At 49.5% G+C, this 57,671-nt stretch carries 45 protein-coding genes, 2 tRNA genes and 1 riboswitch (1 of these 48 running past the window's edge); of the genes, 24 read left to right on the forward strand and 23 right to left on the reverse strand.

Annotation, left to right across the window (positions count from 1 at the left end):
* Nucleotides 1-205: 205 nt before the first annotated feature.
* The 6 genes from pilV to H8K38_RS14930 are packed head-to-tail and all read left to right on the forward strand — an operon-like array spanning nt 206 to nt 7,552.
* Nucleotides 206-778 (forward strand): type IV pilus modification protein PilV, encoded by a 573-nt coding sequence (gene pilV, locus H8K38_RS14905; RefSeq protein WP_186885645.1) that lies wholly within the window; start codon nt 206-208, stop codon nt 776-778.
* A 2-nt stretch (nt 779-780) separates the two neighbouring features.
* Nucleotides 781-1,824 (forward strand): PilW family protein, encoded by a 1,044-nt coding sequence (locus H8K38_RS14910; protein ID WP_186885646.1) that lies wholly within the window; start codon nt 781-783, stop codon nt 1,822-1,824.
* Between the two features lie 7 nt (nt 1,825-1,831).
* Nucleotides 1,832-2,485, forward strand: a complete 654-nt coding sequence (locus H8K38_RS14915; RefSeq protein WP_255423006.1) for a PilX N-terminal domain-containing pilus assembly protein — start codon at nt 1,832-1,834, stop codon at nt 2,483-2,485.
* A 48-nt stretch (nt 2,486-2,533) separates the two neighbouring features.
* Nucleotides 2,534-6,502: a pilus assembly protein gene (locus tag H8K38_RS14920; RefSeq protein WP_186885647.1), complete on the forward strand. Its 3,969-nt coding sequence runs from the start codon at nt 2,534-2,536 to the stop codon at nt 6,500-6,502.
* Between the two features lie 20 nt (nt 6,503-6,522).
* Nucleotides 6,523-6,984: a type IV pilin protein gene (locus H8K38_RS14925; protein ID WP_186885648.1), complete on the forward strand. Its 462-nt coding sequence runs from the start codon at nt 6,523-6,525 to the stop codon at nt 6,982-6,984.
* Entirely contained in the window at nt 6,971-7,552 is a 582-nt protein-coding gene (locus H8K38_RS14930) for a GspH/FimT family pseudopilin (RefSeq protein ID WP_255423007.1), read from the forward strand. The genes H8K38_RS14925 and H8K38_RS14930 overlap by 14 nt, the downstream gene beginning before the upstream one ends.
* A gap of 328 nt (nt 7,553-7,880) precedes the next feature.
* On the opposite strand, the gene H8K38_RS14935 is transcribed toward H8K38_RS14930, so the two are convergent.
* The 3 genes from H8K38_RS14935 to H8K38_RS14945 form a co-directional block, all read right to left on the reverse strand.
* Nucleotides 7,881-7,956, reverse strand: a tRNA-Asn gene (locus H8K38_RS14935).
* 79 nt (nt 7,957-8,035) lie between these two features.
* Nucleotides 8,036-8,111: transfer RNA gene (locus H8K38_RS14940), tRNA-Asn, on the reverse strand.
* A gap of 60 nt (nt 8,112-8,171) precedes the next feature.
* Nucleotides 8,172-9,386, reverse strand: coding sequence for an amino acid aminotransferase (locus H8K38_RS14945; protein ID WP_186885649.1), 1,215 nt, complete (start codon nt 9,384-9,386; stop codon nt 8,172-8,174).
* Between the two features lie 221 nt (nt 9,387-9,607).
* Between H8K38_RS14945 and uvrB the strand changes: the two genes are divergently transcribed.
* Entirely contained in the window at nt 9,608-11,701 is a 2,094-nt protein-coding gene (uvrB, locus tag H8K38_RS14950; protein ID WP_186885650.1) for an excinuclease ABC subunit UvrB, read from the forward strand.
* A gap of 141 nt (nt 11,702-11,842) precedes the next feature.
* Here the strand turns inward: uvrB and H8K38_RS14955 are convergent, their stop codons facing one another.
* Nucleotides 11,843-13,189, reverse strand: coding sequence for a GGDEF domain-containing protein (locus H8K38_RS14955; RefSeq protein WP_186885651.1), 1,347 nt, complete (start codon nt 13,187-13,189; stop codon nt 11,843-11,845).
* Nucleotides 13,190-13,530: 341 nt separating this feature from the next.
* Here H8K38_RS14955 and H8K38_RS14960 point away from each other — a divergent pair, with 341 nt between their 5' ends.
* The 3 genes from H8K38_RS14960 to H8K38_RS14970 all read left to right on the forward strand — a co-directional run bounded on the left by H8K38_RS14960 (nt 13,531) and on the right by H8K38_RS14970 (nt 15,449).
* A complete protein-coding gene (locus tag H8K38_RS14960; protein ID WP_186885652.1) occupies nt 13,531-14,112 on the forward strand; it encodes a DJ-1/PfpI family protein in 582 nt (193 codons plus the stop codon).
* 61 nt (nt 14,113-14,173) lie between these two features.
* Complete coding sequence (locus H8K38_RS14965) at nt 14,174-14,518, forward strand: ribbon-helix-helix domain-containing protein (protein ID WP_186885653.1); 345 nt, start codon at nt 14,174-14,176, stop codon at nt 14,516-14,518.
* A 391-nt stretch (nt 14,519-14,909) separates the two neighbouring features.
* Complete coding sequence (locus tag H8K38_RS14970; RefSeq protein ID WP_186885654.1) at nt 14,910-15,449, forward strand: cysteine hydrolase family protein; 540 nt, start codon at nt 14,910-14,912, stop codon at nt 15,447-15,449.
* Nucleotides 15,450-15,535: 86 nt separating this feature from the next.
* On the opposite strand, the gene cphA (H8K38_RS14975) is transcribed toward H8K38_RS14970, so the two are convergent.
* On the reverse strand, nt 15,536-18,106 hold the full coding sequence (cphA, locus tag H8K38_RS14975; RefSeq protein WP_186885655.1) for a cyanophycin synthetase: 2,571 nt from the start codon (nt 18,104-18,106) through the stop codon (nt 15,536-15,538).
* 151 nt (nt 18,107-18,257) lie between these two features.
* A complete protein-coding gene (cphA, locus tag H8K38_RS14980) occupies nt 18,258-20,435 on the reverse strand; it encodes a cyanophycin synthetase (protein WP_186885656.1) in 2,178 nt (725 codons plus the stop codon).
* 367 nt (nt 20,436-20,802) lie between these two features.
* Between cphA (H8K38_RS14980) and H8K38_RS14985 the strand changes: the two genes are divergently transcribed.
* Nucleotides 20,803-23,061 carry an ABC transporter ATP-binding protein gene (locus H8K38_RS14985; RefSeq protein ID WP_186885657.1) on the forward strand — a complete coding sequence of 753 codons (2,259 nt, stop codon included), beginning with the start codon at nt 20,803-20,805 and terminating at the stop codon, nt 23,059-23,061.
* 5 nt (nt 23,062-23,066) lie between these two features.
* Complete coding sequence (locus tag H8K38_RS14990; RefSeq protein WP_186885658.1) at nt 23,067-23,537, forward strand: DUF1854 domain-containing protein; 471 nt, start codon at nt 23,067-23,069, stop codon at nt 23,535-23,537.
* A gap of 19 nt (nt 23,538-23,556) precedes the next feature.
* On the opposite strand, the gene H8K38_RS14995 is transcribed toward H8K38_RS14990, so the two are convergent.
* On the reverse strand, nt 23,557-24,078 hold the full coding sequence (locus H8K38_RS14995; protein ID WP_186885659.1) for a GNAT family N-acetyltransferase: 522 nt from the start codon (nt 24,076-24,078) through the stop codon (nt 23,557-23,559).
* 216 nt (nt 24,079-24,294) lie between these two features.
* Here H8K38_RS14995 and H8K38_RS18650 point away from each other — a divergent pair, with 216 nt between their 5' ends.
* Nucleotides 24,295-26,169, forward strand: a complete 1,875-nt coding sequence (locus tag H8K38_RS18650) for a methyl-accepting chemotaxis protein (protein WP_186885660.1) — start codon at nt 24,295-24,297, stop codon at nt 26,167-26,169.
* A gap of 13 nt (nt 26,170-26,182) precedes the next feature.
* Here H8K38_RS18650 and xth read toward each other — a convergent pair whose 3' ends face one another.
* Nucleotides 26,183-26,947 (reverse strand): exodeoxyribonuclease III, encoded by a 765-nt coding sequence (gene xth, locus H8K38_RS15005; protein ID WP_186885661.1) that lies wholly within the window; start codon nt 26,945-26,947, stop codon nt 26,183-26,185.
* Nucleotides 26,948-27,049: 102 nt separating this feature from the next.
* Entirely contained in the window at nt 27,050-28,558 is a 1,509-nt protein-coding gene (locus H8K38_RS15010) for a leucyl aminopeptidase (protein ID WP_186885662.1), read from the reverse strand.
* 50 nt (nt 28,559-28,608) lie between these two features.
* Here H8K38_RS15010 and lptF point away from each other — a divergent pair, with 50 nt between their 5' ends.
* From lptF to H8K38_RS15025, 3 genes are read left to right on the forward strand one after another with little or no spacing between them, the layout of a single operon-like run.
* Complete coding sequence (gene lptF, locus H8K38_RS15015) at nt 28,609-29,745, forward strand: LPS export ABC transporter permease LptF (RefSeq protein ID WP_186885663.1); 1,137 nt, start codon at nt 28,609-28,611, stop codon at nt 29,743-29,745.
* Nucleotides 29,742-30,872: an LPS export ABC transporter permease LptG gene (gene lptG, locus H8K38_RS15020; protein WP_186885664.1), complete on the forward strand. Its 1,131-nt coding sequence runs from the start codon at nt 29,742-29,744 to the stop codon at nt 30,870-30,872. Before lptF ends, lptG begins: the two co-directional genes overlap by 4 nt.
* Nucleotides 30,872-31,243 carry a sirohydrochlorin chelatase gene (locus H8K38_RS15025; RefSeq protein ID WP_186885665.1) on the forward strand — a complete coding sequence of 124 codons (372 nt, stop codon included), beginning with the start codon at nt 30,872-30,874 and terminating at the stop codon, nt 31,241-31,243. The genes lptG and H8K38_RS15025 overlap by 1 nt, the downstream gene beginning before the upstream one ends.
* A 41-nt stretch (nt 31,244-31,284) precedes the next feature.
* On the opposite strand, the gene cobA is transcribed toward H8K38_RS15025, so the two are convergent.
* The 12 genes from cobA to H8K38_RS15085 all read right to left on the reverse strand — a co-directional run bounded on the left by cobA (nt 31,285) and on the right by H8K38_RS15085 (nt 46,401).
* Complete coding sequence (cobA, locus tag H8K38_RS15030) at nt 31,285-32,004, reverse strand: uroporphyrinogen-III C-methyltransferase (protein WP_186885666.1); 720 nt, start codon at nt 32,002-32,004, stop codon at nt 31,285-31,287.
* A gap of 4 nt (nt 32,005-32,008) precedes the next feature.
* Nucleotides 32,009-33,328, reverse strand: a complete 1,320-nt coding sequence (locus H8K38_RS15035) for a sulfate adenylyltransferase subunit 1 (protein ID WP_186885667.1) — start codon at nt 33,326-33,328, stop codon at nt 32,009-32,011.
* Entirely contained in the window at nt 33,328-34,263 is a 936-nt protein-coding gene (cysD, locus tag H8K38_RS15040) for a sulfate adenylyltransferase subunit CysD (protein ID WP_186885668.1), read from the reverse strand. Before cysD ends, H8K38_RS15035 begins: the two co-directional genes overlap by 1 nt.
* A 65-nt stretch (nt 34,264-34,328) precedes the next feature.
* Entirely contained in the window at nt 34,329-35,042 is a 714-nt protein-coding gene (locus tag H8K38_RS15045) for a phosphoadenylyl-sulfate reductase (protein WP_186885669.1), read from the reverse strand.
* A complete protein-coding gene (locus H8K38_RS15050; protein ID WP_186885877.1) occupies nt 35,039-35,560 on the reverse strand; it encodes a DUF934 domain-containing protein in 522 nt (173 codons plus the stop codon). The genes H8K38_RS15045 and H8K38_RS15050 overlap by 4 nt, the downstream gene beginning before the upstream one ends.
* Nucleotides 35,561-35,583: 23 nt before the next feature.
* Nucleotides 35,584-37,290 carry a nitrite/sulfite reductase gene (locus tag H8K38_RS15055; RefSeq protein ID WP_186885670.1) on the reverse strand — a complete coding sequence of 569 codons (1,707 nt, stop codon included), beginning with the start codon at nt 37,288-37,290 and terminating at the stop codon, nt 35,584-35,586.
* A 49-nt stretch (nt 37,291-37,339) separates the two neighbouring features.
* Nucleotides 37,340-38,113 carry a sulfite exporter TauE/SafE family protein gene (locus tag H8K38_RS15060; protein WP_186885671.1) on the reverse strand — a complete coding sequence of 258 codons (774 nt, stop codon included), beginning with the start codon at nt 38,111-38,113 and terminating at the stop codon, nt 37,340-37,342.
* Nucleotides 38,114-38,309: 196 nt separating this feature from the next.
* The gene (locus H8K38_RS15065) at nt 38,310-39,695 is read right to left on the reverse strand and encodes a patatin-like phospholipase family protein (protein WP_186885672.1); all 1,386 of its coding nucleotides are present in this window, start codon (nt 39,693-39,695) and stop codon (nt 38,310-38,312) included.
* Between the two features lie 34 nt (nt 39,696-39,729).
* A complete protein-coding gene (locus H8K38_RS15070; protein WP_186885673.1) occupies nt 39,730-40,710 on the reverse strand; it encodes a DUF535 family protein in 981 nt (326 codons plus the stop codon).
* On the reverse strand, nt 40,710-42,095 hold the full coding sequence (locus H8K38_RS15075) for an efflux transporter outer membrane subunit (RefSeq protein ID WP_186885674.1): 1,386 nt from the start codon (nt 42,093-42,095) through the stop codon (nt 40,710-40,712). The genes H8K38_RS15070 and H8K38_RS15075 overlap by 1 nt, the downstream gene beginning before the upstream one ends.
* 1 nt (nt 42,096) lies before the next feature.
* A complete protein-coding gene (locus H8K38_RS15080) occupies nt 42,097-45,249 on the reverse strand; it encodes an efflux RND transporter permease subunit (RefSeq protein WP_186885675.1) in 3,153 nt (1,050 codons plus the stop codon).
* A gap of 15 nt (nt 45,250-45,264) precedes the next feature.
* Nucleotides 45,265-46,401 (reverse strand): efflux RND transporter periplasmic adaptor subunit, encoded by a 1,137-nt coding sequence (locus H8K38_RS15085; protein WP_222610878.1) that lies wholly within the window; start codon nt 46,399-46,401, stop codon nt 45,265-45,267.
* A 155-nt stretch (nt 46,402-46,556) separates the two neighbouring features.
* Between H8K38_RS15085 and H8K38_RS15090 the strand changes: the two genes are divergently transcribed.
* The 8 genes from H8K38_RS15090 (at nt 46,557) to H8K38_RS15125 (ending at nt 54,865) form a co-directional block, all read left to right on the forward strand.
* Nucleotides 46,557-47,300: a response regulator gene (locus H8K38_RS15090; RefSeq protein ID WP_186885677.1), complete on the forward strand. Its 744-nt coding sequence runs from the start codon at nt 46,557-46,559 to the stop codon at nt 47,298-47,300.
* Nucleotides 47,297-48,367, forward strand: coding sequence for an ATP-binding protein (locus H8K38_RS15095; RefSeq protein WP_186885678.1), 1,071 nt, complete (start codon nt 47,297-47,299; stop codon nt 48,365-48,367). The genes H8K38_RS15090 and H8K38_RS15095 overlap by 4 nt, the downstream gene beginning before the upstream one ends.
* 143 nt (nt 48,368-48,510) lie before the next feature.
* Nucleotides 48,511-48,695: riboswitch (FMN riboswitch) on the forward strand.
* 100 nt (nt 48,696-48,795) lie between these two features.
* Complete coding sequence (gene ribB, locus H8K38_RS15100) at nt 48,796-49,521, forward strand: 3,4-dihydroxy-2-butanone-4-phosphate synthase (protein WP_186885679.1); 726 nt, start codon at nt 48,796-48,798, stop codon at nt 49,519-49,521.
* Nucleotides 49,522-50,124: 603 nt separating this feature from the next.
* Nucleotides 50,125-50,643 carry a rhodanese-like domain-containing protein gene (locus H8K38_RS15105; RefSeq protein WP_186885680.1) on the forward strand — a complete coding sequence of 173 codons (519 nt, stop codon included), beginning with the start codon at nt 50,125-50,127 and terminating at the stop codon, nt 50,641-50,643.
* Nucleotides 50,644-50,754: 111 nt separating this feature from the next.
* Complete coding sequence (epsC, locus tag H8K38_RS15110) at nt 50,755-51,729, forward strand: serine O-acetyltransferase EpsC (protein WP_186885681.1); 975 nt, start codon at nt 50,755-50,757, stop codon at nt 51,727-51,729.
* Nucleotides 51,729-52,001 (forward strand): helix-turn-helix domain-containing protein, encoded by a 273-nt coding sequence (locus H8K38_RS15115; protein WP_370527202.1) that lies wholly within the window; start codon nt 51,729-51,731, stop codon nt 51,999-52,001. Before epsC ends, H8K38_RS15115 begins: the two co-directional genes overlap by 1 nt.
* A 100-nt stretch (nt 52,002-52,101) precedes the next feature.
* Nucleotides 52,102-53,031, forward strand: coding sequence for a family 2A encapsulin nanocompartment shell protein (locus H8K38_RS15120; protein WP_186885682.1), 930 nt, complete (start codon nt 52,102-52,104; stop codon nt 53,029-53,031).
* Nucleotides 53,006-54,865 carry a family 2A encapsulin nanocompartment cargo protein cysteine desulfurase gene (locus H8K38_RS15125; protein ID WP_186885683.1) on the forward strand — a complete coding sequence of 620 codons (1,860 nt, stop codon included), beginning with the start codon at nt 53,006-53,008 and terminating at the stop codon, nt 54,863-54,865. The genes H8K38_RS15120 and H8K38_RS15125 overlap by 26 nt, the downstream gene beginning before the upstream one ends.
* A gap of 109 nt (nt 54,866-54,974) precedes the next feature.
* Here the strand turns inward: H8K38_RS15125 and H8K38_RS15130 are convergent, their stop codons facing one another.
* The gene (locus tag H8K38_RS15130; RefSeq protein ID WP_186885684.1) at nt 54,975-56,327 is read right to left on the reverse strand and encodes a dienelactone hydrolase; all 1,353 of its coding nucleotides are present in this window, start codon (nt 56,325-56,327) and stop codon (nt 54,975-54,977) included.
* A gap of 195 nt (nt 56,328-56,522) precedes the next feature.
* Nucleotides 56,523-57,671, reverse strand: the 3' portion of a protein-coding gene (locus tag H8K38_RS15135; protein WP_186885685.1) for an OmpP1/FadL family transporter. It continues 108 nt past the right edge of the window; 1,149 of the gene's 1,257 nt are visible here — the last part of the coding sequence; its start codon lies beyond the right edge, outside the window — the gene reads right to left on this strand; the stop codon is at nt 56,523-56,525.

Raw genomic sequence — 57,671 nt, forward strand, 5'->3', positions numbered from 1 at the left:
TTTTGCTTTTAGCGCAGGATTATCATGTTTCGGCGCTGGTGGCTTTATTTCTGATCCTGACGTCTCTTCCCATTACCACTCCTTATTCAGCCGTCTTCTGCTCTTCGATCTTACTGACCAGCGGTCACTATGGCTGGATGAATGGTAAGCCTTCTTAGTCCGGAAGACTTAAAATGACATACTGTAAAAATTTACTATAAGAATCATGATTTCTACTCAAGCAAAAGGCTTCTCTTTAGTCGAAGTGCTCATCGCCGTCTTTGTGTTGGCGCTCGGAGTAATCGGGGCTGCCGGATTGCAGCTAGCAGCAGTTCGTACTTCACAACAAAGCGGGTATCAGACTATTGCAGTTGAATTGGCAAATGAGCTTGCAGATAAAATGCGATCAAGCGATGCTCAAATGAAGTTATCTGACTCAGCAAATGTGTTTGCTAATATTAAGTACGATTCTGCTTCTGACTCTGATCCTACCGCGCCTACACTTTGTTATAGCTCATCAGCTAATTGCAATGCAAATGATTTGGCAAAAGCAGATATTTACGAGTGGTTGGTCAATGTAAAAAAACTACTGCCAGGTGGCAGAGTTTTAGTTTGTCGTGATTCGGCGCCGTTCGATACTTCCGCTAAAGCTCTTACATGGACCTGCACCGCTGACTCTAATGCGGGATTAACAATAAAAATTGGCTGGAAGAGCAAAAATCCTGATGGAAGTTTTGTTACTAGTAATGGTGCAACACCACCAAGTGTTGCACTGACTGTTGAATCTTACGTGAAATAGTTATGTTTAAAAATACTCTTAAGTATTCCTCGGTAGCTTCTTCGAATGGGAAGCAGAATGGCTTAACTTTGATTGAATTGCTGATTTCAATTACTGTTGGGTTACTCGTAGTATTAGCTGCAACTGGCTTAGTTATTTCTACAAAGCAATTATTTCTTAGCCAAACCGAGGGAAGGGAGACGCAGGACACAACGCGCTTTGCGTTAGATAACATTTCTCGTTCGGTCCGCCAGGCTGGCTATGTAAATTATGATTTCGTTAATTCTGCAAAAATTACTCCTTCTACTGCAAGTGCTGATATCGTAGGTATGGATGCAAATAGCGTATCCGCAACATCGGATGATATTGCTTCTCCTACCGGTAACTCTGTGAATTTTAGTGACTTATTAGCTATTCGTTTTTTTGGGTCTGGAAAAACCGGTACTGGTGATGGATCTGTCAGCAATTGTGCAGGATTTTCAGTTCCTGAACCTGTTTCATCAAATACAGCAGGCCAGGATCGTGGATGGAGTATTTATTACGTGGCAAACGATGCCAATGGCGAACCTGAACTATTTTGTAAATATTACAGTTCCGACTCTGGCAAATGGAGTGCGCAGTCGCTTGTCAAAGGAGTCGAATCATTTCAGGTACTGTATGGTGTTGACACGAGCAATCCAAAGGATGGTACCGCAAATAAATTTTTAACTGCGACGGCTGTGAATGCTTTAGATGCAGCTTTGGTGTTGGATGGTAATACTGCAGATGAAAAAGCCAAAGATTTGAACCGTAAAACTTTTTGGAAAAAAATCACAGAAATAAAAGTTGCTTTGCTTGTCAGTGGTGCTCAGAATTCACGTCAGGACGAGGCTAAAACAACTTATGACTTGTTTGGCGCAAGTTATGCATCCACGAGCTCTGGAGTTGATAACGGTACCACTATCAGGGAGGCAGATATACCTGAATCAAGGAGAAATCGAATACGAAAAGTATATAACGCGACGATTCAGGTTCGTAATGTTTGTGACGTTGATCCTGACCGTGACACTTGCCGTTCTCCAAATTGAGTCGAATATGTTTAGATTAAAAATTATGTCGCAGACGGGTGTAAATTTATCTCAGTTTTCTTTGTTAAAACGACAAAGAGGGGCATCGCTGATTGTCTCGTTGCTGATGTTGATTGTTGTGTTGATGCTGAGTATTTCTCTTGCAATGGTTTCGTTACAAGGAGAAAAAGCATCAAGGAGTGATCGCGACCGCCAAATTGCATTAAATGCGGCTGAGGCAGCGCTAAAAGACGCTGAAATGGATATTGATCCTCAAGTCGTTCTTGCCAACGGAAGAAGCAATCTATTTGACGCAACATCTAATCTTTTTTTCGAGACTGGATGTGCATCTGGCGACGGTAATCTTTATCAGGGTATGTGTGCTGCAGCCGTAGAAGGGCAGCAACCAACTTGGATGACTGTCAATATTGCTGATGATAGTGCTGGCTCTGTCTCAGTGAAATATGGCCGTTTTACTGGTCAAACTATGCCGACTGAAAAAGGAGCATTTCCGGCTAGGTTGCCACGCTACATTGTTGAAGCGGTTCAGGATACTGAAGCTGGGGGCAAAGCTGACGATCAAACCAAATATATTTTCCGCATTACCGCGATTGGTTTTGGTCCTAATCCAAATGCCAAGGTGGTTTTACAGTCTTTCTACAGAAAAGCTGTTAAGTCATGAAATTTGTACAACCAGAGTTAACTTTAAAACTCTGGCCGGAGAGCTAATATGAAAAAAATAATTAAGTCTGTCGTTTCAATCAGTTCCTTGCTTGCTAGCACTCTGGTCGTTGCCGCGCCGCCAGTAGTTAATCTGGCTAACGTACCTCTTTATTCCGGGGGGGGGAGTGTAAGACCAAATTTATTGTTGGATCTTTCCGTGGAGTTTCCGACAGTAAAAGCGGCTTATGGCAATGCAAGCGACTACAATAAAACCGTCGAATATCTTGGTTATTTTAATTCTAAGAAATGCTATACAAATGGCGGGGTTAAGAGTTTTACTTTAGTAAATACATCTGGTACCGCAACTGGCAGTTCAAAGACAGCGAGTTGGTCGAATACTCAACCAACTTTGGCAAATGCGCCCAATTCTTTTTTCCAAATTTCTGGAAACGCAGACAGTAATTATGAGTGTGACGGAAGTTCGTTCAGCGGTAATTTTATGAATTGGGCCTCATCTTCTGCGATTGATATGTTACGGCTCTCCCTGACTGGTGGAGATCGTATTTACGATGGCGACACCCAGACAATATTACAAAGAGCTTTTCTATATAGCAGTTTTTATAATTCAGGTTATTTTACAAAAAAATCAATTAAAGCATCTACAACTCAGAGCGCACCAAATAAGGTAACACCGTATTCTGTTACGACGCTGTATATCTTGAATTGCGATAATAAAATTTTATTTAACGATACTACTACTACAGCTAGTTGTGGAACTAACAGAACCTACCCTACCAATTTATCTTCTAGTGATTCAAAGTTGATTTCTGGCACCGACAGAACTTTAGGTGAATTTCTTGTTCGGGTGCAGGTATGTGATGCAAACGAAGCATCAACGAGGACAGATTTGTGCCTCAAATATCCTAATGGTAGCTACAAACCAGTGGGAAACATGCAACGGAATCAGAACAACGTAAGGTATGGTGCTTTTGGTTATCTGATGAATAACGTGAATACTCGTTATGGTGGGGTGTTACGTGCGCCTTTGAAGTACGTTGGTAGCAAGCAATATCGCGCCGCAAATGGTTTTGCGGAAGAAGTAAATGATCGCCCCGAATGGGATGCTAATACCGGGATTTTTGCTGCAAACTCAGAAAATGACGCCTCCGGAAATAGTGGTGTTATTAATTATCTGAATAAATTCGGACGCACTGGAAATTACAAAGGCTACGATCCTTTGAGCGAGTTGTATTATGAGAGTATCCGATATTTGCAAGGAAGACAGCCCACATCGAATGCCTATTCATCAATGTCAACGACGGAGCAGGATAACTTTCAAGTGCTGACAACTTGGGTTGACCCGGTAGAAGCCTCATGCCAGAAAAATTATATTATTGCCATTGGTGATGCCAATACTCACCAAGATACTTATATTCCAGGTGGAACTTTAACCGGAGCTAGTCGTAGTAAACGTGCAGCAGATACAGCAACAACACAGTGGCCAGCTTTTAACGTGGCAACGCAGACTGGTCTAGTTGCAGCCTTGGAGTCTTCATCTTCATCTGGGAATTCGGCTCCGGCTACTTCCTTGGCTAATATGGCGACAGCTTATACTGGGTCTAGCAACGGAACGTTCTATATGGCGGGTACAGCCTATTGGGCTCACACGAACGATATTCGTCTTGATAAGCCAGTGCGCGTCAAAACCTTCACTATTGACGTAGACGAAAATGGGAATGGCTCTATTGATAATGCGTCCAGAAGCAATACTGCTCCGCGTTTGTCTCAGCTTTATCTGACGGCAAAATATGGCGGTTTTAATGATCTTAACCTTGATTTAAATCCGTTCAAGACGTTTGGTTCGGACGGCAAAACGGTTGTTAATAATAATAAGGAGTGGGCGAGCGGAAATGGTACTGATCCTGACAATTTTTTTCTCGCCAGTGAACCAAAGAAGATGATGGCAGCGATCGACAATATTTTTAAATCTGTTGCTTCTAGCGGGGGGAATCTTGCTGGTGTAGGTATTTCGTCAAACTACGCGAGCGATAATCCTTTTGTTTATGCCCCAGGGTTTAAGGCAGAAAAGTGGTCAGGCAGTCTGAATAAAATATCTGCAATTGGATCAAATCAAACGCCGGTCTGGGATGCAGGAATTATTCTGACTGGTGATCCAGTTGCTAAACCCTCGATTGCTCCAAATCCTTTACCAGCGAATCGTAATATTTTTACTTCTAAAGTTGCAGCGGATGGTTCTTTGTCTTTAACCTCATTTTCATCTTCAGGGGGCGCGTTTAGTACGGCGGATCTACTTGCATTGAATACAGATCCACATACTGGGACAGTAGATAATTTTGCAATAGACAGAATTAATTTTTTACGTGGAGACCGTAGTCAGGAGCAATCGAAAGATGCGTCAGGTAACGTGACAGGTAAGTTCAGGGTTCGCGATAGTGTACTGGGGGATATTATTAACAGTGCACCAGTGTATTACGGTGCACCTTCAAAAAATATCACCGGCACAGGATATAGTACTTTTTATAAGAACTACGTTAATCGGCAGAAAGCTGTGTACGTAGGTTCAAACGATGGCATGCTCCATGCATTTGATGCGGACAATGGTACGGAGTTGTTTTCTTATGTGCCTAATGCATTAATTTCAAAATTAAACAAGCTCACTGACCCGTATTATAGTCATCAGGCATTTGTTGATGGTCGTATAACGGTAAAAGAGGCTCAGGTAAAAGGGAACTGGAAAACATTATTAATATCGGGATTTGGTGCTGGGAATAAAGGTGTGTTCGCTCTTGACGTCACAAATCCAGCCAATTTTTCAGGTGGCTTGGGTGCTCTTTGGGAGTTCACAGATAAGATAGATGCCGATATGGGGTATGTGCTTTCACCACCAATGATTGCAAAATTCCGTACTGGAGGAACTGCAAGTAATCCTACCTATTCTAATTTCGTCGTTGTTTCCAGTGGGTATGATAACTACGATTCGAATCCCTCTGCGACAGGTCAGGGTGCGTTGTTCTTACTTTCGTTAGACAAAAATCCCGGGGATCCTTGGACAATTAATTCAAACTATTTCAAGTTGTTAACTCCAATTAAAGATGCGACTCAGCGTAACGGCTTGGGCGCCCCTAACGTGACATATGGCAATGATGGCGGGGTGAATTATGCTTACGCCGGTGATTTGCAAGGAAATATGTGGCGGTTTGATTTTACTGGAACAGATTTATCAAAGGCTAAAACAATAACTACGCCTGTGTTCACGGCAAAAACTCCAACAGGTGAAACACAGCCAATTACTGTGCAGCCTCAGATCGTATTTGCTCCTGGAGGCGGTTATATCCTTCTGTTTGGTACCGGAAAATATTTAGAAACCTTTGACGTTACACCAGTAAATTATCAAGTGAATACTTATTACGCGATACTTGATAGACCTTGTCCGCGTTCGAATGCGAGTTGTCCTACTGATACGTTTACGGTTACGGTTACGGAGCGTAGCGAATTGGCACCGAGAACGACTGCTGTGGCTGGAACTGGATTGACCTTAACTGGTGATAAGTTTACTTACGGCACGGCGACAGGGACAAAAAAAGGCTGGTATTTTGATTTTTATGATTCGAAGAATACCGGTGAGCGTATTCATCACACATTACCCGGTGCAATTGCTGGTAACTATTACTTTTTTAATACCTTAATTCCAAGTAACGATCCTTGCTCAGGCGGCGGTGGTCGTGAATATATGGTGGATGTGCTAACTGGCTTGAATTCAGATGTGACTGGTACTTTGTCAACGATTGGTTTATTAACATCGCCAGTGATTATTTATACATCAACTACTACCGGAGACAGAAACGCGACGGGTAGCCGTAAAATTACCACATCAATTACTAAAGTTGATAGTGGACCTAATGGCAGCAAACGTACAGCAGCGCCTGATGCAGTGACACGTGCCGGGCGTTTGAGTTGGAGAGAATTGCAAAATTATGACGAAATGCGTAAAGCTGCAATTTCTAGTGGACAGTAATTTTTATTATTGAGCGTAATATGAAAAATAGCAGAATAAAAGGCTTTACCTTAATAGAACTAATGATTGTCGTTGCCATAATGGGGATATTAACAACGATAGCGTACTCTTCATATGTTTCTTCCATAACTAAAGCGAAAAGATCTGAGGGGAAATCGGCTCTCATGAAATTGATGCAACAAGAAGAACGTTTTTATACACAAAATAATAGTTATATTGTCTTTTCCCAGGCATCCAGCGATGCGAATGAGATGAGGTTTAATTGGTTCTCGGGGGATAATTCTAGTAAAAGCGCTTATGAAATTAAAGCTACGGCTTGTTCAGGAGATACCATACAAAATTGCGTTTTATTGACTGCCACACCAGGTACTACGAATGTCGATGGTAAATTTAAAGATACGGTTTGTGGAAATCTGACATTAACAAGTACAGGCGTCAAAGGTTTTACCGGGGCAAATGGAACAAAAGATGACTGTTGGTAAAATGAAAAAGACATTCAAATATACTCCTGCAAGAGGCGGGTTTTCTCTGGCCGAATTAATGGTAACAGTTGCGATCGCCGCTATATTAATTGCAATTGCTGCACCAAGTTTTAGTGTTTTCATTGATAACCAAAAATTATTAACTACGGCCACGGAATTCTATTCTGCAGTTAATATGACGAGGTCTGAAGCAATTAAAAGAGGCGCTCAAGTAACGCTTGCGGCAAATGATGGAGTCGCCTGGACTTCAGGGTGGACAGTGTTTGTCGACACAAATGGAAATGCTCGTCCGGATGCAGGGGAAACGACAATATTTACCCATGATGCCACTTCCCAAAAAATGGAGGTGGTAGGCCAGTTCACGGACGGCACATCTCCTTATATCTCTTATACTGGCAATGGTAGAAGCAGGACAAATGCGAATAGCCAACAGCCTCAAGCCGGGACTATTTCATTCAAATTGGGAGCAGCAACTCGGCGGGTAAAAGTGAATTTTTTAGGACGTGCGCGCATTTGCAATCCTGATACCGATTTAAAAACCTGTGCGGATAACGCTACGGGAGATTAGTTGATATCGTGGTAATGATTTTTAGCCGAGAGCAGGGTTTTTGTGAGAGATTTCAGTGATCGATCAGGAATATAAAAACCTGCTGCAATTCTTACGGGTTAAGCAATCGGAAATGTTCGATGTCGGTAGAGGGGAGTGGTTGTACGTTTTTCCTTAACCGGAGAGGTACCTAAACCGGCAATCCTGCAATCCTGCACTATCCGGCAGGTGAGGCCTGAATATTTCCATCCAATATCCAGAGAGAGCGACTCCTGGATATGAAATGTGTGCAGAATAAAAAAGAGTTACAAGCATAAGCGAGTAACTCTTTTTTATTTTCCTACTTATTTGGCTCCCCGACCTGGACTCGAACCAGGGACCTGCGGATTAACAGTCCGTCGCTCTACCGACTGAGCTATCAGGGAATAGAAGAATTTTATATCTTCGTTTAACTTTTTACGCACAGTGATTTGTTATTAAGTTCACTGCTTACTTCGAATTCTGTGGCTCCCCGACCTGGACTCGAACCAGGGACCTGCGGATTAACAGTCCGTCGCTCTACCGACTGAGCTATCAGGGAACAGAGACAAAGATTATATTCGTTGCCCCTTAACTTGTCAACGACTCAAGCCATTCAAACTCACAAAACCTTAGCGATAGCATCGATGACGTTATCGATGTTTTTGCTATTCAACGCCGCGACACAGATGCGTCCGGTGTCAACGGCATAAATGGAATTACCCTCACGGAGTTTGCCAACTTGTTCCTTAGTTAAACCAGAGTAAGAAAACATACCGCGCTGCTGAATAACAAAATCAAAGTTGTGAGTCGGCGCTTTTTCTTTTAGTTTTGCAACGAAAGCATGGCGCATTTCACGTATGCGGACGCGCATGCCGGCCAACTCTTCTTCCCAAAGTTGGCGTAATTCTGGCATGGCTAATACTGTTGCGACAACCTGTCCGCCGTGTGATGGTGGATTTGAATAGTTTGTACGAATAACGCGTTTTAATTGCGACATGATGCGTGCCGCTTCATCTGCGCTGGATGCAGCAATACTGAGCGCACCAACGCGTTCACCGTAAAGCGAGAATGATTTGGAAAATGAGTTAGAGACAAATAATGCACCGCCTGCTTCAGCAAAACGGCGTACCACTTTTCCATCAGCTTCTATGCCGTCGCCGAAGCCTTGATATGCCATATCCAGGAATGGAATTAAACCGCGTTGGGTGACGACTTCGATGACTTGTGTCCATTGATCATCCGTCAGGTCTGCGCCGGTTGGATTATGGCAGCAGGCGTGCAGCAATACGATAGAGCCGGCTGGCATGGTTTTCAATGCATCTAACATACCTGCAAAATTGACGCCGCGGGTATTGGCGTCATAGTAGGGATAGTTGTTGACTTTGAAGCCGGCGGATTCAAACAGGGCGCGATGATTTTCCCAGCTAGGGTCACTGATCCAGACTTGTGATGTAGGTGCAAAGCGTTGCAAAAAGTCTGCGCCCAATTTCAATGCGCCTGTACCGCCAATGGCTTGTGCTGTGATAGCCCGTTTTTCCAGAACCACTGCGCTGTCAGCACCAAAAACTAATTCCTGCACTGCTTTATCGTAGGCTGCGAGCCCTTCAATCGGTAAATAAGTACGTGGTGCATATTTCTCGATCAGAATCGCTTCAGCCTTTTTTACACACTCGAGCAAAGGAACCTTGCCATTGTCGTCGTAGTAAACGCCAACACCAAGATTGACTTTTGCTGGATTTTGATCCGCGTTGTACGCTTCAGTAATACCCAGTATCGGGTCGCGAGGTGCCATCTCGATGGCAGAGAACAGAGGAGAAGAGGTAGGAGCAGTCATGATAATATGGAAAATTATCTGCCGTTGCCGACAGTAATGGTTGGAGTGATAAAAATACGAATGTTATAGGGCTTACGTAAAATTGTTCAGGCTAGGTATGCTGAGCAAGACAGTGTTATCAGTATGGATGGTACTAATCAGTTGACGCGTGGATAGCGCGTTTTCACGTTTGTTTTGCGTAAATCCTATCAGCCTCATATTCTAACAAAGGTAATAGAACCATGGCGGTCGCACCTGTGAATTCAGTCGCTTTATCTGATCAATTGGATGAAGCAAAGTTTATATCGTTTCCAGACTCTCCTTATCAGTTATATCAATTGTTTCAGCCAGCTGGTGATCAACCAACTGCTATTGCTCAGTTGGTGGAGGGCATCAATGACGGACTATTTTTTCAAACTCTGCTGGGGGTGACGGGCTCAGGTAAGACGTACACGATGGCAAATGTCATCGCAAGAACTGGCCGTCCGGCGATTATATTTGCACCGAATAAAACCTTGGCTGCTCAGTTATACAGTGAGTTCAGAGAGTTTTTTCCGCGCAATGCAGTTGAGTATTTTGTGTCTTACTACGACTACTATCAGCCTGAAGCCTATGTACCCCAACGGGATCTGTTCATTGAAAAAGATTCCGCGATTAACGAGCATATCGAACAGATGCGCTTATCGTGCACCAAATCACTGATGGAGCGTCGGGATGTGATTATCGTGGCAACTGTGTCAGCCATTTATGGTATCGGTAATCCTAACGAATATCACAAAATGATTCTGACTTTGCGTGCCCGAGACAAAGTCAGTCAGCGTGATGTCATTGCCCGTCTGATACAGATGCAGTATTCGCGCAATGAAGTTGATTTTGGTCGCGGTACTTTCCGGGTACGCGGCGACACCATTGATATTTTCCCAGCTGAACACGCTGAACTCGCGGTTCGTGTGGAAATGTTTGACGACGAAATCGAAAACTTACAGCTGTTCGATCCACTGACGGGTCGTATTAAGCAGAAAATTCCTCGTTTCACCGTATATCCGGGTTCGCATTATGTAACACCACGCGAGACGGTTTTGCGGGCGATAGAAACCATTAAAGAGGAGTTGCGCGAACGCCTGGATTTCTTCCGTCGGGAAAACAAGCTGATTGAAGAACAGCGTATCGAGCAACGTACCCGCTTTGATCTGGAAATGATGGCGGAGATAGGTTTCACAAAAGGGATTGAAAATTATTCGCGCCACTTGAGCGGCGCTAAAGCGGGCGAGCCGCCACCGACGCTGGTCGATTATTTGCCGGCAGATGCGTTGATGTTTCTGGATGAGTCGCATGTGCTGACCGGGCAATTGAATGGCATGTACAACGGTGACCGGGCGCGAAAAACCAATCTGGTCGATTATGGTTTCCGCTTGCCGTCGGCACTTGATAATCGTCCGCTAAAGTTCGCTGAATTTGAAAGCAAAATGCGGCAAACCGTGTTTGTATCTGCGACACCGGGAGATTACGAGCACCAGCATGCCGATCAGGTGGTGGAGCAGGTCGTCCGTCCGACAGGATTAGTCGATCCCGAAATCGAAGTGCGGCCAGCGTTAACGCAAGTTGACGATCTGATGGGCGAAATCACCGACCGCGTGAAGAAAAATGAGCGGGTGCTGGTCACGACCCTGACCAAACGCATGTCGGAACAGTTAACGGAATTTTTAACTGAGAACGGCATTAAAGTCCGTTATTTGCACAGCGATATTGATACCGTTGAGCGGGTGGAGATTATCCGTGATTTGCGTCTGGGCACCTTTGATGTATTGGTGGGTATTAACTTGCTGCGTGAAGGGCTGGATATTCCTGAGGTTTCATTGGTGGCGATTCTGGATGCGGATAAAGAAGGCTTTCTGCGCTCTGAGCGCAGCCTGATTCAGACGATTGGTCGTGCGGCGCGTAACCTGCATGGAAAAGCGATTCTGTATGCCGATAAGATCACAGATTCTATGCGTCGCGCCATGGGCGAAACCGAACGTCGTCGCAACAAGCAGCTGGCATTCAACCTCGAAAATAATATTACTCCGACAGGTATCCGCAAACAGATTAAAGACATTATCGATGGCGTGTATAACCAGCAGGAAGCCAGAGATGATCTCGTGGCGGCGCAGGAGCAGGCAAAATACGAAGTCATGAGTGAGAAGCAGATCAGTCGTGAAATAAAACGTCTGGAAAAACTGATGCTGGATCACGCAAAAAATCTGGAGTTCGAGAAAGCCGCACAAGTCCGCGATCAGCTCGCGCATTTGAAACAGCAATTGTTTGGTGCCGGCGGCAGCGATAATGTGCCCGTCTGAAGATGGAATAAGGCGCAGCTATTTTCTTAGGTGCAGGTGATACGGAACGGAATCCGCCGTATCACCTGTTTCCGTTATTGCGTTATTGCGGGCTGGCGGGGTGCCATTCTCAGCAATCACAGCAGTCAAAGCGATATGTACTTAATACTGCCAGCGTTTATGTCCGGCTTCTGGTAAATCCTGCATCAGGCAAACCTGATTACGCCCGGCTTGTTTTGCCTGATACAGTGCGGCATCGGCTTGTAAGAACAGATCGTTTTCAGTTTTGCAGCAAGGGAAATCGGACAGGCCGCCGCTGAACGTGAATTGCTTATTTTCTCCCGGCCTGGTTTCAAAAATGATGTTGCTGAACGCCTCGCGCATCGCGTCCAGCTTTAGTTTGCCTTGTTCGCGATCGCAATCCCAGAATATCACCACGAATTCTTCGCCACCGAAACGGCTCAGCAAATCATGCTCGCCCAGCAATCCTGAAAGTACCAGCGATAAACGTTTAATGACGATATCACCGAAATAATGTCCCCAGGTATCGTTGATGAGCTTGAATTTATCGATGTCGAGAATGCCATAGGCGAGGCACTTTCCTTCGCGATTGGCGCGGCGTATCAATTCCTGCGCTTTCTTTTGCAAACCGATTTTATTCAGCAGACCCGTTGCGCGGTCGCGGCTGATCAGATCTTTGCTGGCGCGGATTTTATCGATACGATTCAGTAGCAGGCGGGTCAGTACGTCGTTGTCCGTCTTTTGTATGATTTCATCGAAGCCGCTGTCGAGCGCGTGTCGTGCGAGCACGGTATTCGCCTCTTGTTGCAGCATGATGATTTCACGACTCTGATCGAATTCAATGTTCTTTTTTAATACCCGCACCAGTGCTTCTGTATTCAAAAAATGCGATTGATCGATCATGACGATGTCAGGCTGCATTTCTTTGACTTTGACATGTAACGAGCGTGCATCCTGCGAATGCAATAGCTGCACGCTGTGCTCGGCAAGTAACTGTGTGTTGAGCGGCACGATCTCGCCGAGATAAACGATCACATTGGTTTCGCCGCGTTTGTGGCGGCCAAAAAGATTGAATAGTTTATCGACCAACACTTCATTGCTGATTGGTTTTTCAGCGTAGGCCAGGCAATTACTTTCAACCAGCTTTTGTTGTAGTAAGAAGCGTTCACCTTGCCTGACCGTTTGCAGATAGACATAGTTATGGTGGCCTGGCAGTCTTTGCAACAGATCGCTGAGGAACATGGTCTGACGACGCTGCTGCTGCATATCGTTTTGCATGTTGTAGAGCACGTCGAGATCAATCACAAATAAATCCTGATCGCTCGCATTTTCGACGGCAGTGACAAAGTCGCTCATCTGATCGAAAAAGTGTATGTCGAAATCATACTTATGCGCGCAGAGCAGAAGTTCTTTTTTATTGTCTTTGATGAAAAAGGTCTGTGCCAGCAGTTTTACCTGATTCTTAAATAACAACCCTGCTTCTGCCATTGCTTCTCCGTATGTGCGCCAGTCGGCGTAACACCAATAAATGAAACCATGTTGCTGTGTTGAATTTTATACGAGATTGTTCAGCGTCTTCTATATGCAGGCTGAAATATCCGATTTCTTCATCTGCGAAGCACGATTATGGCGTAAAAAAGACAGGCGTACGTTGTTCGTCCGCCTCGGCTGCAATCACAGGTGCGTAGTCGCTTTCGCAGTAAGTGGTGGAGTTGTTGCCGAACGCAATCTCGGACGAATTTGACGAAATGTAGTATCCCGTCATTACCATCAGACGATCAATCCGCTTAACAATCAGTTTCCGCTTTTAACCGATAACAGGAGACATCATGGCTGCAAAAAAAATTCTTATGCTGGTAGGGGACTTTGTTGAAGATTACGAAGTGATGGTGCCATTTCAGGCACTGCTCGCCGTTGGTCACGAAGTGCATGCCGTTTGCCCGGATAAAAAAGCCGGTGACTACGTTGCGACGGCGATTCATGATTTTGAAGGCCAGCAAACCTACACAGAAAAACCCGGGCATCGTTTTATTCTGACGCATGATTTTGCCAGTATCAATGAGCATGACTACGATGCCTTGTTGATTCCCGGCGGCAGGGCACCGGAATATCTGCGCCTGAATCCGCGCGTGATCGAAATTACACGCCATTTTGCACAGCAACAGAAACCCGTTGCCGCAGTCTGCCACGGTACGCAGATTCTGGCTGCGGCGAAGGTGTTGGATGGCGTGCGCTGTTCAGCCTATCCCGCCTGTCAGCCAGAGGTGGAGCTGGCTGGCGGCGTTTATGCGGCAATCCCTGTGACCGATGCAATCACCGACAAAAATTTTGTTACGGCACCAGCCTGGCCTGCGCATCCGGCATGGATTGCGCAATTCCTTGCTTTGCTGGGAACAAAAATCCATTTATAAAAATGGCATTGCCCGTATAATCGTCAGCAGAAAGTTTGCTTGGCGATTTGCGGGGTGCATCATGTGTGAAATTTTTGTCAAAGCCGACCCTGGCTTGTATGAATCCAAAGCGCGCTCGCTGCGCTTACACGGCGTCGTTACTTCGATTCGTCTCGAAAAACTGTTTTGGCTGACCCTGCAGGAAATTGCTGAACGCGATGGCATGAACACGAATCAACTCATTACCAGGCTCTATGATGAGTTGATTGAATATCGCGGTCATATCGATAATTTCAGCTCTTTTCTGCGCGTTTGTTGTCTGCGGTACACATCGCTGATGGTGGAGGGGGATATTTCCACCAATAAAAATCTGCCATTGGCAGGTGTGCGGGAATCGCAGCCAGAGATGGCTCGTTTTTTAATTTGATGCCTGTTTAGCAGCGGCGCAAATTCACCGGGTGCGGTCAGCCCGGTATTTTTTTTGGGCGCAAGGCACATACTCCCCCCTTAAAATGCCATTTTTGCCTTCATCTCCTTATAAATAAAGGGCATCTGAATATACTCCCCCCCAGTATATTTTTGCCCCATGGGTGCTGCTGATGCCACTTCTTTACTCCTGACGCCGGATTCTGCCATCCGCCATCGTTGGATGGCGCTACCGTATTTCTGTATTGCGAATGATGTTCTTGCACAGTGAGCGAATCACATCGATCTTTGTACCGCGCACAAGATGAAGATGAGCCTGATCCGGCAGTTCAGGATGTTTTTCTGGCATTTTATGCGCTAAGATCAGTGCTTCACCTGCATAAAGGTTCGCGATGAAATGTATTTTGCTGATTATCGACGTGCAACGCGGTTTGTTTGATCACGAGCCGCGACCATATGAAGCTGATGCGGTTGTTGATCGCATCAATATTCTTGCCGACCGGGCACGCCATGCGGGAACCCCTGTTGTTTTCGTTCAGCATGAGACCGAAGACGACGAACTGGCGTTTGGCTCAGACAACTGGCAACTGGAGCAGCGGTTGATTCTGGAAGACGGCGACACCATTTTGCGCAAGACCACGCCGGATTCCTTTTTACGCACCGAGCTGAGCAGTTTGCTGGCGCAGTGGGGAGCCGAGTTAATCGTCATTTGTGGTTATGCCAGCGAATTTTGTGTCGATACCACCAGCCGCCGGGCAGCGGCGCTTGGTTATCCTGTGATTATTGCTGCCGATGCGCATACCACTCACGATAAAGCGCATGCGAGTGCTTTGCAGATACGCACACATCACAATGCGACGCTGGGAAATATCAGCAGCTTTGGTCCGGCGATCCGCGCGATAGACAGCCAGCAGATTGTGTTCGGAATCTGATGCGTGAGTGAGCAGTAGATCTCACGTTCCAATAATAAAAATGCCGGGATCAACCCGGCATTAGTGTGTTGACGGAAATGACTGAATCAGTCTTCCGCAACCCGCTTGGCGATGTGAGCCAGAGCTTCCTCTACCTGATCGATCAGAATCAGACACAGATCGCCTTCTTCCAGCCTGTCCATTGCCAGATCAATCGCGATAAACTCGCCATGGATTTCATCAACCCGGCTGGTTTTTGAGGCGTTTTTCAAACCTTCGCGCAGCAGGGCGACAACTTCGCCATCAGCACGACCACGCTGACACTGGTCCTGATACAGCACGACATCATCAAAAGCTTCGCCGAGAATTTCAGTTTGCTGACGGATGTCCTGATCCCGGCGATCACCGGCACCGCTGATCACGACTGAGCGACGTTTGGCCGGCATGGTTTCGACTGCACGTACCAGCGCCAGAATCGCATCCGGATTGTGACCGTAATCTGCGATCAGGGTAGCACCGCGGTATTGGAACACATTGAAACGACCCGGCGCATTATCCGCTTCATTCGCAAAGGTTTTCAGACCGGTGCGGATGTGATCCCAGTCGAGATTGACGGCCCATGCCGCAGCAACTGAGGCCATGACGTTTTCGACCTGAAAGCCGATGCTGCCATTGCGGGTGATAGGGATGTCGGCCAGCCGTATGCTGTGGCGGGATTTGCCTTCGGCAGCAATCAGTTCGCCGTTTTCTATATACACGACGCGCTTACCCTGCGCACGGTGCGCTGCCATCACTGGATGCTGGCTGTCGGCTGCAAAGAAAATCACTGCCGACGGGCAATTGGCCGCCATGCTGGCAACGATAGGATCGGCCGCATTCAGAACGGCATAACCGTTATCTGCCACGTTCTGGACGATGACGCGTTTCAGAACGGCCAGATCTTCCACCGTTGTGATGTAATTCAGACCCAGATGATCGCCGGAGCCGATATTGGTAACGACGGCAACCTGACAGCGATCGTAGGCCAGACCTTCGCGCAAAACGCCGCCACGGGCCGTCTCGAAGACTGCGGCATCCACTTCCGGGTGCGACAAAACATTGCGCGCGCTGCGAGGGCCGCTGCAGTCGCCGCTATCAATCTGGCGATTACCAATATAAACGCCATCCGTATTGGTCATGCCAGTGCGTAAGCCGCTGGCAGTCATCAGGTGGGCGATCAGACGTACTGTGGTGGTTTTTCCATTTGTACCAGTGACGGCAACGATAGGAATGCGACCATCTTCTCCATCCGCAAACATGGCGCTGATGATTGCTTCACCAACGGCGCGACCTTTCCCAAACGATGGGGAAATGTGCATGCGCAAGCCCGGTGCCGCATTGACTTCGACGATGCCGCCATTTTGCTGTTCTATCGGTTTTAACACGCTGTCTGCCACCAGATCAACACCGCAAATATCAAGACCTATCATTTGTGCGGCAGCGACAGCGCGTGCGGCGACTTCCGGATGGACATCATCGGTCACGTCTGTCGCGGCGCCACCAGTAGAGAGATTGGCGTTGTTACGCAAGACGACGCGCTGGCCTTTTGGCGGTACAGAGTCTGCTTCCAGACCTTGTTTTGCCAGACTGGCGAGCGCGATATCATCAAAACGGATTTTAGTCAGCGAGGTGGAGTGACCACTGCCGCGACGTGGATCTTTATTCACCTGTTCGACCAGTTGACGCACCGATTGTTTGCCGTCGCCCACCACTTGCGGCGGGTCGCGACGTGCAGCGGCGACCAGCTTGTTGCCGATGACGAGCAGACGGAAATCATTACCCGGTAAAAAGCGCTCAACCAGGATGTCGTCGCGGAACTCTGTTGCTGCATGATAGCCAGCAACCAATTGTTCGCGTGTAGTGACGTTGACGGTGACGCCTTTACCCTGATTACCATCTTTAGGTTTGACCACAACAGGCAAGCCGATTTCCAGGGCGGCAGCCCATGCATCGTCGGGGCCGTCAACGGAACGGCCAAGCGGCACAGGTACGCCGGCTGCGTGTAACAGTTTTTTGGTTAATTCTTTATCTTGTGCGATCGCTTCGGAAATGGCGCTGGTGCCATCCATTTCCGCTGCCTGGATTTTCCGCTGGCGTGAGCCCCAGCCAAATGCGACCAGGCTGCCATCGGTCAGACGACGATAGGGAATATTGCGGGCAACGGCTGCGTTGACGATAGAGCCGGTCGATGGTCCGAGGCGCACATCTTCATCGAGTTCGCGTAACTGATCCAGCGCAGCTTGCAGATCAAACGTTGTGTTGTTGAGTGCGGCATTAATCAGCTTTTCTGACAGTTCGAGTGCGAGGCGACCAACGACTTCTTCGGAATATTCAACAACGACCTGAAAAATTCCCTGTTCCAGGGTTTGCGTCGTGCGGCTGAATGTAACCGGGCATCCCGCTTGCGCCTGTAAGCCCAGGGTGGTCAGTTCAAACACATGCGCAATCGAGATCGCATCGTTGTAGCCTGTCGGTTGCAAAATGCTTAGTTCGGGGAATAATGCACGCAAACGGTCTTCAAAACCGACCAGTTCTGCAATTGAACATTCAGCTTCGTTGCAGGCAACGATCGCTTCTACCGACGTATGATGGCTCCAGAGATTCGGGCCACGCAGGGCACGGATGCGTGATACTTCCATAAAACTTAGTCCTGTTGAAAGGGGCAGTTAATCAGGTAGCGTCGACGGATGCGATACATCTTCATCCTTAAAAGCTGCTTGCTACCTGTGATTTTTATTTAAGCAAATTTAGCGAAATTGATTGAGCGATGGATTGTTCAGCATCCCTGTTTCAATATACGGTTTTCGGGCTGGAATCAAAAGTTCTGAGCCCGGCACCGATGAGTTCCGGACTGACATCCAGCGCCCAGGCACCGGCAACTGCGGCCATGATGCTTTCAGGTTGCGCTGCTTTGGTCGGTTTCAGTGATGAAAGCGGCAGCAGGGCGGTTTCTTCGGCGCCACTTGCCAGAACAATATTATTGTCGCGTATGAAAACGACGCGTTCACCCGCTGCACGATGCGCTTTGAGGGTGTCCAGATGTTCATCGAGTGCATAGAAAATAACTTTGCCATCACATAACTCGGCCAGATCTGCTACCTCAGGTATTGCGGCATTCAGAACGGCAGTACCGGTGCGCAGCACGACATCAACCTGCGTACGCATAATTTTGCGCATCTGCTCAGCATCATTGATATAAAATTCGCCGAGATCTTCGTGACCATCAAAATCGGTGACGATTCCGACGCTGCACTTGTCGTAAGCGAGCCCATCCGTCAGTAAGGCGCGTGCATTCGTTTCAAACACCGCCGCTTCAACTGAACGGTTAATCAGCAAACGTTGACCCGCTTCCCAATTCGCACAATTGCCGTCGGTCACCAGACGTTTGTTCAGGTATAAACCCTGACGACTGGCGACACCAGTTTCCTTGCCTGCGATGTTCAGTAAGCCGCCTATCAGTCTCGAAATCAGATCGGTATTGCGTGTGCCAGCGACGCCGACAATTTGTATGCGACCTGTTTCTTCTTCCGCAAACAGATGATCGACAATCGCCTTACCTACATCACGTCCTTCACCGTTTGCCGGTTTGATGTGTGCCAGCAAACCCGGGCTGGCATTGACTTCAATGATGGCGCCACGTTGTTCTGTCAGAGGGCGGCTGATATCTTCGGTGACCAGATCAACACCAGCGATATCCAGTCCAACGATGCGTGCTGCGAGTGTGGCTGCATAAGCAACATCGGGATGAATAATGTCAGTCACATCCAGTGCGACGTTACCGTTGAGCTGAATTAATACTTTCTGATTTTCCTGTGGCACGGAATCGGCATCCATGCCCTGGCGTTTGAGTTCGAGTATCACTTCCGCAGCAACGGCGGGTTGAATGATATTCAGAGGGAATTCTTCGGTTGTTCCGCGGCGTGGATCAGTATTGATCTGGGTATCAACCAGTTGCTGAACGGTGGATTTTCCGTCACCTCTGATCCAGAGCGATTCGCCCTTGCCAGCGGCAACGACTTTATTCCCCACGACTAATACGCGATGTTCGTCGCCAGCGATGAAACGCTCAACAATCACGCTTTTACTGTCGCCCTTACGTGCAGCGAGATGATAGGCCGCTTCCACATCCGCTTGCGTCATCAGATTCAACGAGACACCGCGCCCGTGATTGCCGTCATACGGTTTCACAACGACCGGCAGACCGATATCCTGCGCTTCTTCCCATGCTTCTTCAGCACTGCGGACGATGCATCCTTCAGGAACGGGGACGCCGCAGGCTTTCAGTAATGTTTTCGTCAGATCTTTATCAGAAGCGATACTTTCGGCAATGGCGCTGGTACGGTCAGTTTCTGCCGTCCAGATGCGGCGTTGTGCTGCGCCGTGACCGAGTTGTACCAAATTGCCATCGGTGAGGCGCAGCGAAGGAATGCCGCGATTCGTTGCTGCATCGACGATGCTGGCCGTGCTTGGGCCGAGACAGCGTGCGTCAACCATGTCACGCAAAATACCCAACTGTGTTTCGAGATCAAATGGCTGATCCTCAATGGCGGCCATCAGTAAATCACGAGCGATGGTCAGTGCCGTGCGGCCGACTTGTTCTTCGCGGGTACGGAATGCCATTTTGTAGACGCCGGTCACACCTGTTGAACGGGTTTGTCCGAAGCCGGTGCGCATTCCTGCAAGATTTTGCAATTCCAGTACGACATGCTCAAGGATGTGACCAGACCAGGTACCTTCACGCAGACGCTCCAGAAACCCCCCGCGCTCACCGACACCGCAGCGATGCTCAATTAAACCGGGGAGCCATGTTATTAAACGCTCGTACAAACCCGGCAACATATTCGATGGTGTGTCTTCGAGTGCTCCGATATCAAGCCAGGTTTCGATGACTGGCCGGTAAGTCCAGATATTCGGTCCGCGCAAATGATTTACACGGAGAATGCTGATGTCTTTCTTCTTTGTCGTCATGTAAGTAATTTCTTATAGATCGGGAACAACAGACCTGATCTTGTCAAATTTAGAGCATTTTCTCTTATTAGGAAAAATTTTTGCTGAGTTTAAACAAATGCGCCTGCTGAAATTTGCCGGTATTCATTTATTCATTACAAAGCAGAATAGAAAGACGGTCTTACTGATATACTTGCGCTTTAGCGCAAACAGCATTAATCCTCTTGATCAGTTTCATCTGATTATTCTTCTTTCGATAGAATACCGTAAATTACTGCTTCCGTGATACGGCTTGCGCCTCTAACGGATTCAAGTAATCGATTTTTTCAAAAATTCAGTCCTTGTTTTATCTTACAGGACACGCTCTTGAGCCGGAGTTTGCTTCACAATGACCACAACAAAAATCAGTTCCGAGCAGTCAGTTTTGTCGATTTCCCCGCAATGGCAAAATGAGCTGAGCAAGCAAATGACTGAAAGTGAAAACGTTTTAAGTGCTTTTGAGGTTGACCTCGATAATAAGCTGCACTTTGTGAAAGGTCTGATTGTCGTTACCGATAAAGGTATTCGTACACTTCCGGCCGGTGGGACTACCTGGCAAAGCTGGGATTACAGACCCGGTCTTTCTCTCACGCATCATGATCATGCCGGAGTAGGGCATTTACAACTGACGGATGGGCAAGGTTTGCTGGCAAGCTGGCGCTTTACGCTGGGACAGAATCTGCATGCGATCCGGCTGTTAGATCATTTCAATGAACAATTGCAAAGCGTTCTGACTGGTCAGCCTGTGATCCGGGCGGAACAAAACATTTGCCCGAGCTGTAAAGCGGTGTTGGAGCCGGATCAGGAAGAGTGCCCAGTCTGTACGAAGGTGGTCTATACCCCTCCTTCAACCTGGACCTTGTTGCGTCTCTGGCGTTTCGCCCATCCTTACCGTGTGCAGTTGTTCATCGGTTTCGCATTGATGCTGCTGGGAACGGCGGCGCACATGATTCCGCGTTACCTGACCAAGCCGCTCACGGATGAAGTACTGATTCCGTTTCAGCACAAAGAATTTGTCGATCCTCAACTGGTGTATCTGTATATCGGCGGGTTGTTGGGATCGGCAGTCATTGCCTGGTTGTTGAGCTGGGGCAAGACTTACATACTTGCGCTGGTGTCAGAGCGTATCGGCGCTGACCTGCGTACCGCGACTTATGAACATTTGTTGAAATTGTCACTCGAATATTTCGGTGGCAAACGCACCGGCGACCTGATGTCACGTATTGGTAGCGAGAGTGATCGTATCTGTGTATATCTGTCGCTGCATTTACTCGATTTCGCAACTGATGTGCTGATGTTTGTGATGACTGCGGTCGCGCTGTTACAGATTAATACCAAGCTGGCGCTGGTGACTTTGTTACCGCTGCCATTTATCGCCTGGATGATCCATCTGGTGCGGGATAAATTGCGTACCGGCTTCGAGAAGATAGACCGGGTCTGGGGTGAAGTGACCAATGTGCTGGCCGATACTATCCCCGGTATCCGTGTCGTGAAAGCTTTCGCACAAGAGCAGCGTGAAGCTGGTCGTTTCCGCGAGGCGAATAAACATAATCTGGCGGTGAATGACCGTCTGAATAAAGTCTGGTCACTGTTTTCGCCGACGGTTTCTTTCCTGACCGATCTGGGGATTCTGGTGGTCTGGGCTTTCGGGATCTGGCAGGTCGCGCATGAAGAAATCACGGTTGGAGCGCTGGTCGCAGCGGTGGCTTTCATCAGTAACTTCTATGGGCGTATTGATTCCATGAGCCGCATTGTATCGGTGACTCAGAAATCAGCGTCGGCAGCCAAGCGTATTTTTGACATTCTGGACCATGTATCGAGCGTACCTGACCCGCAGCAGCCGGTCAAAGTGAAGGAAATTAAAGGGCAGATTGAGTTAAGAGAAGTCGGTTTCCGCTACGGAAACCGTGCCGTTAACCGAGGCATCAGTTTAACGATTAAGCCTGGTGAAATGATAGGACTGGTAGGGCACAGTGGCTCAGGCAAGAGCACGCTGGTCAATCTGATTTGCCGGTTTTACGATGTTTCCGAAGGCGCAATTTTGCTCGATGGCGTCGATATCCGGTCTTTTGCAGTATCGGATTATCGTCGCAATATCGGTCTTGTGTTGCAAGAGCCTTTCTTGTTCTTCGGCACGATTGCAGAGAATATCGCTTACGGCAAACCTCATGCGACGAGAGATGAGATTATCGCTGCTGCAAGAGCTGCTCATGCGCATGAATTCATATTACGCTTGCCACAAGGATACGACTCCATGGTCGGTGAACGTGGCCAGGGCTTATCTGGCGGTGAACGGCAACGGATTTCGATCGCGCGTGCGCTGTTGATTGATCCACGGATATTGATTATGGATGAAGCGACATCGTCCGTTGATTCGCAAACAGAAAAAGAAATACAAAAAGCGCTTGATAACCTGGTGCAGGGGCGTACCACCATCGCGATTGCCCATCGTTTGTCCACTCTGCATAAAGCCGACCGGTTGGTTGTGCTGGATCGCGGACAGGTCGTTGAAGTCGGCAGTCATGATGAATTAATGGCGAAGCAGGGGGCTTACTACGATTTGTATCAGGCGCAGGCCAGAAACGCAGAATTGGTTGAGGAAGAATAATCAGCATGGTTACGAGTAAATTCGAGTTACAACGCAACGCTTTTGGAAAACTCATCCTGACCAGCAGCGATGGTGAGGTATTTGAAGATGTCAGTCCAGTGCGGGCATTTCCGATTCAGTCACCATTGATGAGCATTTCTATGGTTATGGGGGATGGGCGCGAGGTCGCGTGGATAGACCAGTTATCTGATTTGTCCGATAGCACCAGAGCGCTGGTTTTGGCGGAGCTTGAAGGGCGTGAGTTTATGCCTGAAATTCAACAGATTCTGGATGTCTCCAGTTTTGCCTTACCGTGTACGTGGACGGTTCGTACTGACCGCGGTGATACTGCATTTGTGTTGAAAGGCGATGAAGATATTCGTCGTATCGGTAGCACGTCGTTGTTGATTACGGATAACCATGGCATCCAGTTTTTAATTCGCGATATGTTCGGTGTTGATAAACTCAGCCGGAAAATTCTGGATCGCTTTTTGTAATCAGCAAGTCAATACGTAGTTATTCCAAAGCGGGGAAACGATAAGCATATAAATTTGTTTCTCGTTCCTCCCCCGGAAGTACCAGTACTTCTTCTAAAACGAATCCCATTTTTTTGAGCAAACTATTTGATTTGACATTATCTGGCGATGTAATAGCAGCCAGTTTTGTTAAGCCTAAATCCTCCTCAGCGTGTCTCATCGTCGCTCTTGCCGCTTCTATGGCATAGCCTTGTCCGCTATAACGAGGCAAAAATGCGTAGCCGATATCAACATCTTTCAGCGTCTCGCGTTTGATCAGGCCGCAGATGCCTATTGCGACATGTGAATCTTTAAGTGTCACTACATAAAAACTAAAACCACATCTGGACTGGCTTTCGAGAGGTTTCGCCAATATCCAGTCTCTGGCCTGATCGAGGTTGCGTATGCCGCGGTCGCCAATATTTTTGATCCAGCTCGGATCGTTGAGCAATTCCAGCACGAAGGCGGCATCGCTTGTCTCAAATAGTCTGATGACCAGCCTGTCAGTTGAAGTAATGTTCATAAAATAAGTGGAGTAAGTAGTTCTGCGGGGAGATAGCTTTTTTAACGACCCTGAGCCTTAACATTCTTTGACAATACGAACAACAGTTTCTTCTGGAAAATTCTAATCGTTTAAATACTTGAAGAGTAAGATTAATCAAGTTATGTGGCGGATTTATCTGATCCGTTTGCTATCCGAAATATTGTTTCTTGTTTGATCATGAATGGAGTACGTCAGATGAAGTCACTTAAAACCAGACTTATTGTCGTCATTGCCTTGCTTGTGACGTTGTGTACCGCGGTGCTGACCATCGGCAGCTACCTCAGAATGAAGGCGCAAATCGAGAACGATCTGAGTAATGAAATTCGTAGCGTCGCTTCCAGCTACAACGGTGTTCTGAGTAACTGGATTCAGGTCAACACCTCGATGGTCGATAGTTTATCTAAAGGCTTGTCGGAAGGTAACGATTTGCAGGCCAGTTTAAAAATGGTCAGCCGTGGCGGTAATTTTTTAAGTGTATATCTCGGGCAACCCGATAAGACATTTACGAATTTCCCTGCGAATCCCCCTCCGGCTGGCTACGATCCAACGGTGCGTCCATGGTACAAAGCGGCGATGGAGGCAAAAAAACCGATTGTCACATCTGCTTATATGGGAGTTAATCCTCCGGGTTTAATGATTTCATTTGCGGCACCTGTGAATGGCGGCGAGGCTGGTGTCGTTGCAGCAGACGTTTTCCTGACAAAAATTGTTGAGCAGATTTTGACCATTAAACTGGCGGGCGATGGCTATGCGTTTTTACTGGACAAGTCGGGACAGGTTCTGGCACACGCTGACCAGACAAAAGTGTTAAAGCCAGCGAAAGATATTGCCGCCGAATTGAATCTGGATAATTTGAGCAGCCTGTCGAAGAGAACTGACCCAACGCAGGTCGAGATTGCCGGTAAAACGAACTTTTTGTTCTTGCAGCCTATCAGTGGTTCCGATATGTACCTCGCGCTGGTGGTGGATAAGAACAAAGCTCTCGCTTCATTAGATCAGTTGCTGATGATTGCTGCGGGGGTTCTTGCCGTGTTGTTAGGCGTAATGGTGCCACTATCAGCATGGTTGGTTGGTCGCATGATGGCTGGTTTGCAGCGCGTGCGTGATGCAATGTCGGATATCGCCGCCGGTGGTGGTGATCTGAGTCGCAAAATTGAGGTCGAGGGAGAAGACGAGGTTGCGCAAACGGCGGACGCTTTTAACCGCTTTCTTGAGCAATTACGCGTCATGGTGGTTGACGTCCGTAAGGCGACCGAATCCATTACTGTCGGCGCGACCGAAATAGCGACTGGTAACATGGATTTATCCGGGCGTACTGAGCAACAGGCATCTTCACTCGAAGAAACTTCAGCGAGCATGGAGGAATTAACCGCCGCAGTCAAAAATAACGCCGACAATGCGCGGGAAGCTAATCGCATGGCGGTGAATGCATCCGATGTCGCAACGCAAGGGGGCGAAGTTGTCAGCCGTGTCGTCACTACCATGCAGGGAATCTCCGAGAGCTCCCGCAAGATTGTCGATATTATCAGCGTGATTGAAGGGATTGCGTTCCAAACGAATATTCTGGCACTGAATGCAGCGGTGGAAGCCGCTCGTGCGGGAGAACAAGGGCGTGGATTTGCCGTAGTCGCCAGCGAAGTCCGTACGCTTGCCCAACGTAGCGCAGCAGCAGCGCAGGAAATAAAAAGCCTGATTGACGACTCGGTCAGTAAAGTTACCGAAGGCTCAGAACTGGTTGATAAAGCAGGTGAATCGATGATCAGGATAGTCTCTGCTGTTGATCAGGTTGCGGCGATTATCTCTGAAATTACGTCTGCATCCGCCGAGCAAAGCGATGGCATTCAGCAAGTCAATCTGGCTCTGGCAAATATGGATGAAGCGACGCAACAAAATGCGGCACTGGTTGAACAGGCGGCAGCGGCAGCCGGATCTCTTGAGGAGCAGGCAAATTTGTTGAAAACGGCGATGTCCGCGTTTCGTATGGAGCAGAGCCACGCTGCCGTGCGCCCTGCATTAGTGACTAAGGGGGCTGCGTATTCCCGTACCCCAAAGCTGGATTATGACGAATAAACAGTTATCTTAATTAACTAAGGGTGGCAACCACTGGCGCATGATCGGATGGTTGCTCCCATTTACGCGGAATTCTGTCGATGACACATGCAGTGCAGCGCAGAGCCAGCGGTTTTGATAACAAAATATGGTCGATGCGTAAACCTTTGTTCAGTCTGAATCCCAGCGCACGATAGTCCCACCAGCTGTATGATTTTTCCGGCTGATCAAATTGTCTGAAACTATCTGTTAGTCCTAAGTCCAGCAAGGCTAGTAGTGCCGCACGTTCTTCTGGTGAGACCAGATTCATGCCTTCCCACGCTGCCGGGTCATGTACATCACGATCTTCCGGGGCGATATTGTAATCACCGAGCAAAGCGAGTTCAGGATAACGTTGTAATTCTTCGCCCACCCAGTTTTTCAGTGACTCCAGCCATTTCAGTTTGTACTGAAATTTATCCGAATCCAGCGCCTGACCATTCGGCACATAGGCGCAGATAATTCGCATGCCCTGTATCGTCGCTGCAATGATTCTTTGCTGCTCATCTTCAAACTGAGGATTGTTTTTCTGTATATCCGACATAGGATGTCTGGATAAAATTGCCACGCCGTTATACGTCTTTTGCCCTGTATAGGCAACGTGATAACCGGCGGCTTCAATTTCTGCCTGCGGAAACTTATCGTCTGTCAGTTTGGTTTCCTGTATGCACAGCACATCGACAGGATTGGTCTCCAGCCATTGCAAGACTTGAGGTAATCTGACTTTCAGGGAATTCACATTCCAGGTAGTTAGTTTCATGGCACTTTATATAAATAAAAAAGAAAGCCGTACTCTGGATTGGATTCAGAGCACGGCCTGTCCGTATTTCAAGCGGAACGCAAACAGTGAGTGATTATCTCATCAGGCTGCGCGATTGATCAGGAACGTTGTGAGTAAAGGCACAGGACGTCCGGTAGAACCTTTTGCCGCGCCAGATTTCCAAGCCGTACCAGCGATGTCCAGATGCGCCCAGGTATATTTACGGGTGAAGCGCTCCAGGAAGCAGGCTGCTGTAATGCTGCCACCAGCCGGGCCACCGATATTGGCCATATCGGCAAAATTTGATTTCAGTTGCTCGTTATACGCCTCTTCAATCGGCATACGCCACGCGGTATCTCCGGTCTGCTTACCGGCTGCCAGCAATTCTGCTGCCAGCTTGTCATGCGCATCATCGTGACGTGTGAATAAGCCTGAATTATGGTGACCAAGTGCAGTAACACAGGCACCAGTCAGTGTGGCGACGTCAATTACCGCCGCTGGTTTGAAACGCTCAGCATAAGTCAGCGCATCACATAAAATCAGACGGCCTTCGGCATCGGTATTCAGGATTTCAATCGTCTGACCAGACATGGACGTGACGATATCACCAGGACGGGTGGCACTACCGGAAGGCATGTTTTCACAGGTCGGGATAATCGCGATCACATTCAGTTTCAGGTTCATCTCACCAATGGCGCGCATCGTGCCGAGTACGGACGCAGAACCGCCCATATCGTATTTCATTTCATCCATGCCAGCGCCGGGTTTCAGGGAAATACCACCAGAATCAAACGTGATGCCTTTACCGACCAGCACAACCGGTGCGTCTTTGACTTTGCCGCCATTGTGTTTCAGTACTATAAATTTAGGTGGCTCGACCGTGCCGTTGGTGACCGACAGGAAGCTACCCATTTTGAGCGCCTGAATCTGTTTGCGATCCAGAATCTCAGCGACCATTTTATAATCGGTCGCAATTTTTCTGGCTGTCGTCGCCAGATAGGTCGGTGTGCAGATGTTCGGTGGAAGATTGCCCAGTTCTTTGGTCAGATCCATGCCGTTTGCCATTGCTTCGCTTTGTGATAATGCAGTTTTGGCTGCTGTAGCTTGTGTGGCATTGACGGCAATCGCGATTTTTTTGACGCCAGTAGTCGCCGTGTCTTTTTTGCTTTTCAATCCATCAGTACGGAAAGTGCTTTCGCGGAAAGCCAGAACGGTTGTGCGCACAGACCATGAAATATCACGATCTTTTACTTCCGGCAGCGCAATAACGACATCATTTGCACCAAGGTTTGCTAAACTGCGAGCCGCAGCTTGCGCCGCTTGCTGAAACGCTTTTTCTGAAACAGTATCGGCTGCTTCACCGAGACCAACAAGTAACACCCGTTCCGCTGCCGTTTCTGCAACGTTGCGGAGCAATAATGAGGAACCCGGTTTGCCGCTGATATCACCGGATTTCAATGCTGCAGCGATGACGCCTTGCTTGTCCAGATTTGCAGCTGCGGCAGACAGTTTTTTATTTTCGAATACGCCGACGACGATACAGGCAGTCTTCACCGCCTTGTAGGCAGTTGAGGCACTTTTTGCGTCGATTGTTTTTATGCTAAAGTCCACTTATTACTCCTCTTGGTAAGTCTCGTAAAACAGGCATTATAATCCCTCCCATGATTTTTCAACGCTCGCTCAGACGCGAATTACTCAGTGCCGCAGGCGCCGTCTTTGCAACACTCTTCGTCATCACGATTACGGTGATGCTCATCAAAATACTCGGACAAGCAGCCGGTGGAAAAGTTGCATCTGGTGATGTACTCGCCCTGATCGCCTTCACGTCGCTGATGAATATGCCGATTCTGTTGATCCTGACAGGGTTTATCTCGGTGCTGTTGGTAGTGACAAGGGCATATCAGGATTCTGAAATGGTGGTCTGGTTTGCCTCAGGACTGAGTTTGCGCCAATGGATAGGCCCCGTCTTACGTTTTGGTATGCCGTGGATAGTATTGACAGGCTTGCTCAGTTTTATCGTGACGCCATGGGCGAACCAGCAAAGTGTGGAGTTTCGTGAGCGTTATGATAAACGCTCGGACATTGCCAAAGTCTCGCCCGGTAAGTTTCAGGAATCCTCGTCTTCGGATCGTGTGTTTTTCGTCGAAGAAGTCGCAGGTGATCTGAGTAAGGTGCAAAATATTTTTATCAATACCGTCCGCGATGGAAAATCGAGTGTGGTTGTCGCCAAAGAAGGCATGATAGAGATCGATAAATATGGCGATAAATTTCTGGTGATGAGTAAGGGACGCCGTTACGATGGTTTGCCTACAGCACCTGATTTTCAGATGATGCAGTTCGAAAAATATGGCGTCCTTGTTTCCAGTCAGAACGGCACTATTGTCGGTGATCAGTCTGCAAAATCGATGCCGCTGACCATCTTGCTTGACAAGCCGGATGCGAATAAAAAAGCAGAATTTTTATGGCGGATTTCATTGCCGCTGATGTGTATGGCCTTGATGTTATTAGCGATTCCTCTGGGGTATGTGAATCCTCGTGTGGGGCGCTCAGCAAATTTAATTGTTGCCTTGTTGGTGGTGATTATTTATCTGAACGTCGTCAATATTTTTCAGGCGATGGTGTCGCAGGGGCGTATCGAATTTTCTATTGCTTGGTGGCCCGTGCATCTGATTGCGATCATGATGACATTTGTGTTGTTCTTCTGGCGTATCGAGGTCAATCATAGCTGGCATCCTCTGGTGTTGTGGTCCAGAGGTAAAGCTTGTTTACGTAGCAAAGAGAAAGAAAGCGTCGCATGAGAATCCTGCAAAAATATTTCTCGGTAGAGATCGTGCGTGCCGTGTTGTTTGTGATGGTTGCCTTGCTTGCCTTGTTTTCCTTTTTTGATCTGATGAGTGAATTGCCATCAGTGAATAAAGGTGGATATCGTTTGCAACACGCACTTTTGTATGTGACTCTTGGTATGCCCGGGTACATCTATGAATTTATGCCGATTGCAGTTTTGATCGGAACAATTTATGTACTGGCGCAGTTTGCATCGAATTCTGAATTCACCATCATGCGTGCAGCGAGTATGTCAACGGTGATGGCAGGAACGATATTAATCAAAATTGGCCTGGTATTCGTTGCGCTGACCTTTTTGTTTGGCGAGGTGATCGCACCTTATTCGACCAAGCTAGCTGAGCGCATCAAACTGACGGCCATCGGTGCTTCAGAAACGCAGCAATTCAGAACTGGCCTGTGGACCAAGGATCTGATTCGTGAAAATGGTCTGAGCGGTGAAGTGATCGGCTCGCGCTTTCTGAATGTCCGAGAAATTCTGCCTAATCGCCAATTGAAAGACGTGAAGATGTTTGAGTTTGATAAAAACTTTCATCTTGCCCGTGAAGTTACTGCTAAAAGTGCGGAGTATCAGGGCAGGAACGTCTGGCGCTTGTCTGACGTGATCGAGACTTCATTTCCCAGAACTTTATCTGCCGAAGATATTGCCAACGTTAAGAGTCAGGCATTAAGTAGTCGCGACGTTGTTTCTGAGGTGACACCTGACATACTTTCTGTCTTGTTTGCCGATCCTGATCGTATGTCGGCGGTCGATCTGGCTGCATATACGCAGCACTTGAACGACAATAAGCAAGATAGTGAACGCTACGAAATTGCGTTCTGGAAGAAAGTGACCTATCCGTTTGCAACACTGGTGATGATGGCCTTGGCGCTGCCATTTGCGTATCTGCATGTACGCAGCGGTGGGATCAGCCTGAAGATTTTCAGTGGCATCATGATAGGCATGGTGTTTTACCTGATTAACAGCTTATTTTCACATATCGGTTTATTGAATACTTGGCCTGCGGCCGTGACTGCGCTGGTGCCGAGTATTTTATTTTTAGGGTTGGCGCTGGCAGGCTTGCGCTATGTTGAAAGAAACTGATGAGTAAAACGTCGGCATTGGTACTATTCGCGCATGGCGCCCGCGATCCACGCTGGGCTGGTCCGTTTCAGCGCTTACAAAAAATGACCCAGGAAGCCTCTCCGGATATTAGTGTGGAGCTGGCTTTTTTAGAATTCATGTCACCAGCTTTACCTGAACTTGTGCGCCGCCTCACACAAGAAGGGATCCGCAATATCACGGTCACACCGATTTTTCTGGGGCAGGGCGGTCACGTCTTACGCGATTTGCCTGTATTGCTGGATCAGTTACGCGGCGAATATCCTGCACTTGAATTGAGGTTGGCAACAGCAGTCGGTGAGGATGAAACCGTGCTGAATGCGATCCGCGATTATTGCCTCAGGCAACTATAAGCAACACGGCTGGCGTTGCCGGCATATCGCGGTTAGCGACTTTATTGCAGAGGTTTCCGGGGACGCATGGCTTCTCCCATCATGACCAGCACAGGGCCACTGCAGGCCGGCAATCCAAGGGCTAACTCACCAAGGTTTAGTGACAGTTGACGCTCATTTTCCCGGCTGCAGTTTTCAACGATGACGACAGGTAAACTGGCTGGGAAATTTGCATCCAGCATACGCTGTGCGGTCAGCATCGCCTCGCGGCCGCCCATATACTGAACCAAGGTGTCGCATTCGGGAATGCGGGTATCTGCCGTTTCTCCCGGTGCCGTGCTTGAGGTGAATAAGGCGACACTGCGTGCAACTCCACGTTTGGTCAGCGGTTGCCGGACGCTGGCTGCAGCGGCTAACGCTGTTGTTATTCCCGGAACAATGTCGTATGAAATTCCTGCTGATTCTAATGCCGTCAGCTCTTCATCCGCACGTCCAAACAGCATAGGATCACCACCTTTCAGGCGTACAACCAGCGCGTATTTACTGGCACACTCAACCAGTTGTTGATTGATGTGTTCCTGTGCAGCTGAACGCTGACCACTGCGTTTGCCAACGGGGATTTTGACTGCTTGCTGGCATAGTTCCAGCATTTCACTGGTGACTAAAGCGTCATACAGTACGACATCTGCGCTCGCCAGCAGGCGTGCACCGCGAACCGTGATCAGGTCAGCGGCACCCGGTCCCGCACCAATCAGATAGACCTTACCGTATGGCGCAGTCATAGCGTCAAGCTTCCAGACGAATCATGCCTGCCGCAACTGTCTGGTGCGTTACTTCATCAATCAGAATGAAGGCGCCAGTCGAACGTGAATCATCATAGGCATCGGCAGCCAACGCTTGCTGAACATTGATGGAGACCGTCGCAATATCGTTCAGTTTCAGACTGTCAGCCGGTTGGCGTTGCTGTGTATTGATGTCGAGCAGCGTATCGACTGCAGTCACTCTGGCAGAAACTTGCCGGGTTGTATGTTTCAGCCAGTATTTGCGACGAACATCCAGTGCATCTTCTGACAGCCAGCATAAATCTGCTTTAACTGTTTTTAATAGCGTCGCCGGGCGATCCGCGCTGGCCAGCATGTCGCCGCGGGAAATATCCAGATATTCATTCAACAGTATCGTCACCGACTGGCCCACAACTGCGGTATCCAGTGAGCCATCCAGCGTCAGTATGTCTTTGACTGTGCCAGTCTGGCCGCCAGGCTGAACGATCAGTGTATCGCCTTTGCTGACTTTACCTGCTTCTATGCGACCCATATAACCGCGGAAGTCGTTTGCTTCATGGCCGTTGTGACGTGCTACCAGTTGCACTGGAAAACGGAACGGTTCATCGTGGCTGGCATCGTAGACGCTGAGTGATTCCAGCAGGTCAATCAGTGTTGGCCCCTGATACCAGGGCATTTTATCGGTCGCTGTTACTACGTTATCACCTGCCAGTGCGGACAAAGGCACTGCATGAATATCGGTCAGCCCTAACTGTGTTGCGAATTTCTTGTATTCGGCGACGATGCGGTCATAGACGCTCTGATCATAGTTGACCAGATCCATTTTATTGACCGCAACGATCACATGTTCAATCTTGAGTAAATGGGCGATCGTTGAATGGCGTTTGGTTTGCACCAGCAGATCAACGCTGCCATCCGCATTCAGCTTCACTTTCGAGACATCGACCAGAATAATGACGGCATCTGCCGTCGATGCACCTGTCACCATGTTACGTGTGTATTGCTCGTGACCCGGTGTGTCCGCGATGATGAATTTACGTTTAGGGGTTGCGAAATAACGGTAGGCGACATCAATCGTAATGCCTTGTTCGCGTTCTGCTTCCAAGCCATCCGTCAGCAAAGAAAGGTCTATCGTGTCTCCCACTGTGCGCTTATGTTTGGCGCGGGAAATTGCATCGAGCTGATCTGCAAAAATCCCTTTGCTGTCAAACAGCAGGCGACCGATTAAAGTACTTTTACCGTCATCAACTGAACCTGCCGTGATGAAACGTAACAAGCCGCGTTCTTTATTGACATTGGCGTTTATTTGTTCAACGGCACTCATTAGAAATATCCTTCTTTTTTACGTTTTTCCATCGATGCTTCTGATGTCTGGTCATCCATGCGGGTTGCGCCGCGTTCGGTAATTTGTGTGATCGCGGTTTCCGCAATAATTGCTTCGACTGTCGCGGCATCGGACGAGACCGGGCAGGTGCAGGAAATATCGCCGACGGTACGGAAACGCACGATCTGTGTTTCTACGGTTTCACCTTCACGCGGCGGCGTCAGATCGGTCAGCGGCACCAGCAAGCCATTGCGCGGGATGACCTGGCGTTCGTGGGCGAAATATATTTGCGGCAGTTCGAGTTTTTCACGTGCGATGTATTGCCAGACGTCGAGCTCGGTCCAGTTTGAAATCGGGAAGACGCGCATGTTTTCGCCCGGATGTACGCGGGTGTTATACAAATCCCATAATTCAGGGCGCTGCGCTTTCGGATTCCATTGACCGAATTCGTCACGGAAAGAAAAAATACGTTCTTTCGCACGCGCTTTTTCTTCATCGCGGCGTGCGCCACCAATGCAGGCGTCGAATTTATGTTCAGCGATCGTTTCCAGCAGTGTTACTGCCTGTGCCGCGTTGCGTGAATCAGTTGCCGGATTGCGCAAACGCACGGTGCCGCGCTTGATGGATTCTTCGACCGAACCAACGATCAACCGCTCGCCGAGTTCAGCGACGCGTTTGTCGCGAAAGGCGATCACTTCAGGAAAGTTATGGCCAGTATCGATATGCACCAGCGGAAACGGAAATTTGCCCGGGCGGAATGCTTTTTCCGCCAGACGCAGTAAGACGATGGAGTCTTTGCCACCTGAAAATAAAAGCGCAGGGTTACTGCATTCAGCAGCGACTTCGCGCATGATGTGGATGGCTTCAGATTCCAGCCAGTCCAGATGACGATTACTCGCAGCATCAATAAAATGGTGTTCGACGACAGTATTCATGATCACTTCTCGTTTCTTTGTAAACTCAGGGTCTGCAGTTTTAGCCCGCGTGCTCGTTTGCTTGTTTAGCTTGCCGATTTTATGCGGATCAGTTTGCCATCAACGACATGCAAACCACATTCTTTTGATTCAGGATTTTCCCACCACCAGCGACCTGCGCGCACATCTTCACCCGTCTGTATTGCACGTGTGCAAGGCTCGCACCCGATCGAAGGATAACCTTTGTCATGCAAAGGATTGTACGGCACCTGATTGCTGCGGATATAGTGCCAGACGTCTTCTTCAGACCAGTCTGCCAGCGGGTTGAATTTTTGCATGCCATGTGCGATGTCATCTTCCTGTACCGCGAGTTCGGTACGGGTGGCTGCCTGCGCACGGCGTTGTCCGGTTACCCAGGCTTTGTTTCCTGCAAGCGCACGATTCAGCGGTTCGACTTTACGAATACGGCAGCATTCTTTGCGCATTTCCACGCTGTCATAAAATGCATTCAAGCCGTGTTGCTGGACATAAGCGTCAACGGCTGCGGCCTCCGGCTTGAATAGCGTGATCGCAGTACCGTAAGTATTTTTAACCGTATCCAGCATCCCCAGTGTTTCTGCGTGCAGGCGACCGGTTTCCAGAGAAAATATACCGATGTTGAGATTATTGCGCAAAATGAGATCGGTCAGCACCATGTCTTCTGCTGCCAGGCTCGATGCGAAAACTGCCGGCGTAAATTCTGCCGCAATTTCTTCCAGCGTTGCTTTGGTTGCGGCCAGACGTGCGTCAAAATCACTCATTTGGCAACTCCGGTACGTTCAGCACGGCGGAACAAGGGATTTTTCTCATCCCATGAAGTCTGATATTTTTCAGAGAAATCGGTCAGCCCTTTGATCGCGTCATGGATATTTTTGTCGGCACGTACGGCAAAGGCATTGAAGCCCACGCGCTGCATGTAGAACAACTGGTCCCGCAGCACATCGCCGATGGCGCGCAATTCACCGTTAAAGCCAAAGCGTGAACGCAGGTTATAAGCGATGGAATAACCGCGCCCGTCAGAGAATTTAGGGAAATCCACCGCGAGCAGGCTGAAGCGGGCAATGTCGCCCTCTAAATCTTTTGCCTGTTCGTCGCTGGAAAACCATACCCCAATATCTGCGCGCTTTTCGAGCACGTTTCGTTGTAACAGCCAGACTTTGAGCGGTACTATGACTTTACCTGCAGGTACATCGACTGCATCCGGTGTCTCATTTTCTGCCAGCCGCAATACTGTCCAGTCATCCTGAACGATGGCTTTGTCTTTGATAATTTCTTGCATCATCTACTTTCTTCTATCGCAGTTTAATAAGCCACCGGCGAACCAGCGTCTTCACCATAGTGTTCGGTTGTTTTGATCGGTGTCGCATACACAAAGTCTTTGAATGGCGTGATGCCCAGACGTTGCGCAGTGTCGATAAATCGCTCGTTATCAACGCGGTCACGGATATACACCTGAATGATGCGATCGATTACTTCCGGCATTTGCCCGGCAGAGAACGAAGGCCCGATGATTTTACCGATTGCCGCATTATTGCCTTGCGCACCACCTATGGATACCTGATACCACTCGCTACCGTCTTTATCGACGCCGAGGATACCGATATTACCGACATGGTGATGGCCGCAGGCGTTGATGCAACCCGACATATTCAATTCAAGATCACCAATATCATGCAGGTAATCCAGATCGTTGAAACGATCGGTAATATCAAGCGCAATCGGAATCGACTTCGCATTTGCCAGCGCGCAGAAATCGCCGCCCGGACAGCAGATCATATCGGTCAGCAGACCAATATTCGGTGTTGCCAGACCATGCGCTTTCGCCTCTTGCCACAGATCAAACAGCGCTGATTGCTGCACGTCTGCCAGCACCAGATTTTGCTCATGCGTGACGCGCAGTTCGCCAAAGCTGTAACGATCAGCCAGATCTGCCACAAAGTCCATCTGATCCGCCGTCGCATCGCCGGGCGGAACGCCGGGCTTTTTCAGTGACAGCACAACGCTCGCGTAACCGGCGACTTTATGCGGTTTTACATTACGGTTGACCCAGTTAGCGAAGGCCTTGTTATCTGCCTGATGTTGTTCGTAAGCTGCATCGCTTGCCGGCAGGCTGGAGTAGGCAGGCGCAGTGAAATAAGAGGATACACGGCGGAACTCCGCCTCGGTCAGCGTCGCCGGACCATCTTTGATTTGCGCCCATTCTTCTTCCACTTGCTGTGCAAAGACATCGGCGCCTATCGCTTTCACCAGTATCTTGATGCGTGCTTTGTATTTGTTGTCACGGCGACCGTATTGATTGTAAATACGCAGTATCGCTTCCAGATACGTCATCACATGCTGCCACGGCAGGAAATCACGGATCACGGTGCCGAGGATAGGCGTACGGCCCATGCCGCCGCCGACCATGACTTTAAAGCCGATTTCACCGACACCGTTCTGTACCACTGTCAGGCCGATGTCATGCACCGCAATCGCTGCACGATCTTCTTTGGCACCATTAATCGCAATTTTGAATTTACGCGGCAGGTAAGCAAATTCCGGATGGAACGTCGTCCATTGACGCAGAATTTCTGCATACGGGCGCGGATCAATCAGCTCATCCGCAGCCACACCGGAAAACTCGTCAGACGTGATATTGCGCATGCAGTTACCGGAAGTTTGAATTGCGTGCATTTCCACGGTCGCTAATTCTTCCAGAATAGCTGGCGAGTCTTCCAGATTAATCCAGTTGAACTGAATGTTCTGACGTGTCGTGAAGTGGCCATAACCACGATCATATTTACGTGCGATAAACGCAAACTTGCGCAGCTGATCTGAAGACAGCATGCCATACGGAACCGCAATACGCAGCATGTACGCATGGCGCTGATGGTATAGGCCATTTTGTAAACGTAAAGGCAGGAACTCTTCTTCTGTCAATTCGTTGGCGAGACGGCGACGTACCTGATCGCGATATTGCGCAATACGTTCTTTGATGATTTGGTGATCGTGTTGGTCGTAACGATACATCTTTATTATCCTTAAAATACGCTTTGGATCGCGCTGTCTGAATGATTGATTACAGTATGAGTTTGGCGGCAACCAGTGTCAGCGTTGTCGCGAGTATGCCACGTAACAATTTTTCCGGCACCGCCCGCGCTGCGAGCGAGCCTATGGTGATGCCTGGGAGGGAGCCTATCAGCAATGCTCCCAGCAATGCCCAGTCTATCGATCCCAGCCACCAGTGTCCGAACGCAGCAATTGCGGTCAGTGGTACGGCATAGGCGATATCTGTACCGGCAATATGTGCTGACGACATTCGCGGATACAGCATGACCAACAAGGTTGCGCCGATGGCGCCTGCACCGATGGAAGAAATGGTGACCAGCGTGCCGAGCAGCGCACCGGAAAAGATGGTGGCGACATCCAGTTTGCGCCCATGTAATTGTTTTTCCGGATGCGCATTCAGCCACGCCAGCATCTTACTTTTGAATAGCAAAGCGATCACAGTCAATAATACTGAGCCGGCGATAGAGTAACGGATGACCTGGCCAATTTCTTTGTTCAGTCCGCCAAAATACTTGAGGCCGAAGGTAGCCAGGATCGCTGCAGGCAAGGCACCTAAGCACAGCAGGCGCACAACGCGCCATTCCACGGTGCCGCGCAAGCGGTGGGTAAATGTGCCGGTGGCCTTGGTAATTGAGGCAAATGCCAGGTCGGTGCCCACAGCAACGGTAGGGGAGACGCCGAACAACAGGGTCAGCAGAGGCGTCATTAACGAGCCGCCACCGACTCCTGTCAGTCCGACGAGTGTGCCAACTGCAAAACCGGAAAATATATAAGTTAAATTCATGTCGCCCCACATTAAGTACATGGGATCGTAATGAAATTCAGCTCTATTCCAAACTACTTAGTATTTATTTGCTTATATGTTGTTTTGATATATAGATATTTGCTGAGCTTTGATGGTGATTTTGCTATGCCTCTTAAATGTAGCGTGAAAACGTCGAGTGAAACAGTGAGAATGCAGGCAGCAAGTATGATTGCTGTCACGGTATGCCTTCAGATTGTCTGAGGCTTTCCAGAGCGCGTTGGAATTCCGGCGATTGCCGCAACACGTCGCGTCCGGCTGCTTGTAGCTGTTCGACGTAATCTGGCGTAATCGTGAATGCTGTCGGTACTTGCAGCAGCGACTGACGCAAATGACGATCTTTAATGTCGCGCAGGCTGACGTTAATCAGATGCAATTCTGCATCGGCTGAAAAAGGGCTGTCTTTTTTACCTCGATTTTCGATAATTTCCCGCTTCCAGCGGGCAACGTCATCGTTTAACATTCCCAGTGTGATCTTGGTATCACGGGAACCGACGCCAAATAACAAGGCGTCTGCGACTTGTCCTGTCGTCGGTACTTTATCGCTCTGATCTATCTTTTCACCTAAATCGCGCTCGGAATTAATCGAGATCAGAATCATGCGTCGTATCGAGCCGGGCGGGGCTTTACGAAAGCTCTCCTGGACTGAGCCATCCGCGACGATGCGATCCAGCATTGCTCTTACCCCCAGATTATCAGTCAGCCCGCCATCGACCAGGTGCAAATACGGACGCGCTGCGGCGTCTTTATAACTGGCTTCGTTGGCTTTCAGTATGCGTGAGCGGTAATTGCCTTCATCCTCGTTTTTTTTCTCAGTGGAAGCGTTGACGGGCTGTGCCGGACAATTATTCGCGTAATTGCGCAAGGTCAGCGGTGTCAGCACAATCGGTACTGCGGATGAGGATGCCACGGCGAAAGAGAGCGGCACACTGTCGAGATCGGAACAAATCAAGGCAAACTGTTCCGGTGTGAATTCAAATCCCGCACCCGTTGTCAGATCCGTCGCGGTGACCAGTAATTCATTAACATGCTGTTTCTTCTGTAAATCGCCAAAAGTCATACCGCGGTACAGGTGATCGAGCTGCTCACCTAAAATATGACTGCGGCCATACCATGGCGAGCCGAGCTGATACATCTGTCTGGGAGAAAATACAGTCTGAATCAGACCTTTTTCAAAATTTGACAGCAAAAACTCAGACTCAAAGCGAGTGAATGTTTCGTCGCCAAAAGCGGCGTAGTAGGTTGCCAGAATACTGCCGCCGGAAACGCCACTGATCAGACCGACCTTATCGAGTATCGTCGTTCTTTTACCTTCCCACAGAAAACTGGTGTCCTTCAATTCTCGCATCACGCCAAGACCAAAAGCGGCAGCGCGGGCACCGCCACCGGATAAGGTCACCGCCGCGACGATAGAGGGGCGGTTTGCCAGCAGGTCTTCTCGTTGTGCCACGGCAGAGCCTGATTTCGCGACTTCATTTTGCCAAGGATGAAAAGTGGAGCAGGCACTTAACAGCGCAAGCGCGCAAGTCAGTAAGCAACGTTTGATGATCGGAAATAGTGTCATATTTATTCCAGATGAATTTCCGGAATTGTACTACTCAGCCGATATTGTTCGGCAACATCACCATGGCTGTTTTGCGTAAGAGAGTTAAGTTTTGTTTGATGGCCGAAACGATGCATACCATGTTGTCGTGGCGTTTTTTGATTTCCGAACGCTTTTTTGACTGGACCAGCGTCAGATCTGGCGGCAATATTTTTTTGCAAATCAGTTCGTAATCGCCGTCTTTCCGTTTTGTCGCGCCAATCTCAGACCACAGGGCATCGTAGTCGGACAATACCTTTCCCTGTTTAATCGATCGATGAACAACACGGTGTGTGTTTGCAACCAGGCGCAGGGTATCGCAACCGAATTGAATTCCCACCTGTTCAACCAGCCTGATCAGTAAATTTTTAGGACGCATGCCATAGATATCGCGCGTACTGCTGCGGATCAACTGCACGGTGTTCTGTTCGCGGGATCCTTGTATGCAGCCAATATAAATATGCATGCATCCGCTTTCTCGGAAAAAAGTGAATGCGCATGAGTAAATCAATACCTGATTTCGTGATAACTGCAGTATGAGTTCCCCCTCGCGTTCCATAGGATCAATCGCGCGTAAATGTATGCCGTAGGTGTTTCCCGTTTTTCCTGTGAAGCACGCCAGATCAACTGGTTCTCTGGAGCTTTTCCTGATCATGTCGTGTAAGCCTTGTTCCAGGATAAATGCGTAGTGCTGCTGTATAACCTGAAAGCGTGCATCGTGATTCAATAGTGTCGAAATATACGGACGGTAGGGCTTATGAATAAATCGTGGCCTGACGCTGACAAGATCGCTGTATAGCTGCTGTGAATTCAATAAATGCAGCCACTGATGTGTCAGGTTTGACCATAAGACGGCCCTTCCATATAACTTCAGCATTGCACGGAAGCGCACCGTGCCACTTAATCCTGAGAGACAGTCGGCCAAGGTAACGAGCGAGGTTTCAACCAGAACAGATTGATGTTCGCCTATCTGAATAGTGGTATCAAATGCATTCATTATTCGTCCAGTACGCCACCACCCAGGGATTTATAAAGCGCAACGGTATTGCTGTATTCTTGCTTACGGAGTTCCAATAACGACCGTTGAGCCGTGTACAGCGTCCGTTGCGCATCCAGTAATTGCAATCGACTGTCTTGTCCGGCGTGATATCTGATACGGGTCAGCTCCAGATTTTTTCTGGCACTGTCGGAAAAACGCTGTTGCGCTTCGATCTGGCTTGCGTACGTCGCTTGACCCGCGAGTGCGTCTGCCACCTCACGGAATGCGGTCTGTATTGCGCGTTCATAGTCTGCAACGGCGGATGATTTTCGTATCTCGGCCAGCTTTAATTCCGAACGCAGACGTCCATGTTGAAAGATCGGTTGTGTCATTTGCGGTGCGAATGACCATGCATGCTGATTGCCACCAAACAGATTGCTCAGCGAGGAGCTGCTGTATCCGACTGAGGTCGTCAGCGATATACGTGGAAAAAAAGCTGCTCTGGCACTACCTATGTCGGCGTTCGCTGCAATCAGATTTTGTTCCGCCTGTAAGATGTCCGGGCGCAAGCTTAACAGGTCGGAAGGAAGGCCTGCGGGTATCTGTGGCGGTAAAGCGCTATCGCTAAAACGGTCAGATATCGCCTTGTTATGGACAAAGTCGCTGCCTGTCAGCAAACGCAATGCATTATGGGTTTTGCTGAGCTGACGTTGCCGCTCCGATAAATCTGCCTCGGCGCTGGCGACTTGCCCTTCGGCGACTGTCACATCTGCATTACTGACTTGCCCCGCCGTTTTTAAGCTACGTGTGAGTTTCAGTGACGTGCGCCAGTCGGCTAAGGTTTTTTCCGTCAGATCGAGTTGTTGCCTTGCCAGCAGATCTTCGTAATAAGCATCAGCCACAGCGCCGATCAGCGATATTTTCGCGGAACGTTGCCCTTGTTCGCTGGCCAGATATCTCGCGAATGCCGCATCGCTTAATGATTTCACGCGGCCAAAAAAATCCAGCTCGAAAGCAGTGATCGCTAATCCCGCCGTGTGCTGTGTGTTGACGCTTGCTGCTGCACTGTCTGTCATCGCGGTACGCTGGCGGATACTCCCGGCAGTGGCATCTATTGTTGGCAAACGAGCGCTATTCTGTATCTGAAATTGTGCACGCACAGCTTCTACGTTCAGACTTGCGATGCGCAGATCACGATTGTCTTCCAACGCGAGTTGGATCAGATATTGCAATTGCGGGTCTGTAAAGACACGGCGCCAACCGGTTTCAGCGATGCTCTTGCCTTGCATTTGCTGTTGTGTAGAGTAGGTATCCGGTATCGGCGCGGCTGGCCTGACCAGATCAGGTGTCAGTGAGCAGGCGGACAGTATCAGAATTAATGCTGAAAAAATGATGTACTTCATATTAGCTTTCAATCACAGGAGCAGAACTGGCAGTTTTGTCAGCATCTGTTTTTTTATGGAATCGCTTTGCTATTCTTTGCGCTGTACTCAGTACAACCACAAAGAAAACGGGCGTGAAAAAGATCGCCAGCACAGTCGCACTGATCATGCCGCCGAGTACGCCGGTACTGATGGCGTGTTGAGTCTCTGCACTGGCACCAGTCGCAATAACGAGCGGGAATACGCCCAGACCGAATGCCAGTGAGGTCATCAGAATAGGCCGTAAGCGTAATCTCGCCGCTTGCAGCGCTGCATCAGACAGGCTCATGCCTTGCCCGACCAGTTGCTTGGCAAATTCAACAATCAGAATCGCATTTTTGGCTGACAAACCAATGATCGTGATCAGCCCGACTTTAAAGAAGACATCGTTTGGTAAATCCCGTAGCAACACTGCGAGAACGGCACCAATCAAGCCAAGCGGAACAACCAGCATGACCGACAGCGGAATCGACCAACTTTCATACAACGCGGCCAGTACCAAAAAAACGACCAGCATGGAAAGTGCCATCAGCATAGGTGCCTGCGATGCCGACTGACGTTCCTGCAAGGATTGACCAACCCACTCAAGAGTAAAACCGGGTGGCAATTGCGCTGCAAGGCGTTCCATTTCATTCATCGCATCGCCGCTGGAAATGCCAGGTGCAGCACTGCCTGAAATCCGCGCCGACGGATAGCCCTGAAATCGCACTAATTGAAGAGCTGCCTTGCCCCAGACCGGCGTGACGAGTTCTGCGAGTGGCACTACCTGACCGGCGTTGCCACGTACATACAGTTTCAAGACGTCATCAAGCTGCATCCGTGATTTGGCGTCTGCCTGAACGATGACTTGCTGTACACGTCCTGCATTCACGAAGTCATTGACATAAGCGGAGCCCATTGCCGTCGACAATGTGTCACTGATACTGGCAAACGATACGCCCAGTGTTTCGGCTTTCTTTCGGTTGATCTCGAGTCTGACATTGCTGCCCGGTTGCACTCCGTCCGGGTAGACGGCGGTTACCAATTGGCTTTGTGATGCCAGCTTCAACAAGGTATTTTGCGCATCACGTAAAGCGTCTTCACCTTTGTTTGAACGATCCTGCAGGCGTAGCGTAAAGCCAGAAGAGGTGCCGAGTTCATCAATCGCCGGTGGCATCAGGCTGAAGACTGTGCCTTCTGTAATACCGGACATCGCAAGCTGCGCCCGGCTTAGCTCGTCTGCCGCTGTCGCGCCATTCCGTTGTGACCAGTTTTTTAACATCGTAAAGGCCATTGCCGTATTGGTTCCGGCACCGGAGAAACTGAATCCGAGAATAGACTGATTCGCATCGATTCCCGGACGGGAAGCGACATGTTTTTCAAAGACCTTCACCACATCCAGCGTGCGTTCTGTTGTTGCGTCGGAAGGCAGCTGGAATGAGGTCATGAAGTATCCCTGATCTTCTTCCGGCAAAAATGAGCTGGGGAGCAGACCAAATGAAAGCACCAGTGCAATAACGATAGCGGTGAACATCAGCATGGTTCTGCCGGTTCGCTTCATCAGAGTAACGACCCATGCAGCATAGCCGCGGGTCATGCGTTCGAACTGGCGGTTGAACCAGCCGAAGAAGCCTGTGCTTGCATGAGCATCAGCGTTAATTGGTTTCAGGATCGTCGCACACAGCGCGGGTGTCAGGGTCAGTGCAAGAAATGCAGAGAACAGAATCGACACCACCATCGACATTGAAAACTGCCGGTAGATCGCGCCCACAGAACCACTGGCAAGTGCCATCGGAATAAAGACGGCAGTCAGCACCAACGTAATACCGACGACTGCTCCGCTGATTTCCTTCATCGCTTTGGCGGTTGCTTCTTTGGGCGATAAGCCTTCTGTCGCCATTAATCGCTCAACGTTTTCTACGACAACAATCGCATCATCCACAATGATGCCGATAGCCAGTACCATGCCGAACATCGTCAGTACGTTAATCGAGAAACCAATCAACAGCATCAGCGCAAATGTACCTAGCAATGCGATAGGGGCGACTATCGCCGGGATCAGCGTGTAGCGCACTTTTTGCAGGAATAAATACATCACCAGAAATACGAGCACCATTGCTTCAAGCAAGGTTTTAATCACTTTTTCGATCGATATTTCAACAAATGGTGCTGTATCAAAAGGAATGGAGTAGTTGATCGCTGCCGGCATCGTCTTTTGCAGTTCCGCCATTCTTGCGCGCACCGCTTTAGCGGTTTTGACCGCGTTTGCTCCTGGCGAGAGTTGAACCGCAGCCGCTGTTGCCACTTTGCCGTTTTCGCGATTTGAAAAGCTATACGATTGTGCGCCGAGTTCAACTTTGGCGACATCAGAAATCGTCACTTTGCTACCATCAGCGTTAGCGCGTAAAACGATAGAGCCAAACTGGGCCGGCGTTTCTAACTGTCCATGTGCTTCCAGCGGAAAGGTGACGCGTTGCCCGGTTATCGCCGGTGAACTTCCGATGGCCCCGGGCGCAATCTGAATGTTTTGTTGTGCGACTGCAGTCGTCACGTCACTCATGGATAAATTGTAAGATTGCAGCTTGGCCGGATCGACCCATATTCGCATCGCTTTTTCCGCGCCGAATAACTGCACTTTGCCAACGCCCTCAATCCGGCGCAGTTCCTCCACGATGTTACGGGCGAAATAGTCGCTCAGATCTGCCTCGTTGAGATTACCCTCTTTGGAGCTCAACCCCACGATCATCAGGAATCCCGCTGAGGCCGATTCCACACCGAGCCCATTCTGACGTACGACCTGTGGTAGGCGAGGTTCTACCGTTTTGATCCGGTTTTGCACATCGACCTGCGCCATTGCCGGATCTGTGCCGGGTTTAAAAGTGATGGTGATCTGTGCGCTGCCAGAACTATCAGCAGTGGACTCAAAATAAAGCAGATTTTTAACACCTGAGAGTTCGCGTTCAATCACGCTGACAACGGCATCGTTCAGCGTTTTTGGTGTTGCACCCGGATAGTTGGCGCTGATACTGACGCTGGGTGGTGCAATCGAAGGAAAACGTGCGATCGGCAATTGCGGAATCGCAATGATTCCGGCCAGAGCGATGAAGATGGCAATGACCCAGGCAAAAATCGGGCGATGAATAAAAAATTGCGGCATGATCATTCCCTGAATTTATTTCGAACGCGCCGCAGATGCTGACGTCGCTTTCCACTGTTGTGCATTGACTTCGCTTCCCGGTTGCAAACGTTCCACACCTTCAACGACGATAAGCTGGCCTGCACTGATACCGTTGTTGACGACATAGTTCGATCCGACAAGGGCACCCAGTTCAATCGGTTTCTGAGTAACTTTTTTGCTGGCTTCCACCACCCACAGATATGCCTTCCCCACACTGTCACGCTGGACTACCTGCTGCGGAACTAATACCGACGCGGTTACTGTTCCTTGTGGAACGCGGGCACGTACATACATTCCGGGTAATAACTGGCGGTCGCGGTTATCTACTTCGATACGCATTACGATCTCACCGCTGCTTGCGTCAACATTCACTCCAGAGAACAACAGTGTGCCGTTGACAGGGTAAGGACGGCCTTCTGCATCCAGCACCTGAACTGGGATTTCCTTTGCTTCGTTGTTCTTATCTTTCGCAAGCAGATAGGACATGGAGCTTAATTTTGATGCAGGCTTTCTGACGTCGACATAGACGCGATCAATTTGCTGAATTTTTGCCATGGGATTGACATCGCTGGCCGTGACCAGCCCGCCTTCAGTCAGCAATTCCTGACCAATGCGTCCGGAAATGGGCGCTTTGATGCTGGCATAGTCAAGATCTAGCCGGCGTCGTGCGAGGGTCGCCTTGGCTTGTGCAACATCTGCCGCAGCCTGCGCCGTCGCGGATTGCGCATCGTCCAACACCTGGCGGCTGACAGCATCACTCTCTGCCATCTGTTGCAGTCGTTTGCTTTGCAGTGTGGCGCGTTCAAGAACTGCCTCTGATCGTCTGAGAGCAGCGGCTGCTATATCAAATTCTGCTTTCAGTGGCGCTGCATCAATTTGAAATAATTGTTGCCCGGCACGCACTTCAGCACCTTGCTGAAACAGGCGTTTCTGAACGATGCCACCGACTTGCGGGCGAATTTCTGCGGTGCGATAGGCAACTACACGGCCTTGCAGCTCATCATGTAAAACGACATTCGCTGTTTGAATTGTCGTTGCTGCCACAATCACGGGCGGGGCTGCTACTTCGGGTGTTGATTTGTTGCATGCGGCGAGCGTAATAGCACTGACAGCAGTGAGCGTCACTATCATTAATCTCTGTTTAACAAACGTGTGCGTCATGGTGATGTACCTTCTTTAGATATCCAGAGTCAGACTGGTCAGCCGCAAGCTTAATAAAACAGCGTGGGGTTTTCGTGGTGAATTTATGGAGTTATGATGGAGATCGCTATTTTTTCTGAACACTTATGAACCATCCTGCAGTTAATCCCGTTAGCACGAACAAACCAGAGCCTGGTGGCGCCTTAGTTCTCATCGCTGAAGATGAGCCGGAAATTGTCGAAATCATCAAGGCTTATCTGCATCGGGATGGCATGCGCACTGCTCATGCAAAAGATGGACGTGCTGCGTTAGAGTTGCATCTTGCAATCAAGCCGGATCTGGTTTTACTGGATGTCAAAATGCCCCATGTTGATGGTTGGCAGGTGTTGTCCGAGTTGCGACGAAGAGGAAATACGCCAGTGATCATGTTGACTTCACATGATCAGGATATTGATAAGCTGATTGCATTGCGTGTTGGTGCCGATGACTACGTCGTCAAACCGTTTAATCCGGCAGAGGTTGCCGCACGGGCATTGGCGGTTTTGCGGCGTACGGGGAGTGGCGGCGCGACGGAGCGTGGCCTGTTGCGCTGCGGACCGATAGAAGTCAATCTGGAAACGCATCAGGCTTACGTACAGATGAAGGACGAAGCTCTTCCGCTGCCTCTTACGCTGACCGAATTCCGCTTGCTGGCACACATGGCGCGCACACCGGCAAGGGTGCATAGCCGCGCGGAACTGCTGGTCAGCTGCCTGCCAGAAGGTGACAGCCTGGAGCGTACCGTTGATAGCCATATCAGCAAATTGCGTAAAAAATTAGAAGCCGCAGATGTACCGCATTTGCTGGTCAGCCTGCGCGGCGTCGGTTATTGCCTGAAGAGTCCATCGTGAGCACTGAATCGGATTTCAGCCGACAGATCATTCGCTGGACATCGGCGGTTGTGCTGAGCATCATCGCCATCGTATTAATCAGTACATATGTGTTTTATGCTTTACTGATTCAATGGGTTCCCAGTTTGTTTACAGACGTCGATCCAATGTCGCTGCCAACATGGCCGGAATGGATTTATATGGCAACGATTACTGTTGTCGGTCTTGTGTTTGGCATCGCTGCGGCAAGGAAACTGGCCAGGCGCATATTGATTCCGCTTAACTCCATTGCTGACAGTGTTAAACGTATTGCCGACGGCGATCTGTCTGCCCGCGCAGTTGCAGGAGATCGTACCTTGGGCGAAACCGCCGCCCTTGTTGATGGTTTTAATTCTATGGCAGAACGCCTGCAGAGTACCGCGCACGAATTAACGACCTGGAATGCTGCGATTGCGCATGAATTAAGGACGCCGCTGACGATACTACGAGGGCGCCTGCAGGGCATGGCTGACGGCGTATTTCCGCCAGAGGAAGCGCAGTTTCGTAATCTCTTGAATCAGGTCGATGGGCTTACCCGCCTGGTCGAAGATTTGCGCGTCCTTAGTCTGGCCGATGGCGCTTATCTGAGCTTGAGATTGGAAGATGTGGATATTGCATCCGAAGTCAGTCAGGTGCTTGAACTCATGGCGCCATCACTGACTGCTGCCGGGTTTTATCTTGATATGAAGGTAGAAAGCACTGTCATCGTTTGCGACCCGTCGCGGATACGACAAGTTATCGTTGCTTTGCTTGAAAATGCACGTCGCTACGCGTCTCCCGGCAAGTTGCTGATTGAGTCCAGACTGTCGCAAAACGCATTTCATCTGACGGTGACTGATGAAGGACCGGGCATTCCTGAACATCTGATTCCTTTTATCTTTGAAGCATTTCAACGCGGCGATGATTCCCGTTCGCGCGAAAGTGGCGGCAGCGGGTTGGGACTGGCGGTGGTGCGGGCGATTGCACAGGCACATAAGGGGCAGGTCAGTTATTCGCAACACGCCGGTGGCGGCTCTGTATTTCAGATCACTTTGCCGAGTGTGCATTGAGGTGTAGGTCAGTGTCGTGGCAGTGTGCCTCTGCCCGACATGATGCTGCTTTCCGGACTTCACTATCGTCATCCATTCCTGAACTGAAAAACACCGGCAGAGCATTTTGCGTATAATCTGTCCGCCGATTATGTCGGCAGGTCGTACGTCTTCAGGGCGGGGTGTAATTCCCCACCGGCGGTAAAATTTGCCAGATACTTTTGGCAAAACAAGCCCGCGAGCGCTTGCAGTGAATGATCATCGTAGTTGTACTGATGGTGTTGCAAGGTCAGCAGATCTGGTGTGATTCCAGAGCCGACGGTGATAGTCCGGATGAGAGAAGATATGCCTGATATCAGTGCTCGCGCCAGCTCGCGAGCGCTGGCTTTGGGCTATTCAAAAATCCCCTGAAACGTCTTTTGCACATTTTTTTGCGGAGCGTTTCAATTATGTTGAGTAACACAAACAGTCTTACTGCAGTATCCGGTTCAACTACTGCATCATCTTCAGTCGCTACGACTGCACAATCTTCCCGGCGTTTTGTTTATTCCGACAGCCCGTTTGCTCAGCGTTTACAGCGCGCTCTGGCTGACCTTCGGAATGGGCGGCCAGTTTTATTGATGGACGATTTTGATCGTGAAAATGAGGCCGATCTGATCATCGCAGCGGAAAAAATTACTACCGAGAGCATGGCCAGATTGATCCGTGATTGCAGCGGTATCGTTTGCCTGTGCCTGACCGACGAGCGCTTGCAGCAGCTTGATTTACCACCGATGGTGGCAGCAAATGGCAGTCGTTTTGGTACGGCATTTACGGTCACGATAGAAGCAAAGCATGGTGTGACTACCGGCGTTTCTGCTGCCGATCGGGTTACGACGATTAAGGCTGCCATCGCAGATGGGGCCGTGCCTGGCGACCTGGCTCGGCCCGGGCATGTTTTTCCTTTGCGGGCAGTGCCTGGTGGTGTATTGCAGCGGCGTGGACATACCGAGGGTTCTGTGGATCTGGTGCGTCTGGCTGGAATGCAGGCGGCAGCGGTATTATGCGAACTAATGAATCCGGATGGCAGCATGTCACGTGGTCAGGATATTCTGAATTACGCAGCGGCGCATGATATTGTGATCCTGAGTATTGATGAGCTGGCACAACATATAAGCGGTTTGCAAGCTAGCTGAGTCACCGCATTTATCAGGCGTTGAAATGATGATTTTTTACTTTGAATGGTCTGTTGAGACAACAAAGGATGGGAGGTGTTTTAATGGGTGATCAACACAGTTGTCATAAGCGATCTCTCGTCGCCGTATTGTGTGCATTCCTTTTGCTGTGGGTATCGTTTGCAGCATTCGCCGCACCCGCATCCTGGTATAAGTGGAAAAGCAAAATCAAAGATGCAGAGGTCTGTTCGCAGACTTCGCCGGGCGAGGGTTGGGAGCGTACCGCAGGTCCTTATCGTGACGGACGATGTGAAAAACTGAAAAACTGAAAAACTGAAAAACTGAATGACTGTTTTTCCTGCCTGTCCGAAGAAACTGAAGAAGCAAATCATCTGAAAAAAAGCCCTCGCCAGTTATTAGCGGGGGCTTTTTTACGTGCTCATCCCAGCGTTCATCTACGTTCGCTGATTAATGTCGCCAGCACGGCGACAGTACCGAAAGAAATCGTTAATCGTTTTTTGTATAAATAATCGCGTTTTAATTCGTTTTCCACTCTTAGAGATTTCGCTACAGTTTTGTCATAACGATGTGCGGTAAATACATCGATTGCTTTGAAAGATATTTATGACAGATTCTACGATGACTCCCAACGATGCATTTTCTTCCGCCAGTTCCGCTTCTGATGGTAGCGGTGGCGATGTCGCAAGCCTGCTTTCCCATGCAAAAGAGGATGCCCGTCAACAACAATTGCCTTTTGCCGGCAGTCTGACGCCGGTTGATGCCTGGCGTCTGGTACAACTCGGTGCGGCTACCCTGGTTGATGTTCGCACGAATGAAGAACGTAAGTTTGTTGGTCATGTTCCCGATAGTCAGCACGTTGCCTGGGCAACAGGCACTGCACTGACCCGTAATCCGCGCTTCGTGAAGGAGTTCGAGAGCAAACTCAAAGACAAGGCTGCCGTATTTTTGTTGCTATGTCGCAGCGGCAAGCGTTCGGCGGCAGCGGCTGAAGCATTGAGCAAGGCTGGATTTGTGAACGTCTTCAATATCACCGAGGGGTTTGAAGGCGAGATCAATGAGACGCAGCAACGTGGTCAGCTCGGTGGCTGGCGTTTGCACTCCTTGCCCTGGGTTCAGGATTAAGCACATATCAACGACCACACGGAATTTGCTGGTCTGTGGTCATTGACTCCCATTGACTCCCATTGATTCCATTTATCGGCAAGTTGTTTCACACCTGAACTGATCAGAGTTATGACTAACAATAAAATTAATAATCAAGTTCATGCGCCTGCAACACAGCGAGCGTCGTTATTTGGTATCGAGCAGGTTGTCAGTGAACTGGCCTCTGTGCGTCAGGCCTGGCGCAGCCGTCAGGTGCGTCCGTCGGAACCGGGTGGCCGTGAACTGCCATCGCGGGATGCGCTGACAAAAATACTTGAAGATCTGCGCGGAGCGCTGTTTCCCATGCGTCTTGGGCCACCGGAACTGCGTCAGGAAAGTGAAGATTTTTACGTCGGGCATACCCTTGATTCGGTGCTGCATTCATTGCTGACGCAGGTGCGGTTGGAGCTGAGTTACGCATCGCGCTATAACAATCACCATGAGCTGCATACCGAAGACCGGGCAGTGTCTATCGTGCGTACTTTCTCACGTTCTTTGCCACAGATACGCAGCCTGCTCGACAGCGATGTGATTGCAGCTTATCAGGGCGATCCTGCCGCCCGCAGTGTCGATGAAGTTTTACTCTGCTACCCCGGCGTGCTGGCCATGATTTATCACCGCGTTGCACATCAATTGTATTTGCTGGGCGTGCCTTTACTGGCACGTATCGTCGCAGAAATTGCACACAGCCAGACCGGCATTGATATTCATCCCGGTGCGCAGATTGGCCCGGGCTTTTTCATTGATCATGGTACCGGCGTGGTGATTGGTGAGACTGCCGTAATCGGGCAGCGCGTGCGTATTTATCAGGCCGTGACACTTGGAGCGAAACGTTTTCCCGCCGATGAAGCAGGCAATTTGCAGAAAGGATTGCCGCGCCATCCCATCGTTGAGGATGACGTCGTCATTTATGCCGGTGCGACCGTCTTAGGACGGATCACGCTGGGACGTGGCGCGACGATTGGTGGCAATGTCTGGGTCACGAATGACGTGGCACCCGGCAGCCATGTCAGTCAGGCGAGTTTGCGCCATGAGCAGCATGTCGAAGCGCCTCATCCGGAGTGATGATGAAAGAGCTTTGCAATTGCTTTGGCATTGCCGTTCGTCAGGCCCGAGATGCACATCAGTGGTCGCAGGAAGTGCTGGCGGAAAAGGCGAATCTTAATCGTTCTTATATAGGCGAGATTGAGCGCGGAAAAGTGATTCCGTCTTTGGTGACGATGGAAAAACTATCGCAGGCATTGGGCCTCCGTATGTCAGAACTGCTGGCTCGCTGTGAGGATGTGCGCCATGCCCAGGCAATGCAAAAGATGTCCTTGATGGCGATAGCATGTTGAATGAGGGCGATGGGCATCAGACACTGTCTTATCCGATGAATTGATTTTCTTGTTGTTATTTTTTGCAGTCCGATAAATCCACTTACTCATGGAGTGACCTATGTCTGATGTACCTTCGCCGAATTTTGCACTGGGCGATAATGCTGCTCGTCAGTTAGCCAATGCAACCAAAACCGTTCCGCAGTTATCGACCATTTCTCCACGCTGGCTGGTGCATCTGCTGCAATGGCTGCCGGTTGAAGCAGGTATCTACCGTCTCAATAAAGTAAAAAATCCTAAGGATGTCCGCGTTGCCTGTTCTCAGCGTGACGAATCTGAATTGCCGCAAACGTTTGTTGATTATGAAGAGCAACCGCGCGAATATTTCCTGAATGCAGTTGCCACGGTACTGGATGTGCATACCCGTATTTCTGATTTGTATAGCAGCCCGCACGATCAGATTAAAGAACAATTACGTCTGACCGTAGAAACAATCAAAGAGCGTCAGGAAAGCGAGCTGATTAATAACCCTGATTATGGTCTGCTGGCGAATGTGCATGATGATCAGCGCATATCGACGCTGACTGGCGCACCGACACCGGACGATCTGGACGATCTGCTGACCAAAGTATGGAAAGAGCCAGGCTTTTTCCTCGCGCATCCGTTGGCGATTGCAGCGTTCGGCCGCGAATGCACGCGTCGCGGTGTTCCTCCTCCGACAGTCAGCCTGTTTGGTTCGCAATTCCTGACATGGCGCGGCGTTCCTCTGGTTCCATCTGACAAATTACCGATTGAAGACGGCAAAACCAAAATCATTTTGCTGCGCGTTGGTGAAAAACGGCAAGGTGTGGTTGGTCTTTTCCAGCCCGGGCTGGCTGGTGAACAGAGCCCAGGTCTGTCAGTGCGTTTTATGGGCATTAACCGTAATGCGATTGCTTCTTATCTGATTTCTCTTTACTGCTCATTGGCAGTGTTGACGGATGATGCCCTGGCTGTGTTGGACGATGTAGAGATCGGTAAATACCATGACTATCCTGACACCTACAAATAATAGTCAGGTGTCTGCGGACGGTGTGCCGGATGAGGCACTGCTGAATCGCATGGCATCTGAATTCTTCGCGCTGGTGCCGGGTGCTGCTCAGGCGGCTGCGCAATTCCTGCCGGGATTGTCGCACCTGAACGAGCCACATCCAGCAACGGTGTCTCCTGCCGGGAAAGCACCTGTTATCGAGCCACAAAGCAGTTCGTCTGCACATGTAGCACCAGTGGCAGAGCCGGGCATCGCGCAAGGTGTACCCGCGGTCTATGCGGCGGCCTTGCCGCACAACGGTGGTAGCAGCGTTGCACCGTCCCGGCCTCAGGCTGGAGGGGCAGGTTCGCCGTATTATTTTTTAAGCGGAGAACATGCTTATCCGTCGGCGGATGCGGGTCTGGACAGTCTGGCGGCGCAGGCGACAGGAAGCGATCAGGTCAGTGCCCGCGCTTTTGGCTTACCAGGACAGGATCAGTTGCAGCGTTTGCTAGGAGAGTTGTATCCGGCGAGACCGGCAACCGCGACATCAGCCACGCCGGCAAATGAATTGTCGGCCACATATTATTTTCAGCAAGGAGAGCAAAATTATTGGGATGCTGCTCCCCGCGCTGCGAATCCTGCTTTGGCCGCACCATTTGATATCCATGCCGTACGGCGCGATTTTCCGATATTGGCCGAGCGTGTGAATGGCAAACAACTGGTCTGGTTTGATAATGCAGCGACGACGCAAAAGCCGCAATCGGTGATCGACAGGCTCAGCTATTTCTATGCACACGAGAATTCCAATATTCATCGTGCCGCACACGAATTGGCAGCGCGGGCAACCGATGCTTACGAAGGTGCGCGCAATACCGTGGCACGTTTTCTGGGGGCGGCGTCGCCAGAGGAAATTATCTTCGTTCGCGGTGCAACGGAAGCGATTAATCTGGTCGCCAATACTTTCGGTAAAAAGTTTATCGGTGCCGGTGATGAGATCATCGTGTCGCAACTTGAGCATCATGCCAACATCGTTCCGTGGCAACAGCTGGCGGCAGAAAAGGGCGCAGTGATACGGGTGATTCCGGTGGATGACAGCGGCCAGATTCTGCTGGATGAATATCGCAAACTGCTCAACAGCAAGACCCGTCTGGTCTCGGTCACGCAGGTGTCGAATGCACTGGGTACCATCACACCGGTACAGGAAATCATTGCGCTGGCGCATAGTGCCGGCGCCCGCGTGTTGGTGGATGGTGCGCAGGCAGTGTCGCACCTGCGTGTCAATGTACAGGCGCTGGATGCCGACTTCTATGTGTTTTCCGGACACAAAGTATTCGGCCCCACCGGCATCGGTGTTGTCTACGGTAAAAAAGCTTTACTGGAGCAATTACCACCGTGGCAGGGCGGCGGCAATATGATTGCGGATGTGACGTTTGAACGCACCCAATATCAACCTGCACCGGCGCGTTTTGAGGCTGGTACCGGCAATATTGCCGATGCCGTAGGTTTGGGCGCTGCGATCGACTATGTGGAACGTATCGGTCTTGAAAAAATTGCTTTGTACGAACATGCTTTGCTTGAGTATGCAACCCATGGTCTGAAAAGCATACCTGGCGTACGCCTGATAGGCACGGTTCACGCGAAGGCGAGTGTCGCATCGTTTGTCCTCGCTGGCTACAAGACGGAAGAAGTCGGACATGCGCTGAATCAGGAAGGCATTGCGGTACGTTCAGGTCATCATTGCGCACAACCGATATTGCGACGCTTTGGTGTTGAGGCAACTGTGCGTCCTTCGTTTGCGTTCTACAATACCTGCGATGAAATAGACCGCCTGATCGCGGTGGTCAAACGCTTGTCGGCGACCCGCCGGAGTTGAGCAAAAATGATTGGCTGCCGTTGACAAATCAGCATCGCGGCATCAGTCGATAGGCATGGTCGCTATAAAAAAGCCGTATCCTTGTGTCGTTCAGGGATACGGCTTTTATTTATTGTTTCTGCGATGTTGCCGCTGGCAGGTATTCCAGTTTCAATCCAACCGCAGTGCGAGCCGGGAAGCCTTTCCAATACGTATGCTCGGGCTTTTTGTTGCCACTTTCGTCGGTGCTCCATTTCCCGTCTCTGGCGTTTTCCGTTAGTGCGAGAAAAGCATCCATGCTGTCGTCATGTTTCAGATATTTCCCCAGAAATGCCGTGACAAAATGTTGGGAAATATTATTCATCCGGGTGTTATCCCACACTGCGTCGATATAACTTTCAGCCGGAATACGTTTCAGTGTCGGCACTGCCTGCCATGATTCCTTTGGGGCAGGAATTGGTGCGCCTGCGCTGTGATTGGCATTTTCAAACGTTAGCAGATAGCGCCCTGTATTGATGCTGGATTCAAACAGATTACGCACACCGGGCGAATAGCCAGAGACATCATCGGCACTGCCGGCAATATAAAAGAGTGGCGTTTTGATGGCGGCCAGGGACTGCGTATCCCATAAGCCTGCATTCCAGCCCCAGGGGGCAAATGCGACTGCCGCTTTAATTCGTTTGTCGATGGATGCCAGATAACGTGGATCATTTGCGGCGCGACTCTGTAGCGCGCCATTCGGCACGGTTGGTGCACTCACGCTTTTCGCGCTGACGCCTGCACCTAAACTGTTGAGCACACCGTAACCACCCATGGAATAGCCAATCAGCGCAGTGTTAGCTGCATCAATGATTCCTGTTAATTTCCCGGTTTTGTCCTGTTCGTTTAACAGTGCCATCTGATTTAATACGAATAGCTGATCGAGAGAACGATTTAATAAAGTACTGGAAAAATTTTTAAACTCATGAAACGTGCTGTCGGTATGGTCGATCGCCACTACGACATAACCTTTGCTGGCCAGATTTTCTGTCAGGTGACTGAGCAGAAAGCGGTTCCCCGGATAACCATGAGAGACGATCACCAATGGAAATACACCTGCATTTTTTTCGGCAGCGGCATCCCGTACTGCTTTCCCTGTCAACGTCACCTCTGTTTTTCCATCGCGTAAAAACGTGCGGAATGTTGTCGCCGATGGCGAGTGGTCAGCAGCGACGGCTGGATACCAGATTTCCAGTGTCAGCGGCCGGTTATAGCGAGGGATAGCCTCACCTGGTTTCGCATTCAGAATATCCAGTTGCCCCGGATTGCTGACCTGTAGTGTTGTGACGCCGACAGGATAGCGGCCATACGCAGCCAGTTCCGGTGCGTCTGGGCGTATCTGATCAATCCGGTTATCGATTGCAAAAGCTGGATTGATCTGGGCAAGGCAAACCGCTGCGGTAATCCCAGACAGGGCAATGCAGATGTGTTTTTTGAATGTCATATTTCTGGCAGTAAGCAAAAATGTTTTTACTCGAAATGCCCTGACTCAGGCGGAGTAAAAAGATGTTGAGGTTAAGTCATGCGTGATGCGGTAAATCGTCGGTAATGACAATGCATGCTGCCATCCTTGTGAACAGCTATTCAGGAAGGCAGCATGCGCAGAAGTTGTGATCTCAGACCGCAACCTCAGATGTGCTCAGAATTTCCAGCCGTAAGCGACGCCGACTATATTTTCGCTGAGCGAGACATTGGCATTGCCAGCACCAAAAGATGCGGGGATGGAATTACTGCCATTGACGGTCTTTTTGAAACCATGTGTATATGAAAAACTCAACTCGCCGCCATTCGCCACTTTGTATGTAGCGCCCAGCGTCAGATGATCCTGCACTACTCCCGGTGCGAGAATATTGAAAAAAGTTTCGCTGGCAGGTACAGGCTGGCCGCCATGATTGTAGCCCGCACGCAGGGTCAGATCCTTGCTGTAATCATAGACTGCTCCCACTTTGACGACAGTGATGTCGCGCCAGCCAAAGCCTGCGCCTTTTTCAGAACCGAGTGGATTTCCAGCAAATAAATTTGCCAGAGGATTGGCGATAGAGCTGATGTCGCCATACTTGATCTGTTGCAGATCGGCTGCCAGCGTTAATTGCGGATGTACTTTGTATGCCAGGCCAATACCGTAATTTTCCGGAATGTCAAAACCACCGCCTTGTGCGAACAGACCACGGTATTTTTCAAAATTACCGGTTTTGACTTTCGATGCCCATGTCGCGCCCAGTGTCAGCGCAGGAGTGATCTGTCCTGTCCAGCCCAGGCGCAGTCCCCAGCCGGTTGAGCTGTCATTGCCATTGTCGGTCAGGTTTTTACTGTCGATGGAGGCAGATGAAAAAACACTGACTCCCTTCGCTGAAAAACGTTGATAAGCAAAATTGATGGCAGCACCAAACGCATGCTGATCATTGACTTTGTAAGCCAGCGACGGCGAAATGAACAGCTGTTCCAGATTAACGCCAGCGCTGCCTTTACTGCCAAATCCGGCGTAAGGATTTTTACCATAATCGGTATTCATGCCGCCATTGCCGTAAGCCGCAATACCAACACTGACATCCTGATTCAACTGTCTGGTGTAGCCCAATTCAGGTAGCCAGAAATTCTTTTTATCATTCCCTTCGTAGCTGCCATTAACGCTGGGAACACCGTTTCCGGTGATTTCAGTGCTGCGGCTGGGGCTAAACCAGCTGAGCCCGCCATCAATACGGTTTCCTGTCCAGGCAATGCCTGCAGGATTGCTCGCCGCTGCCAGGCTATCTTGTGGTAACGCGATGCCCACACCGCCAGTGGCTTG

Source organism: Undibacterium sp. FT79W (genome assembly GCF_014284215.1).
GTDB lineage: Bacteria > Pseudomonadota > Gammaproteobacteria > Burkholderiales > Burkholderiaceae_D > Undibacterium > Undibacterium aquatile.

Bases quoted from the DNA above. Each gene is read 5' to 3' on its own strand.
- pilV (WP_186885645.1), top strand. From the start codon at position 206: ATGATTTCTACTCAAGCAAAAGGCTTCTCTTTAGTCGAAGTGCTCATC.
- H8K38_RS14910 (WP_186885646.1), top strand. From the start codon at position 781: ATGTTTAAAAATACTCTTAAGTATTCCTCGGTAGCTTCTTCGAATGGG.
- H8K38_RS14915 (WP_255423006.1), top strand. From the start codon at position 1,832: ATGTTTAGATTAAAAATTATGTCGCAGACGGGTGTAAATTTATCTCAG.
- H8K38_RS14920 (WP_186885647.1), top strand. From the start codon at position 2,534: ATGAAAAAAATAATTAAGTCTGTCGTTTCAATCAGTTCCTTGCTTGCT.
- H8K38_RS14925 (WP_186885648.1), top strand. From the start codon at position 6,523: ATGAAAAATAGCAGAATAAAAGGCTTTACCTTAATAGAACTAATGATT.
- H8K38_RS14930 (WP_255423007.1), top strand. From the start codon at position 6,971: ATGACTGTTGGTAAAATGAAAAAGACATTCAAATATACTCCTGCAAGA.
- H8K38_RS14945 (WP_186885649.1), bottom strand. From the start codon at position 9,386: ATGACTGCTCCTACCTCTTCTCCTCTGTTCTCTGCCATCGAGATGGCA.
- uvrB (WP_186885650.1), top strand. From the start codon at position 9,608: ATGGCGGTCGCACCTGTGAATTCAGTCGCTTTATCTGATCAATTGGAT.
- H8K38_RS14955 (WP_186885651.1), bottom strand. From the start codon at position 13,189: ATGGCAGAAGCAGGGTTGTTATTTAAGAATCAGGTAAAACTGCTGGCA.
- H8K38_RS14960 (WP_186885652.1), top strand. From the start codon at position 13,531: ATGGCTGCAAAAAAAATTCTTATGCTGGTAGGGGACTTTGTTGAAGAT.
- H8K38_RS14965 (WP_186885653.1), top strand. From the start codon at position 14,174: ATGTGTGAAATTTTTGTCAAAGCCGACCCTGGCTTGTATGAATCCAAA.
- H8K38_RS14970 (WP_186885654.1), top strand. From the start codon at position 14,910: ATGAAATGTATTTTGCTGATTATCGACGTGCAACGCGGTTTGTTTGAT.
- cphA (WP_186885655.1), bottom strand. From the start codon at position 18,106: ATGGAAGTATCACGCATCCGTGCCCTGCGTGGCCCGAATCTCTGGAGC.
- cphA (WP_186885656.1), bottom strand. From the start codon at position 20,435: ATGACGACAAAGAAGAAAGACATCAGCATTCTCCGTGTAAATCATTTG.
- H8K38_RS14985 (WP_186885657.1), top strand. From the start codon at position 20,803: ATGACCACAACAAAAATCAGTTCCGAGCAGTCAGTTTTGTCGATTTCC.
- H8K38_RS14990 (WP_186885658.1), top strand. From the start codon at position 23,067: ATGGTTACGAGTAAATTCGAGTTACAACGCAACGCTTTTGGAAAACTC.
- H8K38_RS14995 (WP_186885659.1), bottom strand. From the start codon at position 24,078: ATGAACATTACTTCAACTGACAGGCTGGTCATCAGACTATTTGAGACA.
- H8K38_RS18650 (WP_186885660.1), top strand. From the start codon at position 24,295: ATGAAGTCACTTAAAACCAGACTTATTGTCGTCATTGCCTTGCTTGTG.
- xth (WP_186885661.1), bottom strand. From the start codon at position 26,947: ATGAAACTAACTACCTGGAATGTGAATTCCCTGAAAGTCAGATTACCT.
- lptF (WP_186885663.1), top strand. From the start codon at position 28,609: ATGATTTTTCAACGCTCGCTCAGACGCGAATTACTCAGTGCCGCAGGC.
- lptG (WP_186885664.1), top strand. From the start codon at position 29,742: ATGAGAATCCTGCAAAAATATTTCTCGGTAGAGATCGTGCGTGCCGTG.
- H8K38_RS15025 (WP_186885665.1), top strand. From the start codon at position 30,872: ATGAGTAAAACGTCGGCATTGGTACTATTCGCGCATGGCGCCCGCGAT.
- cobA (WP_186885666.1), bottom strand. From the start codon at position 32,004: ATGACTGCGCCATACGGTAAGGTCTATCTGATTGGTGCGGGACCGGGT.
- H8K38_RS15035 (WP_186885667.1), bottom strand. From the start codon at position 33,328: ATGAGTGCCGTTGAACAAATAAACGCCAATGTCAATAAAGAACGCGGC.
- cysD (WP_186885668.1), bottom strand. From the start codon at position 34,263: ATGAATACTGTCGTCGAACACCATTTTATTGATGCTGCGAGTAATCGT.
- H8K38_RS15045 (WP_186885669.1), bottom strand. From the start codon at position 35,042: ATGAGTGATTTTGACGCACGTCTGGCCGCAACCAAAGCAACGCTGGAA.
- H8K38_RS15050 (WP_186885877.1), bottom strand. From the start codon at position 35,560: ATGCAAGAAATTATCAAAGACAAAGCCATCGTTCAGGATGACTGGACA.
- H8K38_RS15055 (WP_186885670.1), bottom strand. From the start codon at position 37,290: ATGTATCGTTACGACCAACACGATCACCAAATCATCAAAGAACGTATT.
- H8K38_RS15060 (WP_186885671.1), bottom strand. From the start codon at position 38,113: ATGAATTTAACTTATATATTTTCCGGTTTTGCAGTTGGCACACTCGTC.
- H8K38_RS15065 (WP_186885672.1), bottom strand. From the start codon at position 39,695: ATGACACTATTTCCGATCATCAAACGTTGCTTACTGACTTGCGCGCTT.
- H8K38_RS15070 (WP_186885673.1), bottom strand. From the start codon at position 40,710: ATGAATGCATTTGATACCACTATTCAGATAGGCGAACATCAATCTGTT.
- H8K38_RS15075 (WP_186885674.1), bottom strand. From the start codon at position 42,095: ATGAAGTACATCATTTTTTCAGCATTAATTCTGATACTGTCCGCCTGC.
- H8K38_RS15080 (WP_186885675.1), bottom strand. From the start codon at position 45,249: ATGCCGCAATTTTTTATTCATCGCCCGATTTTTGCCTGGGTCATTGCC.
- H8K38_RS15085 (WP_222610878.1), bottom strand. From the start codon at position 46,401: ATGATAGTGACGCTCACTGCTGTCAGTGCTATTACGCTCGCCGCATGC.
- H8K38_RS15090 (WP_186885677.1), top strand. From the start codon at position 46,557: ATGAACCATCCTGCAGTTAATCCCGTTAGCACGAACAAACCAGAGCCT.
- ribB (WP_186885679.1), top strand. From the start codon at position 48,796: ATGTTGAGTAACACAAACAGTCTTACTGCAGTATCCGGTTCAACTACT.
- H8K38_RS15105 (WP_186885680.1), top strand. From the start codon at position 50,125: ATGACAGATTCTACGATGACTCCCAACGATGCATTTTCTTCCGCCAGT.
- epsC (WP_186885681.1), top strand. From the start codon at position 50,755: ATGACTAACAATAAAATTAATAATCAAGTTCATGCGCCTGCAACACAG.
- H8K38_RS15115 (WP_370527202.1), top strand. From the start codon at position 51,729: ATGATGAAAGAGCTTTGCAATTGCTTTGGCATTGCCGTTCGTCAGGCC.
- H8K38_RS15120 (WP_186885682.1), top strand. From the start codon at position 52,102: ATGTCTGATGTACCTTCGCCGAATTTTGCACTGGGCGATAATGCTGCT.
- H8K38_RS15125 (WP_186885683.1), top strand. From the start codon at position 53,006: ATGACTATCCTGACACCTACAAATAATAGTCAGGTGTCTGCGGACGGT.
- H8K38_RS15130 (WP_186885684.1), bottom strand. From the start codon at position 56,327: ATGACATTCAAAAAACACATCTGCATTGCCCTGTCTGGGATTACCGCA.